Source organism: Bradyrhizobium sp. CB2312 (genome assembly GCF_029714425.1).
Lineage (GTDB): Bacteria > Pseudomonadota > Alphaproteobacteria > Rhizobiales > Xanthobacteraceae > Bradyrhizobium.
Window position 1 is genome coordinate 9,078,424 of the sequence record NZ_CP121668.1, and the last position, 56,276, is coordinate 9,134,699.

Consider the following 56,276-nt stretch of genomic DNA (forward strand, 5'->3'; position numbering starts at 1 on the left):
GCTCGCCAATGGCGAAAAGGCCGAGATGACCGCGAACCAATGGACCCCGGTCACGGTGGGCCGCCTCGCCAGCGCGGTCACCGTGGCCGAGACCGCGCTCGATGCCGCCAAGAGCCATACGCTGGACCAGCGCAGCGCGGCTCAGCGCGCACTGATCGTGCAGCTTACGCTGCTGGCGCTCGCCATCGGACTTGCCGCCGGCGCGATCGCGCTGGTCAGCCGCCGCGTCATCCATCCGCTCACCACCATCCGCGACGCCATGCTCAAGGTCGCCGGCGGCGACCTCACCGTCGACAGCGGCTATCTCGACCGCCAGGACGAGATCGGCGCGCTGGCCGGCGCACTGGAGACCTTCAAGCAACAGGCGGCCGAGAAGCTCAAGATCGAGGAGCACGAGCGCGAGCGCAATGCGGGCGCGACCGCACGCCAGCGCGCGGTCGAAGCCTATGTCGGCGAGTTCGAGGGGGCTGTGCGCAAGACGCTCGGCGAATTGAGCGAGGCCTCCGGGGAGATGCGCAAGACCTCCGGCGATCTCTCCGCGGTGTCGCGCCAGACCAACGACCGCGTCCAGGTCGCCGGCAAGGCCTCGAACGACGCCTCCATGAGCGTCGATAGCGTCGCCGCCGCTGCCGAGGAGCTCTCGGCCTCGATCAACGACATCAGCCAGCAGGCCGCCCATGCCGCAGGCATTGCCGGCCGCGCCGTCACCCAGGCGCGCGAGACGGACGGCACCGTGCAGGGCCTGGCGAAGTCGGCGGGGCGCATCGGCGAGGTCGTCGGCCTCATCAACACCATCGCGGCGCAGACCAATCTGCTCGCGCTCAACGCTACGATCGAAGCTGCACGCGCCGGCGAGGCCGGCCGCGGCTTTGCCGTGGTCGCCTCCGAGGTGAAGTCACTGGCGAGCCAGACCGCGAAGGCGACGGAGGAGATCTCCGAGCAGATCGCCGACATCCAGAAGGTCGCGGGCGACGCCATCAACGCGATCCAGACCATCGGCGGCATCATCGGCGAGGTCAACGAGGTCGCAACCGCCATCGCGGCCGCCGTCCAGGAGCAGGGTGCGGCGACCCAGGAGATCACCCGCAGCACGCAATTCGCGGCGCAGGGCACCAAGAACGTCTCGGACAACATCACCGGCGTGAAGGCCGATGCGGACGCTGCTGCTGCCGCCGCGGACAACGTGAAGCAGGCTTCGGAGATGCTGGAAAACCAGAGCCGTCAGCTCGGCCACGAGGTCAGCGACTTCCTCGGCAAGATCCGCGCGGCGTAAGCTGCGGGTTGTAGCCGCAGCCGGCGCCACACCCTCGGTGTCATCCCCACGAAAGCGGGGACCCATACTCCCAGGGAAAAGTTGTAGCGCGAGCAGGCAACTCCGGGTCTTCGCCAAACCCAATCTTGTGGTTATGGGTCCCGCTTTCGCGGGGACGACGGCGGAAATTGGGGAGGCGGCGTCGCGCATCCTAACGCCCCGTAATTATACGTCGGGAACACTGGCTAAGTTTTTACCCTTTTCGGGCCAAATGCGCGTCGAGCGCCTGCCCCCTGGGGCATGCGCATCTGCGTGCATCCCCTTTGGTCGTTCGAGGTTCGCGGGGGCTGCCGTTCGGGGCCACGAACTTCGAAACGCATACCGGGGTGTCCGATGCTCAACCGCTTGACCGTCTCCACGCTGCTGAAGGCGGTGATCCTGTCCACCGCACTCGTCGTCGTCATCGGCTTCTCGATCAGCGCGTGGAATTCATGGGGCCGGCTGCAGCAGGCCAACCGGATCGTTGCGGTCTCGGCCGCTTCGGCCGAAGTGTTCAAGGCGATGGCGAACATCCGGGCCGACCGCTCGACCAGCAGCCGCCAGCTCACCTCCGACGTCCAGGTGGACCAAGACATCGAAAGATACACCCGCGGCATCCGCGACATCCTGATGCCGGCGCTGGCGCGCGCCGTCGAGATTCTTCCGTCAATCGACCTGCCGCAGGGCGAGACGATGGCGTCCGAGCTCGGCCGGCTGAACAAGGCTCTGCTCGAGAAGCAGACAGAATTCTGGACCGAGGTCGCCAAGCCCAAGGCTTCGCGCCGCGTAGCACTCGCCAAGGAATATACCGACACCGAGGACGGATTGATGGCGATCCTCGAAAAGCTGGCGCCGATGCTGGGCGCGAGCGTCAATCACCAGGATGCAGTCATCGACCAGCTTCTGATGGTCAAGCAGATGGCCTGGCTCTTGCGCCTGAGCGCCGGCGAGTCGTCTCTGATCGTCGGCAACGCGCTCGGCACCGGCAAGATCACGCCCGAGCTACAGCTCGCCTATACGAAGTTCGTTGGCGGCACCGATACGGCCTGGAATGCGATCGAGCTCGCCACGGTCGGCCTGCAACTGCCACCGCCGCTCGCCGCGGCGATGGCGAACGCCAAGGCCGTTTATTTTGACCCGCAATACGCCGCCACACGCGACGGCATCATCGCCGCGGTCGCCAAGGGCGAGAAGCCATCGATGACAGCCAACCAGTGGAGCCCTTATTCGGTTGGCCGCATGGCAAGCGCGATCAAGCTCGCCGACGCGGCGCTGGAGGCTGCCAAGGATCATTCAGCGGCCCAGCGGGCGGCCGCCGTGCAATTGCTGATCGTCAACACCGCGCTGCTCGTGGCCGCGATCGTCCTGACCGGCGCCGCCATGCTGGCGGTCAGCCGCCGCGTGATCACGCCGCTGCACCGGATTCGCGACGCCATGCTCGAGGTCGCCGGCGGCGTTCTCGGCGTCGACAGCGGCTATCTCGACCGCCAGGACGAGATCGGCGCGCTGGCCGGCGCACTGGAGACCTTCAAGCAGCAGGCGATCGACAAGCTCAAGATCGAGGCGCAGGAGCGCGAGCGCAATGCCGGCGCCGCCGCGCGCCAGCGCGCGATGGAGGCCTACGTCGGCGAGTTCGAGGGCGTGGTGCGGAAGTCGCTGGGCGAGCTCAGCGAAGCCTCCGGCGAGATGCGCAAGACCTCGGGCGACCTCTCCGCAGTGTCGCAAAAGACCAATGAGCGCGTCGAGATCGCGGGCAAGGCCTCGAACGATGCCTCGATGAGCGTCGATAGCGTCGCTGCCGCCGCCGAGGAGCTCTCGGCCTCGATCAACGACATCAGCCAGCAGGCCGCCCATGCCGCAGGCATTGCCAGCCGTGCCGTCAACCAGGCCCGCGAGACCGACAGCACCGTGCAGGGGCTGGCGCAATCCGCAGGCCGTATCGGCGAGGTGGTCGGGCTGATCAACACGATTGCGGCGCAGACCAACCTGCTCGCGCTCAACGCCACGATCGAGGCGGCGCGCGCCGGCGAGGCCGGCCGCGGCTTTGCCGTCGTCGCCTCCGAGGTCAAATCGCTGGCAAGCCAGACCGCCAAGGCGACGGAGGAAATCTCCGGGCAGATCGCCGACATCCAGAAGGTCGCGGGCGATGCCATCAACGCGATCCAGTCGATCGGCGGCATCATCGGCGAGGTCAATGAAGTGGCCACTGCGATTGCCGCCGCCGTGCAGGAGCAGGGCGCGGCGACGCAGGAGATCACTCGCAGCACGCAATATGCGGCGCAAGGCACCAAGAACGTCTCGGACAACATCACCGGCGTTAAGGCCGACGCCGACACCGCGGCTGGTGCTGCCGAGAACGTCAAGCAGGCCTCCGAGACGCTGGAGACGCAGAGCCACCAGCTCGGCCAGCAGGTCAGCGATTTCCTGGGCAAGATCCGCGCGGCATAGGCACGCTGGCGCGACACCCTCGGTGTCGTCCCGGACAAGCGAGCGGAGCGAGCGCTGATCCGGGACCCATAACCACAGGGAGTAATTGTAACGCGAGCTTGTAACTCCCGATCTTCGCCAAAGCCAATCCTGTGGCTATGGGTCCCGGATCTGCGCGCGCTTTGTGCGCGCTTGTCCGGGACGACACCGGAGATTGGAGCGCAAGCATCGCATCACCCGTGATGCCGCCCGCCCTACTCCTTCGCGACCACCGGCACCTGGCGGAATTTGGCGCGGACTGATTGCGGCAGCGGGGAGAAGTTCATCGCAACGCCGTGGCGGTCGTTGGCGTTGCGGTTGGCGACGACGAGGCCGTCGGCGCCCGCGACGATGTCGCCCTTGCGCAAGGTGGGATCGTCCTCGACCTTGACCTGGGCGAGCCCGACCGGATCCTTGCCGTTGCAGGTGCAGCCGGCCACCAGCTCGTTGCGATAGCGAAAGGCGTTGGGCAAGTCGGAATAGGATTTTCCGTTCTCTGTCGTGGCGTCATCGATATTGCTGCCATAGACCAGCGAGGTCTCGGACGCAGGGCAAAAACTCTTGCAGGATTGCGCCTTGCTCTCGGCATCGTTGCCCTGCGCCGGGAAGTAACGGCCATCGCAGCCGCGCACGCAATAGGCCGAGCCGCCGCCATAGCTGGCGCGCGAACGCGGCGCCTCATAACGCGGCATGTCGTCGTTCGGGAACGGGATACGGATCTGCGGCGGCGGACGCATGCGGAAGCCGCCGAACAAGGCCGAGAAGAAATCCTCCGCATGCGCGGACGGCGTCAGCGCGAGGCCGAGGGAGGCGACGGCGAACAACGCCGCCGCGCCACCGGCCAGTTTGCCGATCGAACGTCTGTTCATGTGACCTCTCGCATTCCTAGTTCACGGCCGACGACGGGATGTTCAGCGCCTGCCGACCCGTGGGCGACGTCGTCACCGCCGGGCGCTTGCGCACGGGGTCGCCGCCTTTGGCCATCAGCGGGGCATTCTTCGGCAGCACCACGACCTTGGCGCCGATATTGACGCGGCTGAACAGGTCCGTGACGTCCTCATTGGTCATGCGGATGCAGCCGGAGGAGACGAACTTTCCGATCGTGGTGGGATCGTTGGTGCCGTGGATGCGGTATTCGCTCGAACCGAGATACATCGCACGCGCGCCGAGCGGATTGCCCGGGCCGCCGGCGACGAAGCGCGGCAGATAAGGCTGGCGCGCGATCATCTGGGCCGGCGGATGCCAGTCCGGCCACTCCGCCTTGCGGCTGACGTTCTGCACGCCCGACCAGGTAAAACCTTCGCGGCCGACACCGACGCCGTAACGGATGGCGCGGCCGTTGCCGAGCACATAGTAGAGATAGGTGTTGCCGGTATCGATGACGATGGTGCCGGCCGGCTCGCTGCGGTCGAAGCTGACGATCTGCTTGCGCAGCCGATCGGGCAGCGCGGCATCCTCATCCGTCGCCTGCGGCTGGGTGACATAGCCCTGGCTGGCGTAACCTCGCGAATAGCTCGGGTCTTGTGGATAGAGCTGCGGCTGCATCGGCGCATAGCCGAAGGTCTGAGCGCTGGCGCCGCCGAACGGCACCGTCAGCAGTGCTGTCGCAAAGGCAAAAGCGGTTACGCCGCGCGGCGAGAAGCGGCGACGGAAGGCAAGGAACGTTGTCATGTGCTGCCCCGTTGGATGTGTGCATCAGGGTGATGCGGCTTTCCAACAAACGCAGCCGAGGCGACTCAAGTTCCGCCGCCGTCTGAGGCAGCGACGTCACAGTCAAGCGAGCACGACTTCACGAAGCCGCGATGGAACCGCGGCGCCGCACGGGCGTTGGATCATCAGCAGTGGCGCGCGGAGGCTTTTCCGGGCGGGAGAGATATTGTGCGCGTCATTCCCAGTGAACGTCTGATTTCCGGTAACGGCGAAGGCGCCCCGCTCCCCGACAGCCATAGCGAATTGCCGCCGGTGATCCGCCGCACCGAGTTCGTTGCCTTCGCGCTCGCGGGCCTGCTGCTGATCGCGGTCGTGGCCGTGCTGTATGTCGGCAAGGCGTTCTTCCTCCCCGTGGTGATGGCCTTCGTCACCGGCACCATGCTGTCGCCGGCGGCGACCTTTCTCGAGAATCGCAAGGTGCCGCGCGGGCTGGGCGCCGCGCTGATCGTGGTCGCCGTGACCGCCGTGGTCGCCTTTATCGTCGCGCTGATCGCCTCGCCCGTGATGGAATGGAGCTCGCGCCTGCCGGAGCTCGGCGCGCAGCTCAAGGACAAGCTGCACGTGTTCGACCGGCCTCTGTTGCTGTGGCGGGAGCTGCAGACCATGGTCGGCGGCTCCGAGGGATTGCCGAGCTTCCAGATGCCGAAATTCGAATGGGTGCAGCCGACGCTGGAATTCCTGTCGCCGACCTTCACCGAATTCCTGCTGTTCTTCGTCACGCTGATCCTGTTCATCGCGAGCTGGCGCGATCTGCGGCGGGCGCTGATCATGACCTTCAACGATCGCGACGCGCGGCTGCGGACGCTGCGGATCCTGAACGAGATCGAGGTCCATCTCGGCAATTACCTGCTGACGGTCACGCTCATCAATGTCGGCGTTGGGGTTGCCACCGGCATCGTCTGCGCGCTCACCCACATGCCCAATCCCGCCGGCCTCGGCGCACTCGCGGCAACCCTCAACTTCATCCCGATCATCGGGCCGATCGCGATGTTCGCCGTCCTGGTCGTGGTGGGGCTCGTTGCCTTCCCGACCATCAGCAGCGGCCTGCTTGCCGCCCTCGCCTTCGGCGGTATCACCTTCCTGGAGGGACACTTCGTCACGCCCACCATCATCGGGCGGCGGCTGGCGCTGAATGCGCTCGCCGTGCTGCTCGCGCTCGCGTTCTGGACCTGGCTGTGGGGGCCGATGGGCGCGTTCCTGTCGTCGCCGCTCCTGATCGTCGCCCTGATCCTGAAGGAGCATCTCCTGCCGCCGGATGCGCCGCAGCTGCCGCAGGACTGACCGGTTTCCGTGAGCGGAACTTCCCCGGCGACGAAGCGTTTTCCGGCTATCTCAGCCGTCAACAGTTCGGAGCTCCTGATGTCCACGCCCAACGCCGATGCCGGGATCAGAGACTGGACCGACAAAGCCACCAGAGAACGCCTCGAGAAGGATGTAGCAGCCGTGAAAAGCGATATCGCCGCCCTCACCGACCAGATTACCGACGCGCTCAACACCTTTGCCAATTCCACCAGCAAGCAGGCCAGGCGCGGCTACCGCCAGGCGCGCGAGAACATGGATTCGGCGATCGACGACATGTCGGACCGCGGCAGCGCGATGATGGGTGCTGCGCAGGACGCCTACGGGTCGATCGAGGAGACGCTCGAAGAGGCGATCACGCAGCGGCCGCTCGCGACCGTGGGCCTCGCACTCGGCATCGGCTTCCTGATCGGCGCCGCCTGGCGGCGGTAAGGTCCGCGGAACGGAATCGAGATAACGGCGGCGCGCTGTGGCGCCGCCGGCGGCGGCTTGTGGGGATTTGAGGAGCAAGGCCATGTTTCAGCGCATCATCGACGGGATCAATGCATCCGCCGGAACGACAGTGCGGCTGACCTCCCTCGCCGCAGGCGCCGCATTCGCGCTGTTCATCACGACCTGCTTCCTGTGCGCGGCAGCGTTCATCTTCGTGCTCGACAAATACGGTCCGGTGCAGGCGTGCCTCGCGGGGGCCGGCGTTTTCTTCCTGCTGACCCTGACCGCGGCGGTGAGCTATTGGGCCTACAAACGGCAGTTGCGCAAGGAAGCCCACATCGCGGCAGAGCGCGCCGCGAAGTCGGCGGCGCACAGCATGCTTGCCGATCCCATGCTGCTCGCCACCGGGCTCCAGATCGTTCGCGCCATCGGGGTCAAGCGGCTCTTGCCGATCCTCGCCATCGGCGGCGTCGCACTCGGCATCATGGCGAGCCGCGCCGGTGTATCCGACGAGGCCTCGGCCGAGCCGGCGGAGTGACGTCACGCCCGGCTGCGGCCGATGCAGATCGCGGCGACCGCGAGCGGCGCCGCCAGGGCGATCCACGACAGCGGCAGCCAGAAGCCGGTCTGACCAAGCAACGCGGAGAGCAGGCCGAAAATGCTCGAGGCCGCGAGCAGCGACGGCCAGCGCCAGATCAGGGTTAGCGAACGGCGTCCGCTCATTCCGCGGCCCCTGGCGATGTCAGCGGCATGGCCGCCGCAGGCCGCTCCGTCCTGCTGGCCCGCGATCGCACGAACCAGAGGTAAACTCCGCTGCCGAGCACCACGATGGTGACGAGATCGAGCAGCACCCAGATGATCTTCAGCGGCATGCCGCCGTAATCGCCGAAATGCAGCGGACGCGACAGCTCGAGCGCGCGCAGATACCAAGGCATGGTGACGGCGGACACCAGCGCGCCGCTTCTCGCATCGACCAGCACCGGGCTGAACAGGCGCGAGGTCAAGGGCTCCCTGCCCTTGGTCCAGACCACGTAGTGGAACGGCGATCCGAACGGCGCGCCGGGATACACCACGCTGGTGGTGGTCATGTCGGGGAATGCGGCCTTCACCGTGTCGTAAGCGGCCTGTGGCGAGGACAGTTCGGAAGTCTGCGGCACCGGCTTGCCTTGCAGCGGCGCCAGCATTGCGCGCACGTCGGTCTGCTGCCACAGCGCGAACAGCGGCGTCGAGAGCTCGTTGATGACGCCGGTGGCGCCGACCACCAGTGCCCAGCCGAGCGTGACGACGCCGAGCAGATTGTGCAGGTCCAGCCATTTCAGCCGCCGCGACCTGGCCGCACGCACGCTGCCGAAATCAAGCTTGCGCATGAACGGTCCGTAGATCGCGATTCCCGAGACGATCGCGGCGATGAACAGCAGCGCCATCGCGCCGAGGAACAGCTCGCCCGCGAGCCCTGCGAAGAGATCACGATGCAGCGACAACATCAGTTGCAGGAAGGTGAGTCCGTCCTCGCCGAAGGGTTTCGTCTGCTTCAGCACGTCGCCGGTGTGGGCATCGAACCGGATCGAGTGGATCGCTCGCCGATTGGCCTTGAACGCCTCCCAGGAGCTCGCCATGAACACCATGATCTTGGGCTCGTCGTCGTCGACGAACACCGAGATGATGGTCTCGCCCGGATACATCTTCCGGCTGGCCGCGACCACCCGGTCGAGACTGACGTTGGATGTGCCCTCCGCCACCTGCGCATAGGGCAAGGCGTCGTCGAGCAGACCGTCGATCTCGTCGCGCAGCACCAGCGGCAGGCCGGTGATGCAGATCAGCAGCAGGAACAACGTGCAGATCAGGCTCGACCATTTATGCACGAACAGCCAGCGCCGCAGTGCCGGCGTCCGCTCGTAGACACGTTGCCTGGAGATCGCCTGCTCGCTCATCACGTTCCCCTACCAGCGGTAGCGCAGCGTCGCAATCGCCTGCCGCCTCAGGCCATAATAGCAACCCGTGTCCTGGCAGAGCTGGACGTAGGTCTTGTCGAACAGATTGGTGACGTTGGCGCTCGCGAGGAAACCCTTGAACTGCGGACCGAGGGCGGACAGATCGTAATGCAGGCCGAGGTCGACCAGCGTGGCGGCGGGGACGTCGAACGTATTGAGCGAATTGCCGGGCGAGGCGCCGAGATAGCGCACGCCGCTCGACACGCCAAAGCCGTCAAGGACGCCGCCATGGAACGTGTAGTCGGCCCATAGCGCGGCGGCGTGCGGCGGTATGCCGGAAACGCGCTTGCCGAGATTGGTCGAGTTGGACGCGGTGTTGACGATGTCGGTATAGGTATAGGAGCCGAGCATGGTCAGATTGCTGTTGATCTCGCTCTTGCCCTCGAGCTCGACGCCGCGTGAGCGGACTTCGCCGGTCTGCACATTGGAGCGAACGCCGCCGACGATATGGGTCGGGTCCGGATCCGGAGTGAGCACGTTCTGCTGCGTCAGGTCGAAGACGGCCAGCGTGATCAGCGTCTTCGGATCGGGCTGGTACTTGACGCCGACCTCCTCCTGCTGGCCCCGCGTCGGCTTGAACGCCTGGCCGAAGAAGTTGGTGCCGAGCCGCGGCTGGAACGATTCGGTGTACTGGATGTAGGGCGCGACGCCGTTGTCGAACTTGTAGAGCAGCGCCGCGCGCTTGGTCAGCGCGCCGTCCGATTTCGGCGCGGTCGTACGGGCCAGCAGATTGTCGGTGTTGAGGTCGGCCTGGTCGTAGCGTAGGCCCAGCAGCGCGACGAAGCCGCCGCCGAACTTGATCTGGTCCTGGCCGTAGAACCCGACCTGCTCGAGCCGCTGGCGGTTGTAGGAGGTGACCGGCGGGGTCGGCAGCGGCAGGCCGTACACGGGATCGAAGGCATTGATCGCCGGCACGCCCGTCGTCGTGCTGCGGCCGAGCGCGGTATCGACCGAGTTGCGATAGTCGATGCCGACCAGCGCGGTGTGATCGAGCGGACCGGCCTTGAACTTGAACTCGCCCTGGTTGTCGAGCGCGAGCGAACGCAGCGTCTCATAGGTCGCGTAGACGCCGCGCGGCAGGCTGAACGGGTTGGTCAGGACGGTTGGAGAGACCACCGCGAAATCGGTGCTGTTGTCCATGTAGCGCAGGTTCTGCCGGACCGTGACCACGTTGTTGAAGTGGTGCTCGAACAGATAGCCGATCGAAGCCACCGTGCGGTCGGTCTTGTCGAAGCCCGGCTCTCCCGAATAGAAGCTGGTCGGGATCTTCGCGCCGCCGGCAACGGGAAACACCGTGCCGTTGGCCGGCAGCAGGTTGAAGAAGCCGGCCTTGGGATCGCGCTGATAGGTGCCGAGCACCGTAAACGTGGTCTGGTTGTCCGGCCGCCATGTCAGCGACGGCGCGATCGAGACGCGTTGATAGCCGGTGTGATCCACCTGGCTGCCGACATCGTAGCCCGACGCGGTGAAGCGGTAGAGAAACTCCTTGTTCTGGTCGATCGGCCCGGACAGGTCGACGCCCGCCTGGGCGCGGCCATAGCTGCCGGTGGAGACGAACATCTCGTGATAGGGCTCCAGCGTCGGCCGCTTGGAGACGAGATCGACCACGCCGCCCGGAGAAGCCTGGCCATAGAGCACCGAGGCCGGGCCATGCAGGATCTCGACGCGCTCGAGATTGAACGGCTCGACGATCGGATAGGCGAAGATGCCGGCATTCATCAGCCGCAGCGAGTCCAGATACTGGTCGGCGAGGAAGCCGCGAATGTAGATCTGGTCGAAGCGCGCATCCGCACCGGTCGGCTCGACCATCACGCCCGAGACATACCGTACCGCTTGCGAGACGCTCTGCGCGCCCTGGGCCTGGATCTGGTCCTGGGTCACGACGGAGATTGCGACGGGCGTCTCGATCAGCGCCGCATCGGTCTTGGTACCGGTGCCGCTGCGGGTTGCGACCATGCCATCGACATGGCCGAAGGCCGATTCCTTGCGGCCCGCTCCGGATCCAGCCTCGGTTGCGGCCGCAGCAGCGGCGCCGGCGGGCGCATTCGAGCGTCGCACCGTTCGCGCGCGGGCCGCGCTGCTTCTGCGCGAAGGTGAGGCGCCCGCACCTTTCGGAGGTGCGCTCCCCTGCACGGTGACCGGGCTGAGCTCGGTGGGCGCTCCGATGGACGAAGCCGCCGTCGATGATTGTGCCGCCGCCCCCGTTGCAATGATCAAAACGACTGAGCTGACGGCCCCCATGAGCCGCCGGCGCCGCACTTCCAAAACGCCCACCGCAACTTCCCCAATTCCAACGGCTGCGCATCCATGCAGCCGGATCAACGAGGTACCGCAGCGGTTCAACCTTGCGTGCTAGAAGGCCTCCAGACTGGAGATTTTCCATTTCTAGACTTGAGAGGTGCTGCAACCACGAGCAGAATCATGCAGCATCTCTGCGCAAGGTCCCTCGTGAGCGGAGGCAAGATCGGCCCCCTTTTCCGAAAATTGCGTCCCGGACGGGGGATAAGCGGCGATCCGCCAACACGCAGGCACGCCTTGCGCAATTTTCCATCAGCCCGGGGCGAACCGGCCTCGCTCACGCAAACGCTACTCGGAGAGGCAGGCGGTTGCCGCTAAAAGCGTCGCCCCTGATTCCTAAAGAAATATTTAGCAATGAAGCCGTCGGTCAAGGCGAACCTCGCCGCATTCCATCACGACGCCAGGCTCTATTTGACGCTCGGTATCGCCAACTGGTCGGTGTTCGTCGACCACATCCCGAACAACGTCGTCAATTTGCTGACGCTGCGCAATTTCGGCTTCAGCGGTGCCGCGGACCTGTTCGTGTTCGTGGTCGGCTATGGCGTCGCCATCATCCATGGACGGATGGCGCTGGAGCGCGGCTATCTCGTCGCGGCGACGCGCATCTTCCGCCGCGTCTGGCGGCTCTACGCGGCCTATGTCGTGCTGTTCGTGATCTATATCGACACCATCGCTTATGTCGCCTCGCAATCGATGGCGCCGGAGCTCATTCACGAATACAACATCTCCGGGATTCTCGAGCACCCGCTGCGCATTCTGGTGCGCGGCCTCGTGCTCCAGGAAGAGCCGCTGAACCTCGACCTGTTGCAGCTGATGATCCCGCTGATGGCATTCTTTCCGTTTGTGCTGTGGGGCCTGCTGCGTCGGCCGAACGTGACGCTCGGCGCATCGGTCGCGCTGTATCTGGCGGCACGCTGGTTCGACTGGAATTTCCGGGTCTATCCCGATCAGGAGTGGACCTTCAATCCGCTGTGCTGGCAGATGCTGATGGTGCTGGGCGGCTGGTTCGCCGTGACGGGCGCGCCCGGCCGGGCGCTGCGCGGCATGTCCTGGCTGCGGATCCTCGCCGGCACCTACCTCATCTTCGCGATGGCCGTCACCCTGATGCGCCATTCGCCGGCCTTGTCCGCCTACCTGCCGGACGCCCTCCTCAGCGGCATCACGCCGACCGACAAGGAAAACCTCGCGCCCTATCGCGTGGTCCATTTCCTCGCGCTCGCCTTCCTCGCGACCCATCTCGTTCCGGCCGATCATCCCGGCCTGAATTGGCGGCCGCTTCAGGCGGTGATCACGTGCGGCGAGGAATGGCTCGCGGTGTTCTGCATCGCCGTGTTCCTGTCCTTCGCCGGCCATCTCATCTTGATCACCGGGCCGAACCTGGTGGCGATGCAGATCGCGGTGAGCCTCGTCGGCTTCGCCGCGATGACCGGAGTTGCCTACTACATCTCCTGGTCGAAGCGGCAGGATCTGCCGGCGGCCTTGCGCCAGCAGGCCTAAAGCGCGATGAGATCAGGATGAATCGCCATCGCGCTTTAGGTCGTTGTTTGAGCATGATCTTTTCGGAAAACCGCTGCACACTTTTCCGGATCATGCTCTAGAGCTCTGTCCCGATGGACTCGCAGCGGAGCCGTGGATTCTTATCCTGACGCGTTTTCTTCACGCGAACCGGGATCCACTTCGCTCGAACGCGCTGCCAAAAGAATCGTGCGATTCTGCTAGGCCGAAAGCGGCCGCTGCGCTATGCCGAGGGTCGTGAGGAGACCGGGCGTGGCGATGGCGAAAGGTGACAATGAAGAAGCCGGCAGCGCGCCCCGGCGCGGTCGTCCGAGGTCGATCGAGACCACCAACGCGATTCTCGAAAGCGCCTATGCGCTGATGGCCGCCACCGGCCTTGCCGCCACCACCATCGACGCCGTCGCGCGCCATTCCAGCGTCTCCAAGATGACGATCTACAAATGGTGGCCGTCGCGCGAGGCGCTTTTGATCGACGCCTTCCTCCACCACGCCGCGCAGATGCTGCCGCTGCCGCCGGCGAGCGCCGGCAGCCCCGCGGCGCGCACCCGCCGCCACGCCGCGGCCTATGCCGAGGCGCTCCAGGGCGAATTCGGCAAGGTCCAGCTCGCCGTCATCTCCGAATGCATTTCGAAGACCGGCTCGGCCGGGCTGTTCTACGCCCGCTATCTGCAATTCCGCCGCGACGCGCTGGTGGAGATCATTGCCGCAGGCCAGAACGACGGCAGTGTCCTGGCCGAAGGACCGGCCGGAGATCTCTACGACGCGATCTATGGCAGCCTGTTTTACCGCTACGTCTTCGGCATCACGCCGATCACGCCTGGCTACGCGCGCAACCTGGTCGACCTGATCTTGCGGCCGAAAGCCTAGCGCACAGGCCTTACCGGCGCCGAGAGCTTGTCGGTGCGATCGCGCTCGGTCATGTCGACCACCGTTTCCATCGGCGCGGTCAACTCATAGACATAGGAGACGTCGGTGAAAAAGCGCTTGGCGGTGCCGCCGAGCGCCTCGGGCGCGACGCGGTCGAGCAGGATCAGGCCGAAATCGGAATCCGGGCGGCGCGTCGCCTCGCTGGTGTTGAACTCCTCCCAGCGGAAATGGAAGACCTCGTCGGGCGCCTCGCCCGTCACCGTCCAGTTGGCGGTGATGTGCGGATGCTTGCCGACGAGCGACAGGCCCTCGTCGGAATGCGAGGCAAGCTCGAAGAACAACAGCGACAGGCTCTGCGCCGCGCGCGCGCTGACCGCGATGTCGGGACCGGTGACGGCGATGCGGTCCGCATGCGGGATGGCCCGCGCCTCGAACAGGCCCTTCAGCTTGACGCCCTGCCACTGGCTCTCGCTGAGCAGCGAGACCACGTTGGACATGGCGTGGATGCGGCCGATCAAAAGCTCGCGCGCGACGTCGATGTCCGAGCCGTGACGCAGTGTCCGCGTCACGATCGACTGGATCACCGCAAGGATGTTCTTGACCCGGTGGTTGAGCTCGTCGATGACGGCGGTCAGCCGGCGCTCGAAGCCGATCCGCACCTGGATTTCGCGGCTGAGCCGCAGATTGTTGTAGGCGACATAGCCGAACAGGCCGCACACCATCGCGGTGATGGCAAAGCCGATCGCGGCCACGATGATCGCGGTCTGCTCGGCGCGGCGCGCCGAGTTGGTCTTGGCGTAGTAGCTGAGCTGCCAGTCACGGCCACCGAAGCTCACCGTGCGCGTCGCCGACGGCGCCGGCCCGTCCGCCGCCGCCCTGCGCGTCGAGACCACGCCCTGGTCGTTGGCGATCAGCTCGCCGCCTTCCCTGCGCGGATCCTTGAGCGCGACCGAGAACAACGACATGTCGTCATTGGTCAGCATCAGCGAGGCGAGTTCGTAAGAAAATGTGACGAAGCCGACCGGCACGGTCGCGCCTTCGGGAATGACCGGAGCTGCGACGATCACGCCGATCGGCCCGTTCGCTTGCAGGAGCGGCACCGGGTCGGAGGCGACCGACCTCTTCTCGACCCGCGCGCGGGTGAGCATCGCGCTGCGCACCGGGTCCTGATCATAGCTGCGGCCGGGCAGCATCTTGGTCTCATCGCTGCGCGGCTCGAGATCCATCAGCACGTCGATCGGCTGGGTGAGGCCGGTGATCGGCTTGTCGTTGTAGTCGCGGATCTCAGGCCTCGGGAAACCGGCGGCCGCGATCGCGGCCTGCGCCGCTGCGAGCTCGTTCGGCTGAAGGCGGGCAACCCAGCCGGCCACAACGAAATCGGTCTTGAAGGCATAGATGGCCGAGCGCAGCGGCTCCAGCATGCTTGGCTTGAGCACCGATGGCGTGCGGAACAGGCCTGAGGCGACGCGCGCGAGCAGCTCACGCTCGGTCAGCCGGTCCTGAACAAGGCTGGCATGAACGTCGATCGCACGCGCGAGCGCGATCCGGTCCAGCGCCAGCTCCTGGTCGTGAACGCGATAGGCCGCCAGCCCGGAGAGCAAGGCTCCGAGCAGAGCGATGAAACCGATGATGAAACCCAGCCGGACCACGCGACTACTCAGGCGAAAGCAGCAGGTCGACAATAAGCACGGAGCATATGAACGCCGTTCGAACGGCCATGTGCCGAAACAGGGTGAACCCCAGTGGCGGAGATAATGAAGGAGGAGGCATCAGTACGCAACTTGGGTCGCCCGACAAGCTTAATTCCGTCCGGCCGATGGTCTGGCCAGGATGGATCTGCCCCGGGCACCGGAGGTAATTAATCGCCGTGTCCGAAATTTGTTCCGCCGGGTACCGTTCTGCCCCAGGTGTTAACGGCGAAAAGCGCCTGCGTTACGTCGTCGCGTCCGTCAGCCCGCCCGTTTCAGGCCGCCTTTGGCCTCGATGAAGGCGACGATGCGATCGAGCCCCTCGCTTTTCTTCAGGTTGGTCATGACGAAGGGGCGCTCGCCGCGCATGCGGCGTGCGTCCGTATCCATCTTTTCCAGGGAGGCACCGACATGGGGCGCGAGGTCGATCTTGTTGATGACCAGCAGGTCGGACCGTGTGATGCCGGGGCCGCCTTTGGACGGGATCTTGTCGCCGGCCGCCACGTCGATGACGTAGATGGTGAGGTCGGCCAGCTCGGGGGAAAAAGTGGCAGCGAGATTGTCGCCGCCGGATTCGATCAGCACGAGATCGAGCCCCGGGAATTTCGCGCGCATGTCGGCGACCGCGGCGAGATTCATCGAGGCGTCCTCGCGGATCGCCGTGTGCGGGCAGCCGCCGGTCTCGACGCCGGCGATGCGGTCCGGCGTCAGCGAGCCCGATCGCACAAGGAATTCCGCATCCCATTTGGTGTAGATGTCGTTGGTGATCGCGGCGATGTCATAGCGCTCGCGCATGGTCTTGCAGAGCAGGTCCATCAGCGCAGTCTTGCCCGATCCGACGGGGCCGCCGACGCCGACACGCAAGGGGCCGTGGGATTTCGACATGTGACTTGCTCTCTCTTGATGGATCGAAGGCCGCAACGCTCACGAACGGAACAGCCGCGTGTATTGTGTCTCGTGGCGCAGGCTGGCGAGATCGGCGCGGAACGTCGCGCTGCCGAGATCGTCCAGTGTCGCATTCAGCGATCGATTGGCGGTGGCAGCCACATTGGCTTCCAGCTTCACCAGCACGCGCTGACTGTCGGTCTGGCCGAGCGGAATGAGGCGGCTTGCCGCCGAGATCCAGTTCGAGACCAGTGCATGCAGGAAGGCGTGCAGTGTCGGTGCCAGCGCAACGCCGTGCATCGCTGCGACCACGCCGACGGCGACAGGATAGACCAGCGGCGCACGGCATGCCCCAACCACGGCATCCAGGCCGTCGGCATTCCACGCGGCCCGGGCGATGTCGACGAAGGCGCGCCCCTGCGAGGTCGTCTCCAGCTGCCGCTCCCGCGACGGCACGTAGGCCGCGGCGAGCTCGGCAATATCGTTCAAGGCGGCATCTTCACCCGCTTCGGCGGCACGATAAGCGTGGACCAGAAAGGTCGCATCGCAAAAGCCGGAGCCATCGGCGAGCATCGCCTCGAGCCAGTCGGCGAGCGTCGCGACGTCGGTGATATCGCCTGCCTCGACCGCCCATTCGATGCCGCTGGAATAGGAGAAGCCGCCGACGGGAAACGCCGGCGACAGCCAGGTCATCAGCCGGTATAGCGCCGCCGCCTCGCGCGCGGCAAGGTCACCGGCACTGGCCGGCTCATTTGTGGTCATGAGCATGCTTGTGGCCGTGGTGATGGTCTGGGTGGTCGCAATGCTCGCCGTGGTGATGGTGGTGATCGTGACCATGGTCGTGCGCGGCATGATCATGGCGATGGTGGTCGTGGCCGTGATGATCGTGGTGGTCGTGACCATGATCGTGGTGGTGATGCCCGTGATCGTGGTGTGCGTGATCGTGATGGGCGTGATCATCGTGCCCATGCGCATGACCTGCATCGGCATAGGCGCCGCCTTCGGGATCGAACGGCGCCTCGATCTCGACCACACGCGCCCCGAGCCCCTTCACCATGGCCTCGATGACGTGGTCGCGGCGGATGCGCAAGGCCTTGGCCATGATCTGCGTCGGCAGATGGCGATTGCCGAGGTGCCAGCCGACGCGGATGAGATGGTGCGGATCGCGGCCGCGGATCTCGAGCAGCGGCTCCGGCGCCGCGACCACCTCGATCAGCCGTCCGTCCTCCAGCATCAGCGCATCGCCGCCGCGCAACGCGACGGCGTTCTCCAGGTCGAGCAGGAATTCGAGCCCCCGCGTCCCCGTCATCGCCATGCGGCGGCGGTGCCGATCGTCGAAATCGAGCACGACGGTGTCCGCTGGCGCTTCCGTGAAGCGGTGCTGTCCCTTAACCTGCGTCGCCCGGATCATTTCGCTTCTACCCTGTTACCGTACTTCGACCTTCTCGGGCGTGATCACCTCGATCTTCGGTGGCGCCGTGAAGCACTTCACCGCGACGCGGCCGAATGTCTTCATGTGCTCCATGCCGCGATGCGGCACCAGCGCCTCGGCATTCTCCCACTGCTCGACGAACACCATCTTGCTGGGATCGGTGACGCTCTCGTGCAAATCATAGGCGATATTGCCGGGCTCCTTCCGCGTCTCCTTGATGCAGGCGGTGGCGGCTGCAATGAATTCGGCGCGCGTCTCGGGCTTGATGGTCAGGGTGGCAACGACGTAGATCACGAGAAATCCTCCCGGCTTTTCTTCTAAAAGGTTGCGATACCGGGCGGGACATTAGACCAGGCGGGATCGAACGCAAAACCCGAAAAGCCGTCCCCGGATATGTTCCGGGGACATGCGTTGAGCCGCTATTTCAGTACATGAAATATCGCTGCGCCATCGGCAGCACATCGGCGGGGGCGCAGGTGAGGAGTTCGCCGTCGGCGCGGACCTCATAGGTCTCCGGATCGACCTCGATATCGGGCGTGGCGTCGTTGTGGATCATGCTCTTCTTGGAGATCTTTCCGCGGGTGTTCTGGACCGCATAGAGCTTCTTCTCGATGCCGAGCTTTCGCGCGAGGCCGCCGGTGACCGCGGCTTTCGAGGTAAAGACGACGGAGGACGCGGTGCGCGCCTTGCCGAAGGCGCCGAACATCGGCTGGTAATGCACCGGCTGCGGCGTCGGAATCGAGGCGTTGGGATCGCCCATGGGCGCGGCAACGATGGTGCCGCCCTTGACGACGCAGTCCGGCTTGACGCCGAAGAAGGCCGGCGACCACAGCACGAGATCGGCAAGCTTGCCCTTCTCCACCGAGCCGATCAATTTTGACACGCCATGCGCAATCGCCGGGTTGATCGTATACTTGGCGATGTAGCGCTTGACGCGAAAGTTGTCGTTGTCCTTGCCCTTGTCCTGCGGCAGCGACCCGCGCTGCTTCTTCATCTTGTCCGCGGTCTGCCAGGTGCGGATGATGACCTCGCCGAGACGGCCCATGGCCTGCGAATCCGAGGACATCATCGAGAGCGCGCCGAGATCGTGCAGGATGTCCTCCGCCGCGATGGTCTCCTTGCGGATGCGGCTTTCCGCGAACGCCAGGTCTTCCGCGATCGACGGATCGAGGTGGTGGCACACCATCAGCATGTCGAGATGCTCGTCGATGGTGTTGCGGGTGAAGGGCCGCGTCGGGTTGGTCGAGGACGGCAGCACGTTCTTGAGCCCTGCGACCTTGATGATGTCAGGGGCGTGACCGCCGCCGGCACCTTCGGTGTGGAAGGCGTGGATGGTGCGGCCCTTGAAGGCCTTGATCGTGTCCTCGACGAAGCCGGATTCGTTCAGCGTATCGGAATGCAGCATGACCTGGATGTCGTAATCATCGGCGACCGACAGGCAATTGTCGATCGCGGCCGGCGTCGTGCCCCAGTCCTCGTGCAGCTTCAGCGCACAAGCGCCGGCCTTGATCATCTCGACCAGCGCAGCGGGACGCGAGGCGTTGCCCTTGCCGGAGATGCCGAGATTGACCGGGAAGGCATCGAACGACTGGATCATCCGCCCGATGTGCCACGGCCCCGGCGTGCAGGTCGTTGCGAAGGTGCCGTGCGAGGGACCAGTGCCGCCGCCCAGCATCGAGGTGACGCCGGACATCAGCGCGTGCTCGATCTGCTGCGGGCAAATGAAGTGGATGTGGCTGTCGAAGCCGCCGGCGGTCAGGATTTTTCCTTCGCCCGCGATCACGTCGGTGCCGGGGCCGATAATGATGGTGACGCCCGGCTGGATGTCGGGATTGCCGGCCTTGCCGATCGCCGAGATCATGCCGTCCTTGATCGCGACGTCGGCTTTCACGATGCCCCAATGATCGACGATCAGCGCATTGGTGATGACGGTGTCGGCCGCGCCCTGCTTGTTGGTGACCTGCGACTGCCCCATGCCGTCGCGGATCACCTTGCCGCCGCCGAACTTCACCTCCTCGCCATAGGTGGTGAAATCCTTCTCCACCTCGATGATGAGGTCGGTGTCGGCGAGCCGCACCCTGTCGCCGGTGGTCGGGCCGAACATGTCGGCATAGACGCGTCGGGAAATCCTGGATGTCATTTTGAAGCCTTTGGTCTGTCAGAGGGCTTTCGGCACGCCGATTGAAATTCTGCTATTTTGTCGAGGCCGGATTTGATGCCACCCTGAATTGGAGCACCGCCGATCTTGAACTTGAAAATGCCGGTCTTCCTAAACAAGTCGAATGCCGGCGTATCCGCGCTGATCTGGAAGCTGTAACCCCATCCACTGGCGTCCGAACTGGTTATGGCATCGAGGGAGGATTTCTCAGGTCCAGGACTGAGCTCCACGGTCGGATAGCCATCATCGAGAACCAGTTTGGCAATCGCGGCGCGCTCGCTCTTGTCCTTGATGTCCTTGTCGACCTTCACGAGGTCGGATCCGGCTTTGCACTCGAAGTGCAAATAGCCGATCGCATCGGTCGCCTCGTTGGTGTCCGCCGTGTAGAGCATCAACGCGTCGCCGGTCAGTTTTACCAGACGCCACTCGACTTCATGTGCAATGACGGCGCCGGAGGTCCAGCCGAGGATCAACGGGCTCAGAACGAGGGAGTTGACAACCCGACGGATGCCAGAGGCTTGTCCCACAACTCGATTCTTCCTCGCGCTCACAGCAAAGCCCTCGCTGCTTTCACGGTATCGTCGAATTTGGTGTCGAGCCATGGATTGCCGCCGCGACAGCCGGCGACGACCTGCTCGGCCCAGCCGGTGTAGTCGGCGAGGTCCTCGCGCTCCTCGTTGGTCGGATCGGACTGAATCCGCGCGCCGATATTGCTGACCTTGTCGGCGATCTTGATCAGCTTGGCGCCCGGAGATTTGTGCGGAGCGTCCTCGATCTGCTTCTGCCGCCGCTCGGCTTTCGGCAGGCTCATGTCGTCGGTGCATTCGACGACGAGCGAGGCGACACGCTCGGAGAATGTCTGCGCGAGCTCCTCGCGTGTGGTGTCGGTGTCCTCGATCGCATCGTGCAGCCAGCCTGCCGCGACCAGCTCGGCATCGGCGCCGTCGGTCGCGCTCGCAAGCAGGTTCGCGACCTCTGCGAGATGATTGATATAGGGCTCGTTGCCGCGCCCCTTGCGCGCCATGCCGTTGTGGCGGCGCGCAGCGAATTCAGCAGCTTCGGAGATGAGGCGGATTGGCGACAGCATGCTTAATGCTCCTCCAGACCGTTGGGCGCAACATGCCACATCACTCCCGTCGGAGTGCACAGCATACCCCTCTCCCCAACCCTCCCCCGCAAGGGGGGAGGAAGCCCGACCGGCGTGCTCACCTCACTGTGCATCACGGCACTCATCTCGGCTTACGTCACAGCTTCCCCATGACGTCGCCGCGGAAGCCGTAGATGGTCTTCTTGCCGGCCATCGCGACGAGCTGGACGTCGCGGGTCTGGCCGGGTTCGAAGCGGACGGCGGTGCCGGCGGCGATGTCGAGGCGCATGCCGCGGGCTTTCTTGCGGTCGAACTTCAGCGCCGGGTTGGTCTCGAAGAAATGGTAGTGCGAGCCGACCTGGATCGGCCGGTCGCCGGTGTTGGCGACCGTCAGCGTCACGGTCTTGCGGCCGGCATTGAGCTCGATCTCGCCGTCCTGGATGAAGAGTTCGCCGGGGATCATGTCTGCTACCTCGTCTTGCTCCGCCGCGTCATGGCCGGGCTTGTCCTGGCCATCCACGTAGCGCCACCTGGTTCGAAGGTCGTGGATGCCCGGGACAAGCCCGGGCATGACGTCGTTGATACGATGTCGCGCCTCACCTGATCGGCTCGTGCACGGTGACGAGCTTGGTGCCGTCCGGAAAGGTCGCCTCGACCTGGATGTCGTGGATCATCTCGGGAATGCCCGGCATCACCTGGTCGCGGGTGAGCACCTGCGCGCCGGATTGCATCAACTCGGCGACGGTGCGGCCGTCGCGCGCGCCCTCGAGAATGAAATCGGAGATGATCGCGATCGCCTCCGGATGGTTGAGCTTGACGCCGCGATCCAGCCGGCGCCGGGCCACGATGGCGGCCATCGAGATCAGAAGCTTGTCCTTTTCGCGGGGAGACAGGTTCATGAAAATCTCTTCCGTTCAACGCATCAATTCAACCAGAGCCGCGGCAAGGCGGCACCGGTGCGCGCCAGCACGGCCATCATGTCGTCGCGCAAACGCGCCGCATCTTGGGCACAGAACCGCGCCATTGCAAAGCCATTCCAGGCGGAGATTCCGACCTCGCCGGAGAATGAATCCGAGGCCGCGCGGATTTTTTCGACCAGGGCCTCATCGCCAGGGACGATCAGCGCCGTGCCGATCGCGGCGCCGCCTTTGGCGATGGCGGACCGGCCAAGTTTGGCGCCGATATCGCCGTCGAGCCTGACGGTCTCGGCGAACACCAGCCTGCCGCCGCGGCGTAGCCGCCAGCGGTCGACGAACTCGCCTTGCTCCATCCGCTCGCCCATCGCGGTGCGGCCGAATACGACAATTTCACAAAGCAGGAGCGAAGCGGCCTCGTCGAGCTCGATGTCGAAACGGCGATGGACCCGGGCGCGATCGAACAGGATCGTCTCCTGGGGCAGCCAGGCAAGATGCGCGCCTGCGGCGACCTTCAAGCCGATATTGAGCTGCGCCGCTGCGCCGGGCGCGCGATAGACCTTTTCAGCGGCCGCCGTGGTCAACGTCAGACGTGCAGCGTCGGCGGCCGAGATCTCGATATCAAAACGATCGCCGCCGGCAACCCCGCCGGCCGTGTTGACGAACACGCCGGACAGCCCCTCGCCTTCTGGTGACGGAAACCGTACGCGCAGCGAGCCGGATTCATGCAAGGCGCCGCGCCGCGTGACGCCATCGCGGGCATGCACGTCGAAGCGCACCGCGCCGCGGGCGCGGTTCGCTTCGAAAACTCCTGATGTGACTGATAGCTCGCTGCGCATCCGCCTCCCCAGCCGGTCGCGGCAAATTTCCGGGCTACAGCGCCATCTGGCGGCTGATCTCGCTCGGGTCGAGATTGGAGCGGTCGCAAGTGAACTTCACCGCGCCGCGATCCATCACGGCAAAACTGTCGCCGAGTTCGCAGGCAAAGTCGAGATATTGTTCGACCAGCACGATGGCGATGTTGCCGAGGTTGCGGAGATACGAGATGGCGCGGCCGATGTCCTTGATGATCGAGGGCTGGATGCCCTCGGTCGGCTCGTCGAGCAGCAGCAGTTTTGGCCGCATCACCAGCGCGCGGCCGATCGCGAGCTGCTGCTGCTGGCCGCCGGAGAGGTCGCCGCCGCGGCGGCCGAGCATGGATTGCAACACCGGAAACAGCGAGAACACGTCGTCCGGAATGTGCTTGTCCTCGCGCTTCAGCGGGCCGAAGCCGGTCTTGAGGTTCTCCTCGACCGTCAAAAGCGGAAAGATCTCGCGGCCCTGTGGCACGAAGCCGATGCCCTTGCGAGCGCGCTCATAGGGTTTGAGGCCGGTGATGTCGCTGCCGTCGAGCACGATCGCACCCGAGGAGATCGGGTACTGCCCGACTATGGCGCGCAGCAGCGAGGTCTTGCCGACGCCGTTGCGACCGAGCACGCAGGTCACCTTGCCGGGCTCGGCCGAAATCGAGACGCCGCGCAGCGCCTGCGCCGCGCCGTAGAACAGGTTGATGTCCTTGACCTCAAGCATCGCTCAGCGTCCCAGATAGACTTCGATGACCCGCTCGTTGGACGAGACCTGGTCGATGGTTCCTTCCGCGAGCACGGTGCCCTCGTGCAGGCAGGTGACCTTGACGCCGAGCTCGCGCACGAAGGTCATGTCGTGCTCGACGACCATCACGGTGTGGGTCTTGTTGATCTCTTTCAGGAGCTCGGCGGTGAGATGCGTCTCGACATCGGTCATTCCCGCGACGGGCTCGTCGACGAGGAGCAGCTTCGGATCCTGCGCCAGCAGCATGCCGATCTCGAGCCATTGCTTCTGGCCGTGGCTGAGGCTGCCAGCGAGGCGGTTGCGCGCGTCGGTGAGGCGGATCGTCTCCAACACCTTGTCGATGCGCTCGGATTCCGCCTTGCTGCCGCGCCAGAACAACGTGCCCTTGACGCTGTGGTCGACATTGAGCGCCAACAGCAGATTGTCCTGCACGGTCTGGCTCTCGAATACGGTCGGCTTCTGGAATTTGCGGCCGATACCGAGCTCGGCGATGCGGGTCTCGTCGAGCCGCGTCAAATCGGTGACGCCGTCGAACAGCACGGTGCCCTCGTCCGGCTTGGTCTTGCCGGTGATGATGTCCATCATCGTGGTCTTGCCGGCGCCGTTCGGGCCGATGATGGCGCGCATCTCGCCGGGCCCGAGCGTCAGCGACAAATTGTTGATGGCGTGGAAGCCGTCGAACGAGACGTGCACGCCGTCCAGGTAAAGCATCGCGGAAGTCGCGCGGGTGTCCATGACGTTCATCGCGTTACTCCGCCATCTTCGGTTGGGTGACGCCGTCTTCGGCCGCAGCGCTCGCCGTGGTCGCGGCGCGCTTTTCCTTCGACTGGTCCCACCAGGCGTTGAAGGTGCCGACGATGCCCTTCGGCAGCAGCAGCGTCACCAGGATGAACAGCGCACCCAGCATGAACAGCCAGTACGGCGCGAGCACGCCCGAGGTGAAGAACGTCTTGGCGTAGTTGACGACGACGGCGCCGAGCGCAGCGCCGACCAGCGTGCCGCGGCCACCGACCGCAACCCAGATCACCGCCTCGATCGAATTGCCGGGGGCGAATTCGGATGGATTGATGATGCCGACCTGCGGCACGTAGAGCGCGCCGGCGACGCCGGCCATGCACGCCGACACCGTAAAGACGAACAGCTTGTAGGATTCGACGCGGTAGCCGAGGAAGCGCGTGCGCGATTCCGCATCGCGCACGGCGATCAAGACCTTGCCGAGCTTGGACGAGACGATGGCACGGCAGATCAGGAAGCCCACGATCAGCGCCAGGCAGCTCAGCGCGAACAAGGCGGCGCGGGTGCCCTCCGCCTGCACGTTGAAGCCCAGGATGTCCTTGAAGTCGGTGAGGCCGTTATTGCCGCCAAAACCAAAGTCGTTGCGGAAGAAGGCAAGCAGCAGCGCATAGGTCATCGCCTGCGTGATGATCGACAGGTACACGCCGGTGACGCGGGAGCGGAAGGCGAGCCAGCCGAAGCAGAAGGCGAGCAGGCCGGGCACAACCAGCACCATCAGCGCCGCGAACCAGAACATGTCGAAGCCGTACCAGTACCAGGGCAGCTTCTCCCAGTTTAGGAACACCATGAAGTCGGGCAGGATCGGATTGCCGTAAACGCCGCGGGTGCCGATCTGCCGCATCAGATACATGCCCATGGCGTAGCCGCCGAGCGCGAAGAAGGCGCCGTGGCCGAGCGAGAGGATGCCGCAATAGCCCCAGATCAGATCGATCGCGAGCGCGAGGATTGCGTAGCAGACATATTTGCCCCAGAGCGCGACCAGATAGGTCGGCACCTGCAGGAACGAGCCTGCCGGCAGCAGCAGGTTGGAGAGCGGGATGAGGATGCCGCAGGCCGCGACGATCGCGAGGAAGATGGTCGCGCCGCGGTCCAGCGATCGGGTCAGCATGTGAGGGGTCATGCTTCCACCGCACGGCCCTTGAGCGCGAACAGTCCGCGCGGGCGCTTTTGAATGAACAGGATGATGAGGACCAGGATCGCGATCTTGCCGAGCACGGCGCCGGCGACCGGCTCCAGGAACTTGTTGGCGATGCCGAGCGTGAAGGCGCCCACCAGCGTGCCCCAGAGATTGCCGACGCCGCCGAACACCACGACCATGAAGCTGTCGATGATGTAGCTCTGGCCGAGATTGGGGCTGACATTGTCGATCTGCGACAGCGCCACACCGGCAATGCCCGCAATGCCCGAGCCGAGGCCGAAGGTCAGCGCGTCGACGCGCGAGGTCGCGATGCCCATCGAGGCCGCCATGCGGCGGTTCTGCGTCACCGCGCGCATCTCGAGGCCGATCGCGCTGTAGCGCAACATCGCCAGCAGGATCGCGAACACGGCGAGCGTGAAGCAGAGGATCCAGAGCCGGTTATAGGTGATGGTGATCTGGCCGAGTTCGAACGCGCCGCTCATCCAGGAGGGGTTGCCGACCTCGCGGTTGGTCGGGCCGAACATGGTGCGCACCGCCTGCTGCAGCACCAGCGACAGGCCCCAGGTAGCAAGCAGCGTCTCGAGCGGACGACCGTAGAGGAAACGGATGATGCTGCGCTCGATCAAGACGCCGATGGCGCCGGCGACCAGAAAGGCGAGCGGCACGGCGATCAGGAGCGAATAGTCGAACAATGCGGGATAACGCGTGCGGATCACCTCCTGCACCACGAAGGTGGTGTAGGCCCCTATCATCACCATCTCGCCATGGGCCATGTTGATGACGCCCATCACGCCGAAGGTGATGGCAAGGCCGATCGCGGCGAGCAGCAGCACCGAGCCGAGCGAGAGGCCGTACCAGGCGTTCTGCACCGTGGACCAGACCGCGAGCGAAGACTGGATCGAGCTGATCGCGCTGGCCGCGGCCTTGGTCACCGAGGCCGGCTGGTCGCCCATGCCGGTGAGCAGCGCCAATGCCTCCTGGTCGCCGCGCGCCTTGAGGGTGGCGACCGCCTCGAGCTTCTCGACCTCGCTGGCATCGGACTTGTACAGCAGGATCGCCGCGCGGGCTTCGCCGAGCGCAGCCTTGACGGATTTGTTGGTCTCCTTGGCGAGTGCGGCATCGACGGCGTCGAGCGCGGTCTCCTCGTGCGACTTGAAGACGGATTGCGCGGCCTGGAGGCGCGTCGCTAGGTCCGGCGATTGCAGCGTCAGGCTGCCGAGCGCGGCGTCGACGCTGCGGCGCAGGCGGTTGTTCAGACGCACCGCGCTCGCGCTGTCGGGAACGCTGGCGACGGGCTCGCCCGTCGCGGCATCGATCGACTTGCCGTCGGTGTCGGTGACGTAAACCTTCTTGCTGTCGGGGTCCGCCATGAGGCGGCCGTCCTGAAGCGCGCTGATGATGGGGAACGCCAGCTTGTTGCCGCTGGCCGCGACAACGCCGATCGCCTCATCGGTATCGGAAAAATCGTCGTTGGCGAACTTGGCGACCGCGTCCTCGAACGGACCGGCGAAGGCCGGCAGTGCGAACGCGACCAGGAATAGCGAGAGAACAAACGAACAGAGACGTGCGGACAGAATGGTTGGCACTGTGAATCACCCCGGCAGAAGTGGGGAGAAGGCGGCGGAATAGCCGCCTCCTCCCGTCGTGCAATGAACCTTCAGATCCGGATCAGGAGCCCGAGCCGAGGCACTTGTTGGTCTTGGTGTTGAAGTTGCCGCACTTCTTGCCGACCCAGTCGCCGATCAGGTCCTTGGAGCCGTCAAGCTCCTTCGACCAAGCATCGCCGGCCACGAGGCCCGGGGTCTTCCAGACCACGTCGAACTGGCCGTTCGCCTTGATCTCGCCGATGAACACCGGCTTGGTGATGTGGTGGTTCGGAAGCATCTTGGAGGTGCCGCCGGTCAGGTTCTTGGCTTCGATGCCCGGGAGAGCGTCGATCACCTTGTCCGGATCGGTCGACTTCACCTTCTCGACCGCCTTGACCCACATGTCGAAGCCGATCACGTGCGCTTCCATCGGATCGTTGGTCACACGCTTCGGATTCTTGGTGTAGGCCTGCCAGGCCTTGATGAACTTCTCGTTCTCCGGGGACTTGATCGACTGGAAGTAGTTCCAGGCAGCGAGGTGGCCGAGCAGCGGCTTGGTGTCGATGCCGGCGAGCTCTTCCTCACCCACCGAGAACGCGACGACCGGGATGTCCTTGGCCTTGATGCCCTGGTTGCCGAGCTCCTTGTAGAAGGGAACGTTGGCGTCGCCGTTGATGGTCGAGACCACCGCGGTCTTCTTGCCGGCCGAGCCGAACTTCTTGATGTCGGCCACGATCGTCTGCCAGTCGGAATGACCGAACGGCGTGTAGTTGATCATGATGTCTTCCTGGGCGACACCCTTGGACTTCAGATAGGCTTCCAGGATCTTGTTGGTGGTGCGCGGATAGACGTAGTCGGTGCCGGCGAGCACCCAGCGCTTCACCTTCTCGTCCTTCATCAGATAGTCGACGGCGGGGATCGCCTGCTGGTTCGGCGCAGCGCCCGTGTAGAACACGTTACGCTCGGACTCTTCGCCCTCGTACTGCACGGGGTAGAACAGGATGTTGTTGAGCTCCTTGAACACCGGGAGCACCGACTTGCGCGACACCGAGGTCCAGCAGCCGAACACGACCGAGACCTTGTCCTTGGTGATCAGCTCGCGGGCCTTCTCGGCGAACAGCGGCCAGTTCGAAGCGGGGTCGACGACGACGGCCTCGAGCTTCTTGCCGAGCACGCCGCCCTTCTTGTTCTGCTCGTCGATCAGGAAGAGGATGGTGTCCTTCAGCGTGGTTTCGCTGATGGCCATGGTGCCGGACAGGGAATGAAGCACGCCGACCTTGATGGTGTCGTCCGCGGCCTTCGCACCGGAAATGGAAGCCAGGCCGAGCATCAGGCCGGCGGTCGCGGCGAGCACGCCGCGGCGGCTGAATGATGCCGCTATATCGTGAGTGGATTTGCTAAACATGATTGTCTCGTCTCCCTGACGCAGGCGTGAATACGCTGCGAAACGGCCCCACGGCCGCCTGCGATTAACGGAATCGCAAGAACCATGCCATGCCCGAGGCACCCACCAAGCTTTTGTTATTGCTTGGAAAATTGTCAGAAATCAAAGTTTCGCCGCAGTCATATCGCCTAAATATCAGGCAATTGAAATGTATGCGAAAGCGGCAGGCAGATCATTTTGTAAGCAAAATGCGGCTTCTGGCTAAATTTCCGGCATAACTATTTCTGCACCGCAATCGTTGTTTCGGGCACGCTTGCCTTGAAAGCGCCCCCTCGATGTTCCATATGAACGGCCGAGACCTCTTGCGAATCAAAGGGGTCGTAGCGAGCCGCGTGTTCTTAAGCCCCCTTCGGGCCTCTGGCTTGCCCCATATCTCCCAAGCCATCCGACACCCCAAACACGCAGGTGTCTTCTCGACACCCTTTTGCGCGCGCCGCGCTAGATGCGCCGGGCGTCCGCTTTTGACATGGAAAGAACCCGTCGTTTGACTTCGTTTCAGGACTTCGGCCTCGCCGAACCCATCGCCCGCGCTCTTCGCGAAGAGAATTACGTCACTCCCACCCCAATCCAGGCCCAAACCATTCCGCTGGCGCTGACCGGCCGCGACGTGGTCGGCATCGCCCAGACCGGCACCGGCAAGACCGCGTCCTTCGCGCTGCCGATCCTGCATCGTCTGCTCGAGAACCGCATCAAGCCGCAGCCGAAGACCGCCCGCGTCCTGGTGCTGTCACCCACCCGCGAGCTCTCGGGGCAGATCCTCGACAGCTTCAACGCCTATGGCCGCCACATCCGCCTGTCCTCGACGCTCGCCATCGGCGGCGTGCCGATGGGCCGACAGGTCCGTTCCCTAATGCAGGGCGTCGACGTGCTGGTCGCGACCCCGGGCCGCCTGCTCGATCTCGTGCAGAGCAACGGGCTGAAGCTCTCGAGCGTTGAATTCCTCGTGCTCGACGAGGCCGACCGCATGCTCGACATGGGTTTCATCAACGACATCCGCAAAATCGTCGCCAAGCTGCCGATCAAGCGGCAGACGCTGTTCTTCTCGGCCACCATGCCGAAGGACATCGCCGAGCTTGCCGATTCCATGCTGCGCGATCCCGCCCGCGTCGCGGTGACCCCGGTCTCCTCGACCGCCGAGCGGATCAACCAGCGCATCCTCCAGGTCGATTTCTCGGCCAAACCCGCCTTCCTGACCAAGCTGCTGAAGGACGAAGAGATCAACCGCGCGCTGGTCTTCACCCGCACCAAGCACGGCGCCGACAAGGTGGTGAAGACGCTGGCCAAGGCCGGCATCGCCGCCAACGCCATCCACGGCAACAAGTCGCAGAACCACCGCGAGCGCACGCTGGCGCAGTTCCGCTCCGGCGAGATCCGCACCCTGGTCGCCACCGACATCGCCGCCCGCGGCATCGACGTCGACGGCATCAGCCACGTCATCAATTTCGACCTGCCCAACGTGCCCGAGACCTATGTCCACCGCATCGGCCGCACCGCGCGCGCCGGCGCCGACGGCACCGCGATCTCGCTGGTCGCCGGTGGCGAGGAGCTCAGCTATCTCCGCGACATCGAGCGGCTGATCAAGGTGGCGCTGCCGCGCGAAGATCTTCGCACCGACGCCGGCCGCCGCGATGCGGGTCCCCCGGCGCCGCAACAACGACAGGGCCGGCCGGGCGGCCGCCCGGGCCAGCGTCCGCAGGGCGCACGGCACGGTGACGGACGGCGTACCGACGAAAGGCATGCCGACGGCCGACACCACAGCGCCGGCAGGCAGGGCGAAGGACGGCATGTCGACGGACGGCCCGGCGAAGGACGCCATGTCGAAGGCAGACCTGTTGATGGCAGGCCCGGTGAAGGCCACAAGGCCTCCAAGGGGTCTCGCCGTCGCCGCGGTTCCGGTGGTAAGATGAACTCCTCACCAACCGATCGGTCGGAACAGCGTCCCGCGCATAGCGCAGGCAAGCCTGATGGAATACAAGGCGTTGCCTTTTTGCGCCGCGAGAGTCGTCCCGCCGGTCGACCGAACCGCAATCCTCATTCGCACTAGCCGTCCACGACTGGAGACAACCACATGGCTAAGGAAGAGCTGATCCAGTTCGAAGGACTGGTCACCGAAATCCTCCCCGACGCGCGCTACCGCGTGCAGCTCGACGCCGGACACGAGATCGTCGCCTACACCGCCGGCAAGATGAAGAAGAACCGCATCAAGACGCTGGCGGGCGACCGCGTGACGGTGGAGATGTCGCCCTACGACCTCGAGAAGGGCCGGCTGATTTTCCGCCACAAGGACGAACGTCCTGCAACGGCCGGTGGACCGCCGCGAGGCGGGCCGCAGCGCGGCGGTCAGTTCCGCCGCCGCTGATCGACTCCGTCGCGCGAGCGCGGAAATAAAATTCAAGCCTGTATGCTGATCCGCCGTGCGCATCGCGGCGGATCAAAAAATCGTGCACGTCAGGATTGTTCTGAGGCCCTATTTCCAATAAAATGAATTAATCGATTTTCGGCCGGACGACATTAGCATCCACCGGTACAGCCGGTTCAGACACGCTGACGACCCTTCCAAAAATTCGATCTAACCTGCCTGCGCGAGCGGGCTTTTACATTGTGTGTATCTGAGAAGGGACGACCCCCATGAGCATGGGAACCGTGAAGTGGTTTAACGCAACCAAGGGCTATGGCTTCATTGCGCCCGACGACGGCGGCAACGACGTGTTCGTTCACATCAGCGCCGTCGAGCGCGCCGGCCTCGGCTCGCTGCGCGAAGGCCAGAAGATCTCCTACGAGATCGTGGCCGACCGCCGTTCCGGCAAGCAGGCAGCCGACAACCTCCGCGCCGCCGGCTGAGTTACCGCTCACGGCCAAAAGGCTCGAGCGAACACGTCGCAAATCGACAAGTCAGACAAAGTCAAAAGAAAAGGCCGGGCGCAGCGCACGGCCTTTTTTCATATTCGCGCCCGCGCGCAGATTTCAGCACGACGACGGTACGTTGTTGTAGGGAACGCAGGTGGTCTGCCGCGGCCGCGTGTAGGCAACATCGCTCAGCGGCAGGCTCGACTTCAACACGTAGCCGATCGTAGGTGAGTAAGTGTAGCTCGCCTCGCCGAGAATGAGGTAGGTCGACGGAACCAGGAGCGTCGCGGGGATTATCGAGGTGACCTTATCGCCGGCCTTCCGGGCAGAGGTCGCCAGCGTCGCTTGCGTCGCTCCGCTCGCAATGGTGCCGGCCTTACTCCACTGCACCGTGGCGATGCTGTCGGTATCGATGTAGATCTGCGAGATCGTGCCCTTCACGAGAGTACCGTCGTAAGGCTGGATGATCGATATGCTTGCCGTGAACGTGTCCAGCATGTCGCTATCGGCGAGCTTGACCGACTGCGACGTCAAATCGGACAGGGTTCGTGCGATCAACGTGATCTTGCGATCGATCGCCACGGCCGACGAGAACTCGACGGTGCCGAAGAACATCACCAGCATGACCGGAACGATGACGGCGAACTCGGTCGCCGCGAGTGCGCGCCTGTCGGCGACGAACTCGCGCACGGAGCTACGGGCATTCCTCCAGATATTCGCAATCGCCTGCATTGGTCAGCTCGGATCCATCTGTCTCAGAACGGTTCGTTCTTGAATGCGGCGGTCGCCGCCAGCAACCGCTTGTTGCCACACCCCATGTTGAAGCCGAGCCCGGTGACGATGAGCGGCCACTGATAGAACAGGCGCACCACGACGACCTGGCCGGAGCCTCCGGGACTGTACTGCACGCCGCTTGGGCTGAAGCTGCAGGAATCGCCATAATTGGTGAGGCTCAACGCTCCGAACGAGCCCGCGCTCACGACGTCGATGGACAGCTTGCTGCAATCAAACAACGCTGGGATCTGGCTGCAGACGAAGGTCTTGAATGTCGCCTGCGAACAGGGAGTGCTCACGCCGGATACCGCGCAGGCCGTCACCGTGCCGGATTGCGCCTGCCCGGTCAGCAACACGCGGGCGGAATTCTGCGTGACCGTTTCGAGCACCTGGCCTGCGAAGAACATGATCGCCACCTCGATGATGGCGAACAGCAGCGCGAAGAAGATCGGTGCGACCAACGCAAACTCGACGGCGGCGGAGCCGCGGCGGTTGCGGCGAAACCGGCGCAACGCGGCGAGCAGCGTCAACCTCGTAGGTGCAGGCGATGGCATCGCGTCAAATTCCCCAGCAGCGGACGATCATCTGCCGCGATCAATAGCGGAAACTGATTGTTTAAGTGTTTCAGGCGATCCGCACCCGCCGGACCGCACCGTTAACGGCGCGCTAACCACGAGCGACTCGCGGAGACGAGGCTCGCCGCAAGCGAACGTTGCGGGCAGGACCAGCGATCCTGCCCGGGCAAATCGTGCCGGTTCGTCTTGCTAGTTGGTTTTGGCGGGGCCACCACCACCGCCGCCGGCATTGCCGCTGGCAGTGCTGCTCAGCGAACCGGCCTGGCTCATGGTGTTGTTGAAATAGGTGTCGCTGTCGCCCAGCGTCACGCGGCGCTGGCAAAGCGGCATGCAGCTGTAGGACTCGCGCTCGATCCCGCGATAGACGGTGACGAGCCGGTCGCTCGGGCCTTCAACCTGGATCTGGCGGTCGACCAGGATCTCGCCGCCGCGGTCGAGCGCAATGAAATTGGTGGCGCCGTAGCCCTTTCCGGTCACGACGATCATGCCGCCGGGCTGGAGCGTGACGTCTGCGATCAGGGGATTGCCGACCACGATGGTCGCCACCTTGCCCGGAAGCCGGACCAGCTTGGCCTGGTCGACATTGACCGCGATGGTATCGGCAGTCGGCTCGGCAACGCCGGCAGAAGGCGATGCCAGCACCGCAGCCGCAACCAGAAGACAGACGCGCGCATGACGGCGCAGCAACTCTTTACGCATACTTTTACCCCCGGGACGTCACAAACCGGCAGAAGCGAACAGATAACAGCGGAGCCGGTGCCCGACCCGGCTAACCTGCCTTTAATTCGTGAACGTTCCGCAAATTCGCCGACCATTGTTTGAACGGACCGGCATTTTGCGGCCCGCGAGGGTCCCGGACCCCGCCTCTAGCGCCGGAACGGATAGGCGAGCTGGCCGGCGATCTCCTTCGGCATGGTCGCTTCGTCCTTGCCGTAATCCTTCGGCAGCTCACCCTTCGGCATGCGGAAGGTGCCGAACAGCACGTCCCAGACCGGGAAGGTGCCGGCGAAATTGGTGTCGCCGCCTTCCTCGAGCGACGTGTGGTGCCAGCGGTGGAACACCGGCGTCGCCAGCACGTATCTGAACGGCCCGAAGGTCCAGTTCAGGTTGGCGTGCACGAAGGCCGAATGGAAGGTGGTGAACGGACCGACCCAGATCATCACGTTCGGCGAGATGCCGGCCATCAGCAGCACGACGTCGACGCCGATCGTGCCGAGCACCAGATTCACCGGATGAAAGCGGGCCGCCGAGATCCAGCTGATCTCCTCGGAGGAGTGATGGATGGCGTGGTATTTCCAGAACTCGCCGCCGTGAAACAGCCGATGCAGCCAGTACAGCATGAAGTCGGCGAGCACCAGGAACAGCACGCCCTGCACCCAGAGCGGCAGTTGCGAGAGCGGGCCGTGACCGTTGTCGTAGAAGGCGATCAGCTCGTCGGCGTCGTGAATGTTGAAGACGATGCCGGCGGTGACGATCAACAGCCCGATCCGCATGGTGCGGGCGAATACCGGAACGAAGAACCAATAGCAGATGTCCGTGACGATCTCCCGCTTGCGCCACCACGACGGACCGGGATTGCAGGCCCAGAAATGTTCGAGCACCGTGAAAACCACCGCGAGCGCGAAGGTGACGGGGATGACCTTCTCGATGGTCTCGCCAAGCATCAGGGCGACTTGCATGGGCAGGCTCGACATCGTCGCCTCTCTTCTGAACTCTCGTCCCGCTTAGGCCTACTCCGCGAAATTTAAGGGAGGGTGAAGCCGGCGCGGCGCATGCGGCAGGTCCGGAACCGACGCGAATTGGGGCTTGCGTCTTAAGGCGACATTCACTCTGGCCAAAAGCGCCGCGCAGGACGCGTGTTTGCGCGATCGAATTAACTCTACCGAAAGAGCTCGGCTCTCATGTTCGGCGCGTCAACGACGGCGCCGAACGAGGCGAACACACACCAGATGGAGTTACGTTCATGAAAAATCTGATTGCGCGTTTCGCGAAGGACGAATCCGGCGCCACCGCCATCGAATACGGCCTGATCGCCGCCGGTATCGCGCTGGCCATCATCACCGTCGTCAACAACCTCGGCAGCACGATGAACACCAAGTTCGGCTCGATCAGCTCCTCGCTGAAGTAAGCCCCCGAGATACGACGGCAAAAGCCCCGGACTTCCGGGGCCTTTGTTTTTTCGAAGACGGCGAGTTCCAGTGGCGTTGCGCAAGTACAGAACCGATGCCGCGGTCGCGGCGAACGAGGCGGAGGCGGCGCAGACCGGCTCGCCGGCCTATTGGGTCTGCCTTGCGCTGCTGCTTGCGACGATCGCGCTCGCCGCGCGCATTGCCAGCTTCTGGTGAACGCGCTTTCGGCGGACTTCTGCCCCCAAGGCCGCGGCCGTCGTTGTCGGTTTGTTTAGCACTGCCGGCTAGCATCGCGCGACGCCCGATCCCGCGACGAACCCAGGCTCAAGAACAGGCCTCAAGACGCCCATGATCCTCGACCTTGCGCGCCTTCTGCTCTTTCCGGCCCTGATGGCCTTCGCCGCAGCGAGCGATCTCTTCACGATGACGATCTCGAACCGGGTGTCGCTGGCGCTGATGGCGGGCTTCTTCGTGCTCGCTTTCGCCGGTGGCATGGCACCTTACGAGATGCTCAGCCATGTCGGCGCCGGCGCGCTGCTGCTGGCCGTGGCCTTCACCTGCTTTGCGATGGGCTGGATGGGCGGCGGCGACGCCAAGGTCGCAGCTTCCGTCGCGCTGTGGTTCGGCTTCGCGCCCCTGATGGACTTCCTGCTCTACGCCTCGCTGTTCGGCGGTGCGCTGACGCTGCTGCTGCTCCAGTTCCGGCAATGGCCGCTGCCCTTTGGCCTTGCCGGCCAGGCCTGGCTTGCACGGCTGCACGACAAGGAAACCGGCATTCCCTACGGCATCGCGCTCACGCTTGGCGCGCTGATGGTCTATCCGGAGACCGAGTGGGTGAAGGCGATCGACCTTACTCACTTCGCACTGCGTTGAACACGCCGGGTAAACCAGGCGTTAAGGCGATTTAGATACGCCTCATTAACCATGCTTTGACGAATAGCTGGTCAACTGCCGATTACGGCGGCGGCAGCGTCGCGGCGTTTTGTTGGAAAGTGAAGCGTATGAATAGGGCACGCATTGTCGTCCTGACGGTTGCCATCTGCGCCGGCGGCGTCGCCGCGTATCTGGCGAGCGGCTCGGACAATTCTGCGCCGATTCAAGTGGCGCAAGCCCCGCAGCTTCCGACCGTCGACGTCCTGGTGGCCAAGAACGACATCGGCCTCGGCCAGACCGTGAAGCCGGACGACGTGCAATGGCAGACCTGGCCGGCCGCGACTGCCAGCCCCACCTTCATCCGCCGCAACGAGCGTCCCGAGGGCGCATCCCAGGTGACCGGCTCGATCGCGCGCGCGCCTTTCATCCAGGGTGAGCCGATCCGCGACCAGAAGCTGGTCAAGGCCGAGGGCTCCGGCTTCATGGCGGCCATCCTGCCGACCGGCATGCGGGCGATCTCGACCGAGATCTCGCCGGAGACCGGCGCGGGCGGCTTCATCCTGCCCAACGATCGCGTCGACGTGCTTCTGACCCGCCGCCTGAAGAACCCCGACCAGAGCAGCGGCGCGCCCGATATCGTCACGTCCGAGATCATCCTGTCCAACGTCCGCGTCCTCGCCATCGATCAGGCTCCGAAGGAGAAGGACGGCCAGAACACGGTGGTCGGCAAGACCGTCACGCTCGAGCTCAATCCGGCGCAGACCCAGGCGCTCTCATCGGCCCGTCAGGCCGGAACGCTGTCGCTGGCGCTGCGCAGCATCGCCGACGTCAAGATGAGCGAGATCACGCTCGACGATTCCTTGCAGAAGCGCGATGGCGTTTCGATCATTCGCTACGGTATCCCGAGCTCGACCGCGAAGGCACGATGAGGACTGTCGATATGAAATGCAGGGCAGATTTGGCGACGATGCGAACCTCACTGGTCCGCGCCCTGTCGTTCTCGGCCGCTCTTGCGCTGACGCTGAACCCGGTGATCGCCGCCGACTACCGCCCCGTGGCGCCGGTCGCGGCGGACGGCCAGATGAACGCGCGCTTCCTCTCGCTCGGCGTCGGCAAGTCCGTCGTGATCGACCTGCCGCGCGACATCAAGGACGTGCTGGTCGCCGACCCCAAGATCGCCAATGCGGTGGTCCGCTCGGCGCAGCGCGCCTACATCATCGGCGCCTCGGTCGGCCAGACCAACATCGTGTTCTTCGATTCCGCCGGCCAGCAGATCGCGGCCTATGACATCGCCGTCAAGCGCGATCTCAACGGCGTGCGGGCCGCATTGAAACAGGTCCTGCCGAACGCCGACATCCAGATCGACGGGCTCGGCGACGGCGTCGTGCTGAGCGGCACGGCGGCGAATCCGGTGGAAGCGCAGCAGGCCAACGATCTCGCCGCGCGCCTCGCCGGCGGCGCTGATAAGGTACTGAACTCGATCGTGCTCCGCGGCCGCGATCAGGTCATGCTGAAGGTGACGGTCGCCGAAGTCCAGCGCAACATTGTCAAGCAGCTCGGCATCGACCTTTCGGCAAACCTCAATTACGGCACCTCGGTGGTGAACTTCGCCAACACGAACCCGTTCTCTGCGCTTGGCCATAACCTCGTGGACGGCAACAGCCTGAGCGCCAAATTCGGCGCCACCCCCTCGGTGCAGGCCACCCTGCGTGCGATGGAAGCCGCGGGCGTGATCCGCACCCTGGCCGAACCGAACCTGACCGCGATCTCCGGCGAATCGGCAACATTCCTCGCCGGTGGCGAATTCCCGGTTCCGGGAGGCGCGCCCTCTTGCGCACCTAGCCCGGGGGGAGCCTTTCTCTGTACTCAAACGGTCACGTACAAGAAATTCGGCATTTCGTTGAATTTCACGCCGGTCGTGTTGAGCGAAGGGCGTATCAGCCTGCATGTGATGACGGAAGTATCAGACGTGTCGATGCAGAACGCGATCACCCTTGGCGGAGTTACCATTCCTTCGCTCACCACCCGCCGGGCCGAGACCTCGCTGGAAATTCCTTCCGGCGGCGCCATGGCAATGGCCGGCCTGATCCAAAACCAGACCAAACAGGCGATCAACGGACTGCCCGGCATGATGCAGCTTCCGGTCCTCGGTACGCTGTTCCGCAGCCGCGATTTCGTCAACAACGCGACCGAGCTGGCCGTGATCGTGACCCCTTATATCGTGCGCGCCGTGGCGCAGAAGGACTTGTCGCGGCCCGATGACGGCTTCGCAGCGCCCGCCGATCCACAGGCCGAGCTGATCGGCAACATCAACCGCATCTACGGCGTGCCCGGCCGGACCGAACCGGCCAAGAATTACCGCGGCACTTACGGCTTCATTACCGACTGAGGCGGAACGGGGACTTCACGATGATGACAAGACCACCCCAGCTTCGCAAACGCGCCATCCGCCTCGGTGGCGCGCTCGTCGGCATGGCGCTCGCGCTCGGCGGCTGCCAGCACGACGAGGTGACGACCGCCTCGATTCCCGACGACTACAAGCAGCGCCATCCGATCGCGATCGAGGAGCAGAACCGCTCGATCGTCGTCTTCGTCGGCCATGCCCGCGGCGGATTGACCGCCGCCCAGCGCGCCGACGTGATGGGCGTCGCGTCGGCCTGGCTGCATGAAGGCACCGGTGCGATCCGCATCGACGTGCCGTCCGGCACGCCCAATGCGCGTCCGGTCGGGGAGACGATGCGTGAGATCCAGGCCATGCTGGCGGGAGCCGGCATTCCCCCGCGCGGCATCAACGTTCGTCCGTATCAGCCGGAAGACAGGCGCTTCCTGCCGCCGATCCGGCTCACTTATTCCAGGATCGCCGCGGTCGCGGGCCCCTGCGGCCTGTGGCCCGAGGATATCGGCCCCTCGATGAAGAACAAGGGCTGGTTCGAGAACAAGGACTATTACAACTACGGCTGCGCCTATCAGCGCAATCTGGCGGCGATGGTCGACAATCCGTCGGATCTCGAGCAGCCGCGGCCTGAAACACCGCCCTACACAGCGCGTCGCATCACGGCCTTCGAGAAATATCGCAAGGGAACGACGACGGCGACGACCTATCCCGAAGCCGACAGGGCCAAACTCAGCGACACCGGCAAATGATCAGCTACGCTCGCCAGACCCAAGAAGAGCAGCCGGAGGCCCCGCCGCCGGTCGAGGAGCATATTGCGCCCGCGCCGCGTGTCTCGGTCCAGGCCTTCTGCGAGACCGTGGAGACTGCGGCCGCGGTGCAGTCGGCCGGCGAGGATCGCCGTCTCGGCAAGGCCCATCTGAAGATCCAGATGGGCGGCATGGCGGCCGCGATCGAGGCCTACCGCTCCGCACCGACACCGAACGTGATCGTGCTCGAGAGCGACGGCCGCAATGATCTCCTGGGCGGGCTCGACCAGCTCGCCACCGTCTGTGACGCCGGCACCCGCGTGGTCGTGATCGGCCGCATCAACGACGTCATGCTCTACCGCGAGCTGGTGCGCCGCGGCGTCAGCGATTACGTGCTCGCGCCGGTCGGCCCGATCGACGTCGTCCGCTCGATCTGCAACCTGTTCTCGGCGCCTGAAGCCAAGGCAGTCGGCCGCATCATCGCCGTGGTCGGCGCCAAGGGCGGCGTCGGCGCATCCACCATCTCGCACAACGTCGCCTGGGCGATCGCGCGCGACCTCGCGATGGACGCGGTGGTCGCCGATCTCGACCTTGCCTTCGGCACCGCCGGGCTCGACTACAACCAGGACCCGCCGCAGGGCATTGCCGATGCCGTGTTCTCGCCTGACCGCGTCGACACCGCCTTCATCGACCGCCTGCTGTCGAAATGCACCGACCATCTCAGCCTGCTGGCGGCGCCGGCGACGCTCGACCGAGTCTATGATTTTGGCACCGACGCCTTCGATGCCGTGTTCGACACGCTGCGCTCCACCATGCCCTGCATCGTGCTTGACATCCCGCATCAATGGTCGGGCTGGACCAAGCGCGCCCTGATCGGAGCAGATGACATCCTGATCGTGGCGGCGCCCGACCTCGCTAACTTGCGCAACACCAAGAACCTGGTCGATCTGCTCAAGGCCTCGCGTCCCAACGACCGGCCGCCTCTCTACTGCCTGAACCAGGTCGGCATCCCCAAACGGCCCGAAATCGCGGCGGCAGAGTTCGCCAAGGCGATCGAGAGCCAGCCGGTGGTCTCGATCCCGTTCGAGCCGCAGATCTTCGGCTCGGCGGCCAACAACGGCCAGATGATCGCGGAGATCTCCGCCAACCACAAGTCGATCGAGATGTTCCTTCAGATCGCCCAGCGCCTGACCGGCCGTAGCGAAACGAAGAAACAAAAGTCGTCCCTGCTTTCACCGCTGATTGAGAAGTTGCGGGGAAAATAGGCCGCCGCATGGAGTCGTTAAGTGTTCGGTAAGCGTAGCGGAACAGACACCGACCTTCGGGCCCCCAAGCCCGGCGCTGTGTCGCCAGAGCCTGCCCAGGCTCCGGCGCCCGCCGTGTCGCGCGCGCCGACCCCGCCGGCCGTCGCCTCGCCGCCGCTTGCCCCTGCCAAAGCCCCGCCTCCTCCGGCCATGGAGAGCCGCCGCTCGGACAATTATTACGAGGTCAAGGCCACCATCTTCGGGGCGCTGATCGAGGCCATCGACCTCGCCCAGCTCGCCAAGCTGGATTCGGAATCGGCGCGCGAGGAAATCCGCGACATCGTCAACGAGATCATCGCGATCAAGAACATCGTGATGTCGATCGCCGAGCAGGAAGAGCTGCTCGACGACATCTGCAACGACGTGCTCGGCTACGGCCCGCTCGAGCCCCTGCTGTCGCGCGACGACATCGCCGACATCATGGTGAACGGCGCCAACACCGTCTACATCGAGGTCGGCGGCAAGATCCAGCGCACCGGTATCCGCTTCCGCGACAACCAGCAGCTGCTCAACATCTGCCAGCGCATCGTCAGCCAGGTCGGCCGGCGCGTCGACGAATCCTCGCCGATCTGCGACGCGCGCCTCGCCGACGGCTCCCGCGTCAACGCCATCGTGCCGCCGCTGTCGATCGACGGCCCCGCGCTCACCATCCGCAAGTTCAAGAAGGACAAGCTGACGCTGGATCAGCTCGTCAAGTTCGGCGCGATCTCGCCGGAGGGCGCCGAGATCCTCCAGATTATCGGCCGCGTCCGCTGCAACGTGCTGATCTCCGGCGGTACCGGCTCGGGCAAGACCACGCTGCTCAACTGCCTCACCAACTACATCGAGCACGACGAGCGCGTCATCACCTGCGAGGACGCCGCCGAGCTCCAGCTCCAGCAGCCCCATGTGGTGCGGCTGGAGACCCGGCCGCCCAACATCGAGGGCGAGGGCCAGGTCACCATGCGCGAACTGGTGCGCAACTGCCTGCGTATGCGCCCCGAACGCATCATCGTCGGCGAGGTCCGCGGACCCGAGGCGTTCGACCTGCTCCAGGCCATGAACACGGGCCATGACGGCTCGATGGGCACGCTGCACGCCAACAACCCGCGCGAGGCGCTGTCGCGCTGCGAATCCATGATCACGATGGGCGGCTTTTCGCTTCCTTCGCGAACCATTCGCGAGATGATCTGCGCCTCGATCGACGTCATCATCCAGGCCGCGCGCCTCCGCGACGGCTCGCGCCGCATCACCCACATCACCGAGGTGATGGGCATGGAAGGCGACACCATCATCACCCAGGACATCTTCCTCTACGACATGGTCGGCGAGGACGCCAACGGCAAGATCATTGGCCGGCACCGCTCGACCGGCATCGGCCGTCCGAGGTTCTGGGAGCGGGCCCGCTATTATGGCGACGAGAAACGCCTTGCCGCCGCGCTCGACGCTGCGGAAGTGGCGCCGAAGACATAACCAGGTCAGCGCGCCATGAACATGCAGGTCCTCGCCCTCGCCTTCCTCGCCACCGCCGCCGTCGGCGGCATCGCCTGGGTCTTCCTCTATCCGCTGCTATCGGGGGAACGGAAGGCCGAAAGCCGCCGTGCCTCGATCGCGCGCGCCGAGGCGCCGACCGCGCGCCAGGCCGAGAAGACGCAACGTTCGCGCCGCGAGCAGGTCGAGACCACGCTCAAGGATCTCGAGGCACGGCGCCTCCAGGAAAAGAGCGCCTCGCTCAGCGTGCGCCTGTCGCAGGCGGGGCTCGACTGGACGCCGCAGAAATTCTGGATCGTGTCCGCCGTCGTGGCGGGCGTGTGCTTCGCCGCCGTTATGTTCGCCGGCGGCGGCCTGCTCGGCGCCGGCGGCTTCGCCTTTGCCGCCGGCTTCGGCCTGCCGCGCTGGGCGCTCGGCTTCCTGAAGAAGCGCCGCGAAACCAAGTTCCTGCAGGCGCTGCCCGACGCGGTCGACGTCATCGTGCGCGGCATCAAGGCGGGCCTGCCGCTGTTCGAATCGATCAAGGTCGTCGCCGCCGACTCACCGGAGCCACTGCGCAGCGAATTCCTCGCCATCATCGAGACGCAGGCGATCGGCATGCCGCTCGGCGAGGCCTGCTCGCGGCTGTACGAGCGCATGCCGCTGCCGGAAGCCAATTTCTTCGGCATCGTGGTGTCGATCCAGCAGAAATCGGGCGGCAACCTCTCCGAAGCGCTCGGCAACCTCTCCAAGGTGCTGCGCGACCGCAAGAAGATGAAGGAGAAGATCCAGGCGATGTCGATGGAAGCCAAGGCCTCCGCCGGCATCATCGGTTCGCTGCCGCCGATCGTGATGTTCCTCGTCTATCTCACGACGCCGCAATACATCTCCCTGCTTTGGACCCATCCGACCGGCCAGTTCATGCTGGTCTGCTGCGTCATCTGGATGTCGATCGGCATCATGGTGATGAAGAAGATGATCAATTTCGACTTCTGACGGTGCCCCATGGTCGAGTTCCTCATTACGAAACTGCATGACGCACGCTTCATGACCATGCTGCTGGCGGCCATCGCCGCCAGCGCCACCGTGTATACCCTGGTGATGCCGCTGTTCGCCGGCGAGGGCCTCGCCAAGCGCATGAAGGCGGTGGCGAGCGAGCGCGAGCGCATCCGGCAGCGCGAGCGCGACCGCCTCAACAAGAGCGAGAAGGTTTCGCTGCGCCAGACGCCGAAGCAGATCGTCTCCAAGGTCGTCGAGGATTTCAACCTCACCAAATGGCTCGCGCAGGAAGCCGCGCGTGACAAGCTCATCATGGCGGGCTATCGCGGCCAGGCCCCCTACATCACCTTCCTGTTCGCCCGCATGGTCGCCCCGATCGTGCTGTTCGTCGGTTCGGTGATCTACGTCTTCGTGATCGCGCACATGGAGCAAGCGATGCCGATCAAGATCGGCATCTGCATCGGCGCGGCCTATCTCGGTCTCCAGGCGCCGATGCTGTTCCTCAGGAACGCGATCTCCAAGCGCCAGCTCTCGATCAAGCGCGCTTTTCCGGACGCACTCGACCTGCTGCTGATCTGCATCGAATCCGGCATGTCGGTCGAAATGGCGTTCCGCAAGGTCGCCACCGAGATCGTCGGCCAGTCGATCGCGTTGTCGGAGGAGTTCACCCTGACCACGGCCGAGCTGTCCTATTTGCAGGATCGCAAGGCCGCTTATGAGAACCTGGCGCGGCGCACCGGCCTTGAGGGCGTCAAGTCGGTGTGTCTTGCGCTTCAGCAGGCGGAGCGCTACGGCACCCCGCTCGGCCATTCCCTGCGCGTCATGGCGCAGGAAAACCGCGACATGCGCATGAACGAGGCGGAGAAGAAAGCCGCCGCGCTGCCGCCGAAGTTGACGGTGCCGATGATCCTGTTCTTCCTGCCGGTGCTGTTCGTGGTCATTCTCGGACCGACCGGCATCAAGATCTCCGAGCTGCATTAATGCGCGATGGCATGAAGATGAATCACCATCCGCTTTAGGTTATTGTTTGAGCATGATCTTTTCGGAAAACCGCTACGCACGTTTCCGGATCATGCCCTAACGCGAATGCGGGCCGCGCACGGCCCGCATATTGGCTTCAAATTGGAAGATCTGGTTTGATCAGTCGGCCTGGCTGAGCGAAGCGACCGGCGTGCGCTTCGGTGCGCCGCGCGCTGTGTCGCTGCGGCTCAGCATGTCCTTCAGATAGGCGACGTTGGCCGCGGCCTGGTCCGGCGGCAGGTCCGCCTTCACGATGGTCTCGGCTTCGGCGAAGCGGCCCTGCAGACCGACGACCAGGCCAAGGTTCTGCCGCACCCGGCTGCTGGCGCGCGGCGAGGCATAAGCCTGCCGCAACGCCTCTTCGGCCTTGGGCAGATCCTTCGACAGCATGTAGGACAGGCCGAGATTGGAGAGCACGCCGGGATCGCCCGGCGCGATCTTCAGCGCGCTCGCATAGTAGGAGCGCGCCTCCTCGTGGCGGCCCATCTGGTCGAGCGCGGTGCCTTGCACCGAGAGCAGACGCCAGTCCGGATTGTCGGGCGAATGCGCCTTCGACAGCACGTCGAAGGCCTGCTGGAAATTACCGTTGTCGGCGAGCGCGCGGCCGTACTGGGCGAGCAGCGCCTTGTTGCCGGGATTTGCGATGGTCGCCTGCTCCAGCACGGCAGCGGCCTGGGCACGCTGACCGTTGGCGCGCAAGGCCTGGCCGTAGCCGAGCGCGGCGTCGGCGTCCTTGGGATTGGCGCGGTAGCGCTCGCCATAGACCTCGACGGCGCGCGCGGGATCCGCGGGCGGCGCGGCCTCCGCCTTCGACCCGATCGAGCCGGTGACGTCGGAGAGCTTTGACATTGCCGTGCAGCCGCCGAGGCCCGTCGCCACCATCGCGACGAGCGAGGCAGACGCGAGAAGCCGGGCAGGACTGAACCGTTGACGCATGACGCTTTGACTCTCGAGCCGATTGATCGAGCCGAACGCGTCAGCAATAGACTGTTAACCCTAACGGCCGGTTAACGTCAGCCTGGCTGCCCCTTAAGGCTGCGTCTGCCGTGACGTCTCGCCGCCGAGATCCAGATCGAGACCAAGCCGCTTCACTTGTTCGTCCAGGTCTCGCAGGGATTGAATCCTCTGCCGCGCCTCCGCGACGACATCGATGTCCGTGCACGGCATCCCCGGCAATTCGCGCTGAAGATCGTCGCGATGGACCAGGCGCCTGGCGCGGAGCTCATCGAGCTGATCGTCGTCGATGCCGAGCACGGCGGCGGATTGCGCGATCAGCCGCCGCAGCAGCAGCGTCACGGCTGCCAGCGCATCGACCTCATGCTTGCGCCCCGACCTCTCGAATTTGCTCGCAAGGTCGGCCCAGGCATGGGAGGTGACGAGATAGACGTACAGCGCGCTGGCCCACGACGCCTCGCCATCGGCGTAGAAGGCGCCGCGCATCAACAGCCGGCGGACCAGTGCTGCGACCTGATCACGCGACAACGTCCGGCATGCGCCGATCTCGATCATCGACTGAACCGCCGGGTCACGCGAAAAATCCCGCCCTGCCGGCAGCTTGATGACGCCGTCCCGGAGGTTGGAGTCGAGCGACCTGAACGCGCCGTCGTTGCGCGGACGCGAATAGCGGGCGATCGCGAAGCGATACGTCGTCTCGCCTGCATCGGACGACGGGCCGAAATGGACGATGTTGAAGCCGGCATCGTCGCCCGCCTGGCCGGTCGAGGACGGACAGGAGAGCACGTAGATCGTGCGCCAGAACGCTTCATCGCCGTCGCTCGACGTGGCGCGAGGATCGGGAATCGAATAGCGCGTCAGTCCCTCGACATGGCGGTGACCGTGCAGCACCAGATTGACGTTGAGCGAGGTCGCAGCTTCGAGGAAGGTCGCGGGCGCAGCCAGATACATCAGCGGCTCGTCGGGCAGGCCGAGAAAGCGCTTTCCTTCGCCGGTCGCCTGCGGCAGCGGATGGTGATGCAGCGCCAGCACGCGCACCAGGTTTTCCGCCGGCTCGGCATAATCGGCGCGCCCCACCGAGCCCATGCTGCCGGCGAGCTCGACGCTCAGCCGGGCCGAATCTGCGACCAGCGCGTGGTAGGCGTTCTCGTCGATATCGCCGCTCGCCAGCTTCGAGATGCTGGCGCTGTTGGAATCCAGCAGCACCAGATCGAGTCCGGCCTGGCGGTAATAGATGCTCTTCGAGGTCCGCGGCAGATGAAGATGATCGTAGACGTCATGACGACGCGCACGCTGACTCGGGCGCTTGACGTCGTGATTGCCGGCAACGGCCTGAATGTCCGTGAACAGCCCGGTCTGGCGGAACGAGGCGATGACGGCGAGCGCTTCGTCGAGCGCACGCGGCGTCGGATCGTCGACGAGATCGCCCGTGATCAGTAGGATGCGATCGGGAACGTCAGCGACGTCTGCCATCGCTTCGCGAATTGCAGCACTGAGCGCCTCGATCGTCGCCAACAGCCGGCCCGACCCGTCCAGATGCAGGTCAGAGATGTGCGCAATAACGAATGATCTATCCATTTTGCGCCGCTCATTCGCGAATGCTGCGCCGCCTAAACGATCGGAAGAATGCCTTGGACGAAGAGATCGGGACGAACAGATCAGACCGGTATCGAACCCGGCAGGGATGACCCGGGCAGATAACGCGTGCCATTGCGCGCCTACTTCCGATACGTGCAGAAACGCACGGAACAATCTAAAATATTCGTCAATAATGCCACAACCGCGGCGCTAGTAAAGCCCTGCGGCTGCGCCGTCGTGAACGGCAGTTCTCAGCACGAGATACGAGAGCTCCCCGACGAACGTTTCGTCGGTCCCGATCAATATTCGATGGCCAAGCGCTTGCGGATTTCGTCGATGCGCTTGTCGAGCGCATCGAACCGCGCGTGGACGGAGCGGTCGTGGAGATAGAAGACGTAACCGCCGGCAAGGAACGCGAAGATCCAGTGATGATGCTCGACATAGCCAAAGATCGCTTCGACGGCCTGGCCGATGAATGTGACCACGCTCCACACAAATTCCATCGCATGTCCTCCCGGCAGGCTTCGTCGTCGGCCGCTGGCGATCCCGGCACAGCTGACGTCCACTCTCCGGAACCTAGCATGGCCCCCTTGCGGCGAGTAGCGGCTCGCTGAACGGTGACAGCAAAGCCGATTGCGGCCACGGCAAAACTCTGCGAAGTCTCGTGCCTTCGCATGACCTGTCGATCTGACGATCCGGACCCGCCAATGCCTTCTGTCTTCGAGACATCGTCCACCGCCATCCCGATCACCTTCGTCACCAAGTCAAGCTGGGATGCGGTGCGCGAAAGCTTGCCGCCGGCACAACGCCAGTTCGCCACAGCCAGCGCTTATGCCGCCAAGCCCGGCGGCTATCTGGCGCTGCCGGCGCCCGACGGCGCGATCGCGCAGGTGCTGTTCGGCCTCGAGGACGAGGGCGCACGATCGCGCGACCTGTTCCGGCCGGGCGCCCTGCCCGGCCTGCTGCCGCCGGGCACCTATCGCTTCGTCAATGCGCCGCACGACGCACGGCTGGCGGCGCTCGCTTTCGCGCTGGGATGCTACCGCTTCGCGCGCTACCGCAAGGCCGATCGCCCGGACGTCCGGCTGGTGCCGCCTGACGGTGTCGATGCCGCCGAGATCACCCGCATCGCGGATGCCGCGATGTTGGCGCGCGACCTCATCAACACGCCGTCAAACGACATGGGGCCCGAGGAGCTCGCTGCGGCCGCGCAAGACCTCGCCACGGAGTTCGGTGCAAGCTTTGCCTGCACCATCGGCGAGGATCTGGAGAAGGATTTTCCGCTGATCCACGCCGTCGGCATGGCCTCCAGCCGCGCCCCGCGGCTGATCGACATCGGCTGGGGCGACCTCGATCATCCCAAGGTGACGCTCGTCGGCAAGGGCGTCTGCTTCGACACCGGCGGGCTCGATCTGAAGCCGTCGAGCGGCATGCTGATCATGAAGAAGGACATGGGCGGCGCCGCCAACGTGCTGGCGCTGGCGCGCATGGTGATGGCTGCCAAGCTGAAGGTGCGGCTGCGCGTGCTGATCCCGGCGGTGGAGAATGCGGTCGCCGGCAACGCCTTCCGCCCGCTCGACATCTTCACCTCGCGCAAAGGCATCACGGTCGAGATCGGCAACACCGACGCGGAAGGCCGGCTTGTGCTCGCCGACGCGCTGGCGCTGGCCGACGAGGAGAAGCCGGACCTGCTGATCGACCTGGGCACGCTGACCGGCGCGGCGCGCGTTGCGCTGGGACCGGATTTACCGCCCTTTTACACCAATGATGAGACGCTCGCCGCCGACGTCGCGCGGTGCGCGGTGAAGGAGAACGATCCGTTGTGGCGCATGCCGCTGTGGCCGCCCTACGATGCGTGGCTGGATTCCAAGACCGCCACCATCACCAACGCCCCATCCGGCGGCTTCGCCGGCTCGATCACCTGCGCGCTGTTCCTGCAACGCTTCGTCGAGCACGCCAAGAGCTGGCTGCATGTCGATATCTACGGCTGGACGCCGTCGGCAAAGCCCGCGCGCCCCGAGGGCGGCGAATGCCAGGCCGCACGCGCCATCTACAAAGTGCTGAGCGAGCGCTATGCATGATCCGCGATTGACGCCGGCGCGGGGTGACCTCGCCGCCAAATATCTCGAAGGCAAGGTGCAGGCGGAGCGCTTCGTCACCGGCGAGGAGTTCGAGGTGATCGATGCGGTCGCGCCGGTGCGCGAGCAGCCGTCATCGAACGCGATGCTGATGACCGAGGCGCTGCGCGGCGAGCGCGTCACGGTCTACGATCGCAACGGCGAGGGCTGGGCCTGGGGCCAGCTCAATGGCGATGGCTATGTCGGCTGGCTGCCGGATGCGGTGCTGATGCGCCCCGCAGCCGCGCCGACGCACAAAGTGAGTGCGCTCCGAACCTTCGCTTTTCCCGGTCCCTCGATCAAGCTGCCGCCCGCCGACACGCTCGTGCTGGGGTCAAAGCTCGCGATAGCGCGCGAGGACGGCAGCTTCGCCGTGACGCGCGACGGGACGTATGTGCCGAAGGCACATCTTGCAGCGCTCGATCATCGCGAGCCGGATTTCGTTGCGGTGGCCGAGCGCTTCATCGGCACGCCCTACCTCTGGGGCGGCAAGAGCAGCCTCGGCATCGATTGCTCAGGCCTCGTCCAGGTCTCGCTGACGTCTGCCGGCATCGGCTGCCCGCGCGACAGCGACATGCAGCAGACAGGCCTCGGCCGCGCGCTGGAGCCGCACGAGCGGAGCAGCTTGCTGCGCGGCGACCTGATCTTCTGGAAGGGACATGTCGCCATCGTGCGCGACGGCAGCACGATGGTTCATGCCAACGCGCATCACATGGCGACGGTGATCGAGCCAATCGCGCCGGCGCTCGCGCGGATCAAGCAGGCGGGCAGCGACGTCGTCGCGATCAAGCGACTGTAGGGCCTGTATTCATATTTCGCCGCGAGCGAAGCCGACAGCGACACTCCGGCACAGAGAACCGGAAATCTCGTGGGTTCCCCCAGGCTCCTTCTTCAGGGAACTCACGCACGATCATTCGAGCAACCCGACACTCGAAAGGCATCCCGCTCCCGGCTAACAGGCACCCCGCGCCGCAGCGACGGAACAACGTTACAATTGAGAGGTTTGCGGAACGAAACGCGCCGTCAGTCTTTCTCTGGCTTTGGGAGGTGCCCATGAGTTCTCAAGCGAGGGAAGGCGCGTGCGCATTCGCTTGGCGAAACTACTTGCTGATCCACAGCGGTATCAGCGAGAACGACAACAGGCGTTCCGCCCTCTACAGCTACATCACCAATCTTCGCGATACCGGCGAAGATGATTTCGACCTCTTGCAAATAGCCGCAGTCGCCTACTTGAAAAAGCTGGATGAATTGCACGACGACCGAGGCGCACGACTCGCGGCAGATCAAGTTTTGGCCGAGTGTTTGGAAGCACGCAGCTCACAATCCGAGAGGTGACTTCAGGCCATAACACCAGAGCAAAGGAGCGAACAGCATGGCCGACAAGACCGCTACTGAAAACCGCTTCGCGCACGACCCGCAACGACGCATCGCCGCAGCCACAGCAATCGGCATGCATGCCTTGAAGCCGATAATCCACCTTCAGGTCTCAATGCTGAGGATGTGGGCCGACAGTATCGAAAGGCTCGCGGGCAATTACGAAAAGGGCCTGGAAGAAAGAGCGAGCACGGCCGAGGAACAATCAGACAGGGAACGCGCCGCATAGATCGACGCGATCTGGTAGGCGCAGTCCGCTTTGGCTACAAGCAGGAGCGTCCCCGGGGTCCGCGCTATCGCGTGCCCCGCGGATGCGCTATCGCGCACCGCGGGATGACTGGATCAGGTCGCGACTGACCCGTTCCCCGCCGTCTCCAGCCGGAACGCCGCCGCAAACAGCGCGCGCGTGTAATCGGTCTTCGGGTTCTTGAACAGCTCGGCGGCCTGGCCTTCCTCGACCACCTTGCCGCTACGCATCACGATGAGGTGGCTGGCGAGCGAGGCGACGACACGCAAGTCGTGCGAGATGAACATGTAGGTGAGTTCGCGCCTGCGCTGAAGCTCGCGCAACAGATCGACCATCTGCGCCTGGATCAACATGTCGAGCGCGCTGGTGGGCTCGTCGAGCACGACGAAATCCGGCTCCAGCACCACCGCGCGCGCGATGCTGATGCGCTGACGCTGGCCGCCGGAGAATTCATGGGGATAGCGGTAGCGCGTCTCCGGCTTCAGTCCGACATCCTCCAGCGCCTTGACGACGCGCGCCTCGCGTTCCTCGCGCGACAGCTTTGGCTGATGCACGGAGAGGCCTTCGGCGATGATGTCTGCGACCGACATGCGCGGGCTGAGCGAGCCGAACGGATCCTGGAACACGATCTGCATGTCGCGGCGGAACGGGCGCATCTCCTTGAAGCGCAGGCCCTGGATGTCCTTGCCGAGGAAGACGATACGGCCGTTCGAGGAGATCAGCCGCAGCAGCGCAAGCCCGAGCGTGGTCTTGCCGGAGCCGGATTCGCCGACGACGCCGAGCGTCTCGCCCTTGCGCACGGCAACGCTGACGCCGTCGACCGCCTTGATGTGGCCGACCGTCTTGCGCATCAGGCCGCGCTTGATCGGAAACCAGACCTTGAGATCGTCGGCGGACATCACGACCGGCGCAGTCGGCTGCGGTGGCGCCGGGTCGGGCTTCGGCTCGGCCGCGAGCAGGTCGCGGGTATAGGGATGCTTCGGGGTCTTGAAGACCTGCTCGACCGGCCCTTGCTCGACGATCACGCCGCCCTTCATGACGCAGACGGTGTCGGCGATGCGGCGCACGATGCCGAGATCGTGGGTGATGAACAGCAGGCTCATCCCGAGCCGCGCGCGGATCTCGGCCAGCAGCGCCAGGATCTGCGCCTGCACGGTGACATCGAGCGCCGTGGTCGGCTCGTCCGCGATCAACAGGTCCGGCTCGTTGGCGAGCGCCATCGCGATCATCACGCGCTGGCGCTGGCCGCCGGAGAGCTGGTGCGGATAGCTGTTCAGCCGCGTCTCGGGCTCGGGAATGCCGACCTGCGTCAGCAGCTCCAGCGTCCGCCTGCGGGCCTCGGCATTGCTGGTCGGATTGTGCAGCTGGATGATCTCGCCGATCTGCGCCTCGATCGTGTGCAGCGGATTGAGCGAGGTCATCGGCTCCTGGAAGATGATGGAGATGTCGCTGCCGCGGATCTCCCGCATCTGCTGCTCGCTCTGGTCGATCAGCTCCTGCCCCTTGAAGCGGATGCTGCCGGAGGGATGCGAGGCGTTCGGATAAGGCAGCAGCTTCAGGATCGAGAGCGCGCTGACGGACTTGCCGGAGCCGGATTCGCCGACCAGCGCGACGCATTCGCCGCGCTTGATCTGGAACGAGACCTTGTCGACCGCGAGCGTCGTCGCGCCGCCCTGGTGGAAGGCCACCGAGAGGTCGCGCACGCTGAGCAGGGGCTGGTTGATCGCGTCCATGGCCTTACCTGAACGTCTTGCGCGGATCGAAGGCGTCGCGCACGGCTTCGCCGATGAAGATCAAGAGCGACAGCATGATCGCGACCGAGAAGAAGCCGGAAAATCCGAGCCACGGCGCCTGCACATTGGCCTTGGCCTGCGAGAGCAATTCGCCGAGCGAAGGCGATCCCGGCGGCAGACCGAAGCCCAGGAAATCGAGCGCCGTCAGCGTCATCACCGACGAGGAGACGATGAATGGCAGGAACGTCATGGTCGCGACCATCGCGTTCGGCAGCAGGTGACGGAACATGATGACCGGGTTGGAGACGCCGAGCGCCCGCGCCGCCTGGATGTACTCGAAGTTGCGCCCGCGCAGGAATTCGGCCCGCACCAGACCGACCAGCGAGACCCAGGAGAACAGCAGCAGGATGCCGAGCAGCACGAAGAAGCCAGGCACGAGGACCGAGGACAATATCAGGAGAAGATAGAGCGACGGTATCGCCGTCCAGATCTCGATGAAGCGCTGGAAGATGAGGTCGACCCAGCCGCCGAAATAGCCCTGCACCGCGCCTGCGGCAATGCCGACGACGGATGAGACGATGGTGAGGCAAAGGCCGAACAGCACGGAGATGCGGAAGCCGTAGATCAATCGCGCCACCACGTCACGGCCCTGATCGTCGGTGCCGAGCCAGTTGTATTCGAGATCGCGGCAGCTCTTCAGGCCCTTCTTCTCGACCACCGGCTTGCACTGCGCTTCCGTCAACATCCAAGTCGGCGGCGACGGCGCCGGGGTCGGCAGATCGAGATTGTGGGTGTCGTAGGAATAGCGGATCAGCGGCCAGACGATGACGCCGCCCTTGTCCTTGATGAGCTTCTGCAAATAGGGGTCGCGGTAGTCGGCGGCCGTCTCGAAATCACCGCCGAAAGTGGTTTCCGAATAGGTCACGAAGGCAGGCCAATACAGACGGCCGTCGAACTTGATCAGGAAGGGCCGATCGTTGGCGATCAGCTCGGCGAACAGCGAGATCACGAACAGCGCAATGAATATCCAGAACGACCAGTAGCCGCGCCGGTTGGCCTTGAAGTTCTGCCATCGCCGCCGGTTGAGCGGCGAAGGCGCGAACGGCTTGCCCGTGATCGGAACGACTTCTCCCAGGGGAGACTGGGTCGTGGTCTCGATCGGCGTCGGTGCGGTGATTGTCATCAGACCTCCCGCGCCTCGAAATCGATCCGGGGGTCGATCCACATATAGGTCAGGTCGGAGATCAGGTTGATCACGAGTCCGACCAGCGAAAAGATGTAGAGCGTGCCGAACACCACGGGATAGTCGCGGTTGAGCACGCTCTCGAAGCTGAGCAGCCCGAGCCCGTCCAGCGAGAAGATTGTCTCGATCAGAAGCGAGCCCGAAAAGAAGGCGTGGATGAAGGTTCCGGGAAAGCCCGCGATCACGATCAGCATGGCGTTGCGGAAGACGTGGCCGTACAGCACCCGGTTCTCGCTGCAACCCTTGGCGCGCGCGGTCATGACGTATTGCTTGCGGATCTCGTCCAGGAACGAGTTCTTGGTCAGGAACGTCATGGTGGTGAACGCACCCAGCCCCATGGCGATCAGCGGCAGCGTCAGATGCCAGAAATAATCGATGATCTTCCAGTACCAGGGAAACTGCGACCAGCCGTCCGACGTCAACCCGCGCAGCGGGAACCAGTTGAAGAACGAGCCGCCGGCAAACAGGATGATCAGGAGGATCGCGAACAGGAAGCCGGGAATGGCATAGCCGAGCACGAGCACGGTCGACGTCCAGGTGTCGAACCGCGCGCCGTCGTTCACGGCCTTGCGAATGCCGAGCGGGATCGAGATCAGATAGGTCAGAAGCGTCAGCCAGAGGCCAAGCGAGATCGAGACCGGCAGCTTCTCCTTGATGAGCTGAAGCACGCTGACGTCGCGGAAATAGCTCTTGCCGAAATCGAAGCGGGCGAAATTCCACACCATCAGCGCGAAGCGTTCCGGCGCCGGCTTGTCGAAGCCGAACTGCACCTCCAGCTTCTTGATGAAATCTGGATCGAGGCCCTGCGCGCCGCGATATTTCGAGTTGATGGCATCGCCACCCGCGCCGAGTTGTCCCGGCGCACGCTGCGCAAAATCGCCCCCGCCCGAAATGCGCGAGGTGCCGCCGGTGTCGGCACCGGAGAGCTGTGCGATCACGCGCTCGACCGGGCCGCCCGGCGCGAACTGCACGACGACGAAGGAAACAAAGAGGATCCCGAGCAGGGTCGGGATCATCAAGAGGATGCGGCGGGCGATATAAGCACTCATGACTATTTCGCCTGATCGAGCTTGGCCGCCTTGCCGCCGTCATGCCACCAGATGTCGGGGGCACCGACGCCGTTGGCGTAACGCGGCAGCTTCTGCGGATGAGCGAACTCGTCCCAATAGGCCAGCCGGTGCGTCTTGTTGTACCATTGCGGTACCCAATAGCGGCCGGCACGGAACAGGCGGTCGAAGGCGCGGCAGGCGATGGTCAACTCCTCGCGGCTGTCGGCGGCCATGATCTTCTCGACCATGGCGTCGATCGCCGGGCTGGCAACGCCCGCGAGATTGTATGATCCCCTGGTGTTCGCGACCTGTGAGGAGAAGAACGCGCGCATGGCATCGCCGGGCGTCGCCGACATGCTGAAGCGCTGGATCGACATATCGAAATCGAAATCTTCTTGCCGCGCCTTGAATTGCACCGCATCGACGAGACGCACACTGGCCTCGATGCCGAGCGTCGCGAGATTCTTGATGTAGGGCGCATGGTGCGGCTGGAACGAGGGTTCGTCCAGCAGGAACTCGATCTTGAACGGCTCGCCGTTCGGCAGCACCCGCTTGCCGTCCTTGATCGGCACGCCGGCCTCGTTCAGCAATTGCTGCGCCTTGCGCAGCAGGCTGCGGTCCTGCCCGGAGCCGTCCGTGACCGGCGGCGTGAATGGCGCGGCGAACACGTCGTCGGGGACCTTGCCGCGGAACGGCTCCAGCAGTTTCAGCTCTTCCGGCGAAGGCGGACCATCGCTGGCCATGAGATCCGAATTCTGGAACGGCGACACAGTGCGGGCATAGGCCCCGTACATGATGGTCTTGTTGGTCCACTCGAAGTCGAACGCATTGATCAGAGCCTCGCGCACGCGCGGGTCTTTGAACTTGTCGCGCCGCGTGTTGATGAACCAGCCCTGCGCGCCGGACGGTGTATCGTCGGGCACGACCTCCATCTTGACGCGACCATCCTTCGCCGCCGGGAAGTCATAGCGCGTCGCCCAGATGCGTGAGGTGAACTCCTCGCGATAGAGGTAGCTCTTGCCGGTGAAACCCTCGAAGGCGACATCGCGATCGCGGTAGAATTCGTAGCGCACGACATCGAAATTGTAGCTGCCGCGGCAAACCGGCAGATCAGCCGCCCACCAGTCCTTGACCCGCTCGTATTCGATGTAGCGATTGACCTCGAAGCGGCCGACCTTGTACGGGCCCGAGCCGAGCGGCGTGTCCAGCGTTGATTCATCGAAGGCTCGTGTGGCGTAATACGCCTTCGAGAAGATCGGCAGGCCCGCGACATAGAGCGGCACGTCGCGCGCCCGTCCCTTGGCAAAGGTGACGACGAGCGTCGCATCGTCGAGAGCTTCCGCGCTGACCATGTCGCGCATCTGCACGGTGATCAGCGGATGTCCCTTGGTCTTCAGCGCCGTCAACGAAAACGCTGCATCGTGCGCGGTGAGCCTGGTGCCGTCGTGGAATTTCGCCTCCGGCCGCATCGTGAAGCGATAAGTGAGCTTGTCCGGCGAGATCTGCACGGATTGGGCGGCAAGCCCGTACATCGCGTCCGGCTCGTCGTTGGCGCGCACCATCAACGGCGCGAAGGTCATGTCCATGCCTTGCGCGCCGTCACCCTTCAGGATGAAGGCGTTGAGCGAGTTGAAGGTCTGGTAGGACTGGTTGTACGACCGCACCGAGGGGATGAGCGAGAACGTCCCGCCCTTCGGCGCGTCCAGATTGACATAATCGAAATGCTGGAAGTCGGCGGGATATTTGAGATCGCCGAACGCCGAGATGCCGTGGGCCTCGGTGGGCATCTCGGAGGCGGCCGCGCCGCGCAACAGCGGCCCGCCCAGGGATGCACCGAAGGTGCCGACACCCAGGGCCAGCACGTGGCGGCGTGACATCTGCCTCATGCGGGAAACGTCCTTCACGATTTCTTTGCGATCCGCGCCGCCTTGTCTGCGTCGTACCACCAGATGAACGGGAAGCCGGATTGGCCGTATCTGGGCAATTCCGAGGGCCGGCCGAAGCGGTCCCACCGCGCGGTGCGGATCTTCGTATAGGTCCACTGCGGCACGACGTAGTGATTCCACAGCAGCACGCGGTCGAGCGCCTTGGTTGCCGCGACGAGATCGTCGCGATCCCTGGCGTAGATCAGCCGCTCGATCAGCTTGTCCACGGCCGGATTCTTGATGCCGGCGATGTTGCGGGACCCGGCGATGTCGGCCGTCTTGGACGACCAGAACTCGCGCTGCTCGTTGCCCGGCGACTGCGACTCGCCCCACGAGTTGGTGACGACGTCGAAATCCCA

57 protein-coding genes (2 of these 57 only partly in view) are annotated in these 56,276 nt (G+C 64.6%); 24 read left to right on the top strand and 33 right to left on the bottom strand.

Annotated elements, in window-relative coordinates; all coding sequences use genetic code 11:
* Both QA642_RS43280 and QA642_RS43285 read left to right on the top strand, forming a co-directional pair.
* Positions 1 to 1,273: the 3' portion of a methyl-accepting chemotaxis protein gene (locus QA642_RS43280; protein ID WP_283082257.1), read on the top strand. Its footprint begins 821 nt before the window's first position; only the last 1,273 of its 2,094 coding nucleotides appear in the window; its start codon lies beyond the left edge, outside the window; the stop codon is at positions 1,271 to 1,273.
* 372 nt (positions 1,274 to 1,645) lie between these two features.
* Positions 1,646 to 3,739 (top strand): methyl-accepting chemotaxis protein, encoded by a 2,094-nt coding sequence (locus QA642_RS43285; protein WP_283082258.1) that lies wholly within the window; start codon positions 1,646 to 1,648, stop codon positions 3,737 to 3,739.
* Between the two features lie 233 nt (positions 3,740 to 3,972).
* Here the strand turns inward: QA642_RS43285 and QA642_RS43290 are convergent, their stop codons facing one another.
* A complete protein-coding gene (locus tag QA642_RS43290; protein WP_283082259.1) occupies positions 3,973 to 4,626 on the bottom strand; it encodes a DUF2865 domain-containing protein in 654 nt (217 codons plus the stop codon).
* A 16-nt stretch (positions 4,627 to 4,642) separates the two neighbouring features.
* Positions 4,643 to 5,428 (bottom strand): L,D-transpeptidase, encoded by a 786-nt coding sequence (locus QA642_RS43295; RefSeq protein ID WP_283082260.1) that lies wholly within the window; start codon positions 5,426 to 5,428, stop codon positions 4,643 to 4,645.
* A 207-nt stretch (positions 5,429 to 5,635) separates the two neighbouring features.
* Here QA642_RS43295 and QA642_RS43300 point away from each other — a divergent pair, with 207 nt between their 5' ends.
* The 3 genes from QA642_RS43300 (at position 5,636) to QA642_RS43310 (ending at position 7,736) form a co-directional block, all read left to right on the top strand.
* Positions 5,636 to 6,748, top strand: coding sequence for an AI-2E family transporter (locus QA642_RS43300; RefSeq protein ID WP_283082261.1), 1,113 nt, complete (start codon positions 5,636 to 5,638; stop codon positions 6,746 to 6,748).
* 78 nt (positions 6,749 to 6,826) lie between these two features.
* Complete coding sequence (locus QA642_RS43305) at positions 6,827 to 7,198, top strand: DUF883 family protein (RefSeq protein WP_283082262.1); 372 nt, start codon at positions 6,827 to 6,829, stop codon at positions 7,196 to 7,198.
* Between the two features lie 82 nt (positions 7,199 to 7,280).
* On the top strand, positions 7,281 to 7,736 hold the full coding sequence (locus QA642_RS43310) for a hypothetical protein (RefSeq protein WP_283082263.1): 456 nt from the start codon (positions 7,281 to 7,283) through the stop codon (positions 7,734 to 7,736).
* A gap of 2 nt (positions 7,737 to 7,738) precedes the next feature.
* On the opposite strand, the gene QA642_RS43315 is transcribed toward QA642_RS43310, so the two are convergent.
* From QA642_RS43315 to QA642_RS43325, 3 genes are read right to left on the bottom strand one after another with little or no spacing between them, the layout of a single operon-like run.
* Entirely contained in the window at positions 7,739 to 7,921 is a 183-nt protein-coding gene (locus QA642_RS43315; protein ID WP_283082264.1) for a hypothetical protein, read from the bottom strand.
* Positions 7,918 to 9,129 (bottom strand): PepSY-associated TM helix domain-containing protein, encoded by a 1,212-nt coding sequence (locus QA642_RS43320; protein WP_283082265.1) that lies wholly within the window; start codon positions 9,127 to 9,129, stop codon positions 7,918 to 7,920. Before QA642_RS43320 ends, QA642_RS43315 begins: the two co-directional genes overlap by 4 nt.
* 9 nt (positions 9,130 to 9,138) lie before the next feature.
* Positions 9,139 to 11,247 carry a TonB-dependent siderophore receptor gene (locus QA642_RS43325; RefSeq protein ID WP_283082266.1) on the bottom strand — a complete coding sequence of 703 codons (2,109 nt, stop codon included), beginning with the start codon at positions 11,245 to 11,247 and terminating at the stop codon, positions 9,139 to 9,141.
* Positions 11,248 to 11,841: 594 nt separating this feature from the next.
* Between QA642_RS43325 and QA642_RS43330 the strand changes: the two genes are divergently transcribed.
* Together QA642_RS43330 and QA642_RS43335 are read left to right on the top strand one after the other, a co-directional pair.
* Entirely contained in the window at positions 11,842 to 12,984 is a 1,143-nt protein-coding gene (locus QA642_RS43330; protein ID WP_283082267.1) for an OpgC domain-containing protein, read from the top strand.
* 276 nt (positions 12,985 to 13,260) lie between these two features.
* On the top strand, positions 13,261 to 13,869 hold the full coding sequence (locus QA642_RS43335) for a TetR/AcrR family transcriptional regulator (RefSeq protein ID WP_283087100.1): 609 nt from the start codon (positions 13,261 to 13,263) through the stop codon (positions 13,867 to 13,869).
* Here the strand turns inward: QA642_RS43335 and QA642_RS43340 are convergent.
* The 16 genes from QA642_RS43340 to urtA form a co-directional block, all read right to left on the bottom strand.
* Positions 13,866 to 15,518 carry an HWE histidine kinase domain-containing protein gene (locus QA642_RS43340; RefSeq protein ID WP_283082268.1) on the bottom strand — a complete coding sequence of 551 codons (1,653 nt, stop codon included), beginning with the start codon at positions 15,516 to 15,518 and terminating at the stop codon, positions 13,866 to 13,868. The genes QA642_RS43335 and QA642_RS43340 overlap by 4 nt on opposite strands.
* 300 nt (positions 15,519 to 15,818) lie before the next feature.
* Positions 15,819 to 16,442 (bottom strand): urease accessory protein UreG, encoded by a 624-nt coding sequence (gene ureG / locus QA642_RS43345; RefSeq protein ID WP_283082269.1) that lies wholly within the window; start codon positions 16,440 to 16,442, stop codon positions 15,819 to 15,821.
* Positions 16,443 to 16,481: 39 nt separating this feature from the next.
* The gene (locus tag QA642_RS43350) at positions 16,482 to 17,210 is read right to left on the bottom strand and encodes an urease accessory protein UreF (RefSeq protein ID WP_349253886.1); all 729 of its coding nucleotides are present in this window, start codon (positions 17,208 to 17,210) and stop codon (positions 16,482 to 16,484) included.
* The gene (ureE, locus tag QA642_RS43355) at positions 17,191 to 17,853 is read right to left on the bottom strand and encodes an urease accessory protein UreE (protein ID WP_283082270.1); all 663 of its coding nucleotides are present in this window, start codon (positions 17,851 to 17,853) and stop codon (positions 17,191 to 17,193) included. The genes QA642_RS43350 and ureE overlap by 20 nt, the downstream gene beginning before the upstream one ends.
* A 15-nt stretch (positions 17,854 to 17,868) precedes the next feature.
* On the bottom strand, positions 17,869 to 18,168 hold the full coding sequence (locus QA642_RS43360; protein ID WP_283082271.1) for a putative quinol monooxygenase: 300 nt from the start codon (positions 18,166 to 18,168) through the stop codon (positions 17,869 to 17,871).
* 130 nt (positions 18,169 to 18,298) lie between these two features.
* Positions 18,299 to 20,014, bottom strand: a complete 1,716-nt coding sequence (gene ureC / locus QA642_RS43365; RefSeq protein ID WP_283082272.1) for an urease subunit alpha — start codon at positions 20,012 to 20,014, stop codon at positions 18,299 to 18,301.
* Complete coding sequence (locus QA642_RS43370) at positions 20,011 to 20,559, bottom strand: hypothetical protein (protein WP_283082273.1); 549 nt, start codon at positions 20,557 to 20,559, stop codon at positions 20,011 to 20,013. Before QA642_RS43370 ends, ureC begins: the two co-directional genes overlap by 4 nt.
* Positions 20,560 to 20,579: 20 nt before the next feature.
* Positions 20,580 to 21,119: an HD domain-containing protein gene (locus QA642_RS43375; protein WP_283082274.1), complete on the bottom strand. Its 540-nt coding sequence runs from the start codon at positions 21,117 to 21,119 to the stop codon at positions 20,580 to 20,582.
* A gap of 157 nt (positions 21,120 to 21,276) precedes the next feature.
* Positions 21,277 to 21,582: an urease subunit beta gene (locus tag QA642_RS43380; RefSeq protein ID WP_026202067.1), complete on the bottom strand. Its 306-nt coding sequence runs from the start codon at positions 21,580 to 21,582 to the stop codon at positions 21,277 to 21,279.
* A gap of 133 nt (positions 21,583 to 21,715) precedes the next feature.
* On the bottom strand, positions 21,716 to 22,018 hold the full coding sequence (locus QA642_RS43385; protein WP_007605424.1) for an urease subunit gamma: 303 nt from the start codon (positions 22,016 to 22,018) through the stop codon (positions 21,716 to 21,718).
* Between the two features lie 23 nt (positions 22,019 to 22,041).
* Entirely contained in the window at positions 22,042 to 22,872 is an 831-nt protein-coding gene (locus tag QA642_RS43390; protein ID WP_283082275.1) for an urease accessory protein UreD, read from the bottom strand.
* Between the two features lie 34 nt (positions 22,873 to 22,906).
* On the bottom strand, positions 22,907 to 23,602 hold the full coding sequence (gene urtE, locus QA642_RS43395) for an urea ABC transporter ATP-binding subunit UrtE (RefSeq protein ID WP_283082276.1): 696 nt from the start codon (positions 23,600 to 23,602) through the stop codon (positions 22,907 to 22,909).
* Between the two features lie 3 nt (positions 23,603 to 23,605).
* Positions 23,606 to 24,367, bottom strand: a complete 762-nt coding sequence (gene urtD, locus QA642_RS43400) for an urea ABC transporter ATP-binding protein UrtD (protein ID WP_283082277.1) — start codon at positions 24,365 to 24,367, stop codon at positions 23,606 to 23,608.
* A 4-nt stretch (positions 24,368 to 24,371) separates the two neighbouring features.
* Positions 24,372 to 25,538, bottom strand: a complete 1,167-nt coding sequence (gene urtC / locus QA642_RS43405) for an urea ABC transporter permease subunit UrtC (protein ID WP_283082278.1) — start codon at positions 25,536 to 25,538, stop codon at positions 24,372 to 24,374.
* Positions 25,535 to 27,142, bottom strand: coding sequence for an urea ABC transporter permease subunit UrtB (gene urtB, locus QA642_RS43410; RefSeq protein WP_283082279.1), 1,608 nt, complete (start codon positions 27,140 to 27,142; stop codon positions 25,535 to 25,537). Before urtB ends, urtC begins: the two co-directional genes overlap by 4 nt.
* Positions 27,143 to 27,224: 82 nt before the next feature.
* The gene (urtA, locus tag QA642_RS43415) at positions 27,225 to 28,547 is read right to left on the bottom strand and encodes an urea ABC transporter substrate-binding protein (protein ID WP_283082280.1); all 1,323 of its coding nucleotides are present in this window, start codon (positions 28,545 to 28,547) and stop codon (positions 27,225 to 27,227) included.
* 481 nt (positions 28,548 to 29,028) lie between these two features.
* Between urtA and QA642_RS43420 the strand changes: the two genes are divergently transcribed.
* From QA642_RS43420 to QA642_RS43430, 3 genes are all read left to right on the top strand, one after another.
* Positions 29,029 to 30,630, top strand: a complete 1,602-nt coding sequence (locus QA642_RS43420; protein ID WP_283082281.1) for a DEAD/DEAH box helicase — start codon at positions 29,029 to 29,031, stop codon at positions 30,628 to 30,630.
* Between the two features lie 24 nt (positions 30,631 to 30,654).
* Complete coding sequence (infA, locus tag QA642_RS43425; protein ID WP_008546913.1) at positions 30,655 to 30,945, top strand: translation initiation factor IF-1; 291 nt, start codon at positions 30,655 to 30,657, stop codon at positions 30,943 to 30,945.
* 269 nt (positions 30,946 to 31,214) lie between these two features.
* A complete protein-coding gene (locus QA642_RS43430) occupies positions 31,215 to 31,427 on the top strand; it encodes a cold-shock protein (protein ID WP_283082282.1) in 213 nt (70 codons plus the stop codon).
* Between the two features lie 123 nt (positions 31,428 to 31,550).
* On the opposite strand, the gene QA642_RS43435 is transcribed toward QA642_RS43430, so the two are convergent.
* The 4 genes from QA642_RS43435 to QA642_RS43450 all read right to left on the bottom strand — a co-directional run bounded on the left by QA642_RS43435 (position 31,551) and on the right by QA642_RS43450 (position 34,476).
* Positions 31,551 to 32,165 (bottom strand): TadE/TadG family type IV pilus assembly protein, encoded by a 615-nt coding sequence (locus tag QA642_RS43435; protein ID WP_283082283.1) that lies wholly within the window; start codon positions 32,163 to 32,165, stop codon positions 31,551 to 31,553.
* 23 nt (positions 32,166 to 32,188) lie between these two features.
* Positions 32,189 to 32,761: a TadE/TadG family type IV pilus assembly protein gene (locus tag QA642_RS43440; protein WP_283082284.1), complete on the bottom strand. Its 573-nt coding sequence runs from the start codon at positions 32,759 to 32,761 to the stop codon at positions 32,189 to 32,191.
* Between the two features lie 210 nt (positions 32,762 to 32,971).
* The gene (locus QA642_RS43445; RefSeq protein ID WP_283082285.1) at positions 32,972 to 33,481 is read right to left on the bottom strand and encodes a pilus assembly protein N-terminal domain-containing protein; all 510 of its coding nucleotides are present in this window, start codon (positions 33,479 to 33,481) and stop codon (positions 32,972 to 32,974) included.
* Between the two features lie 167 nt (positions 33,482 to 33,648).
* A complete protein-coding gene (locus tag QA642_RS43450; RefSeq protein WP_235543292.1) occupies positions 33,649 to 34,476 on the bottom strand; it encodes a sterol desaturase family protein in 828 nt (275 codons plus the stop codon).
* Positions 34,477 to 34,745: 269 nt separating this feature from the next.
* Here QA642_RS43450 and QA642_RS43455 point away from each other — a divergent pair, with 269 nt between their 5' ends.
* The 10 genes from QA642_RS43455 to QA642_RS43500 all read left to right on the top strand — a co-directional run bounded on the left by QA642_RS43455 (position 34,746) and on the right by QA642_RS43500 (position 43,658).
* A complete protein-coding gene (locus tag QA642_RS43455; protein ID WP_008546920.1) occupies positions 34,746 to 34,910 on the top strand; it encodes a Flp family type IVb pilin in 165 nt (54 codons plus the stop codon).
* Between the two features lie 70 nt (positions 34,911 to 34,980).
* A complete protein-coding gene (locus QA642_RS43460) occupies positions 34,981 to 35,127 on the top strand; it encodes a hypothetical protein (RefSeq protein WP_283082286.1) in 147 nt (48 codons plus the stop codon).
* Between the two features lie 132 nt (positions 35,128 to 35,259).
* A complete protein-coding gene (locus QA642_RS43465) occupies positions 35,260 to 35,784 on the top strand; it encodes a prepilin peptidase (protein WP_283082287.1) in 525 nt (174 codons plus the stop codon).
* A 128-nt stretch (positions 35,785 to 35,912) separates the two neighbouring features.
* Positions 35,913 to 36,713 (top strand): Flp pilus assembly protein CpaB, encoded by an 801-nt coding sequence (cpaB, locus tag QA642_RS43470; protein WP_283082288.1) that lies wholly within the window; start codon positions 35,913 to 35,915, stop codon positions 36,711 to 36,713.
* 11 nt (positions 36,714 to 36,724) lie between these two features.
* Positions 36,725 to 38,173 (top strand): type II and III secretion system protein family protein, encoded by a 1,449-nt coding sequence (locus QA642_RS43475; protein ID WP_283082289.1) that lies wholly within the window; start codon positions 36,725 to 36,727, stop codon positions 38,171 to 38,173.
* 20 nt (positions 38,174 to 38,193) lie between these two features.
* Positions 38,194 to 38,928 (top strand): CpaD family pilus assembly protein, encoded by a 735-nt coding sequence (locus tag QA642_RS43480; RefSeq protein ID WP_283082290.1) that lies wholly within the window; start codon positions 38,194 to 38,196, stop codon positions 38,926 to 38,928.
* Complete coding sequence (locus QA642_RS43485; protein ID WP_283082291.1) at positions 38,925 to 40,190, top strand: AAA family ATPase; 1,266 nt, start codon at positions 38,925 to 38,927, stop codon at positions 40,188 to 40,190. Before QA642_RS43480 ends, QA642_RS43485 begins: the two co-directional genes overlap by 4 nt.
* Before the next feature lie 21 nt (positions 40,191 to 40,211).
* On the top strand, positions 40,212 to 41,681 hold the full coding sequence (locus QA642_RS43490) for a CpaF family protein (protein WP_283082292.1): 1,470 nt from the start codon (positions 40,212 to 40,214) through the stop codon (positions 41,679 to 41,681).
* A gap of 15 nt (positions 41,682 to 41,696) precedes the next feature.
* Positions 41,697 to 42,674, top strand: coding sequence for a type II secretion system F family protein (locus QA642_RS43495; RefSeq protein WP_283082293.1), 978 nt, complete (start codon positions 41,697 to 41,699; stop codon positions 42,672 to 42,674).
* 9 nt (positions 42,675 to 42,683) lie between these two features.
* Positions 42,684 to 43,658, top strand: coding sequence for a type II secretion system F family protein (locus QA642_RS43500; RefSeq protein ID WP_283082294.1), 975 nt, complete (start codon positions 42,684 to 42,686; stop codon positions 43,656 to 43,658).
* Positions 43,659 to 43,817: 159 nt separating this feature from the next.
* Here the strand turns inward: QA642_RS43500 and QA642_RS43505 are convergent, their stop codons facing one another.
* The 3 genes from QA642_RS43505 to QA642_RS43515 all read right to left on the bottom strand — a co-directional run bounded on the left by QA642_RS43505 (position 43,818) and on the right by QA642_RS43515 (position 46,732).
* Positions 43,818 to 44,633, bottom strand: a complete 816-nt coding sequence (locus tag QA642_RS43505; protein ID WP_283082295.1) for a tetratricopeptide repeat protein — start codon at positions 44,631 to 44,633, stop codon at positions 43,818 to 43,820.
* A gap of 93 nt (positions 44,634 to 44,726) precedes the next feature.
* Complete coding sequence (locus QA642_RS43510) at positions 44,727 to 46,229, bottom strand: metallophosphoesterase (protein WP_283082296.1); 1,503 nt, start codon at positions 46,227 to 46,229, stop codon at positions 44,727 to 44,729.
* A 299-nt stretch (positions 46,230 to 46,528) separates the two neighbouring features.
* Positions 46,529 to 46,732, bottom strand: coding sequence for a hypothetical protein (locus QA642_RS43515; protein ID WP_018454690.1), 204 nt, complete (start codon positions 46,730 to 46,732; stop codon positions 46,529 to 46,531).
* Between the two features lie 204 nt (positions 46,733 to 46,936).
* Here QA642_RS43515 and QA642_RS43520 point away from each other — a divergent pair, with 204 nt between their 5' ends.
* From QA642_RS43520 to QA642_RS43535, 4 genes are all read left to right on the top strand, one after another.
* Positions 46,937 to 48,310, top strand: a complete 1,374-nt coding sequence (locus tag QA642_RS43520; protein WP_283082297.1) for a leucyl aminopeptidase family protein — start codon at positions 46,937 to 46,939, stop codon at positions 48,308 to 48,310.
* On the top strand, positions 48,303 to 49,145 hold the full coding sequence (locus QA642_RS43525) for an NlpC/P60 family protein (protein WP_283082298.1): 843 nt from the start codon (positions 48,303 to 48,305) through the stop codon (positions 49,143 to 49,145). The genes QA642_RS43520 and QA642_RS43525 overlap by 8 nt, the downstream gene beginning before the upstream one ends.
* 254 nt (positions 49,146 to 49,399) lie before the next feature.
* Positions 49,400 to 49,681 carry a hypothetical protein gene (locus QA642_RS43530; protein WP_283082299.1) on the top strand — a complete coding sequence of 94 codons (282 nt, stop codon included), beginning with the start codon at positions 49,400 to 49,402 and terminating at the stop codon, positions 49,679 to 49,681.
* 37 nt (positions 49,682 to 49,718) lie between these two features.
* Entirely contained in the window at positions 49,719 to 49,949 is a 231-nt protein-coding gene (locus QA642_RS43535; protein ID WP_283082300.1) for a hypothetical protein, read from the top strand.
* A gap of 113 nt (positions 49,950 to 50,062) precedes the next feature.
* On the opposite strand, the gene QA642_RS43540 is transcribed toward QA642_RS43535, so the two are convergent.
* The 5 genes in view from QA642_RS43540 to QA642_RS43560 are tightly spaced (at most 14 nt apart) and all read right to left on the bottom strand, a layout consistent with a single transcriptional unit that may run on beyond the window.
* Positions 50,063 to 51,700 (bottom strand): ABC transporter ATP-binding protein, encoded by a 1,638-nt coding sequence (locus tag QA642_RS43540; RefSeq protein WP_283082301.1) that lies wholly within the window; start codon positions 51,698 to 51,700, stop codon positions 50,063 to 50,065.
* Positions 51,701 to 51,704: 4 nt separating this feature from the next.
* Positions 51,705 to 52,883, bottom strand: coding sequence for an ABC transporter permease (locus QA642_RS43545; RefSeq protein WP_283082302.1), 1,179 nt, complete (start codon positions 52,881 to 52,883; stop codon positions 51,705 to 51,707).
* Positions 52,883 to 53,992, bottom strand: coding sequence for a microcin C ABC transporter permease YejB (locus QA642_RS43550; protein ID WP_283082303.1), 1,110 nt, complete (start codon positions 53,990 to 53,992; stop codon positions 52,883 to 52,885). Before QA642_RS43550 ends, QA642_RS43545 begins: the two co-directional genes overlap by 1 nt.
* A 2-nt stretch (positions 53,993 to 53,994) precedes the next feature.
* The gene (locus QA642_RS43555) at positions 53,995 to 55,878 is read right to left on the bottom strand and encodes an extracellular solute-binding protein (RefSeq protein WP_283082304.1); all 1,884 of its coding nucleotides are present in this window, start codon (positions 55,876 to 55,878) and stop codon (positions 53,995 to 53,997) included.
* 14 nt (positions 55,879 to 55,892) lie between these two features.
* On the bottom strand, positions 55,893 to 56,276 hold the 3' portion of the coding sequence (locus QA642_RS43560) for an extracellular solute-binding protein (protein ID WP_283082305.1). It continues 1,518 nt past the right edge of the window; only the last 384 of its 1,902 coding nucleotides appear in the window; the start codon falls outside the window, past its right edge; the stop codon is at positions 55,893 to 55,895.

Bases quoted from the DNA above. Each gene is read 5' to 3' on its own strand.
- QA642_RS43455 (WP_008546920.1), top strand. From the start codon at position 34,746: ATGAAAAATCTGATTGCGCGTTTCGCGAAGGACGAATCCGGCGCCACC.
- QA642_RS43525 (WP_283082298.1), top strand. From the start codon at position 48,303: ATGCATGATCCGCGATTGACGCCGGCGCGGGGTGACCTCGCCGCCAAA.
- QA642_RS43550 (WP_283082303.1), bottom strand. From the start codon at position 53,992: ATGAGTGCTTATATCGCCCGCCGCATCCTCTTGATGATCCCGACCCTG.
- QA642_RS43445 (WP_283082285.1), bottom strand. From the start codon at position 33,481: ATGCGTAAAGAGTTGCTGCGCCGTCATGCGCGCGTCTGTCTTCTGGTT.
- QA642_RS43435 (WP_283082283.1), bottom strand. From the start codon at position 32,165: ATGCAGGCGATTGCGAATATCTGGAGGAATGCCCGTAGCTCCGTGCGC.
- QA642_RS43375 (WP_283082274.1), bottom strand. From the start codon at position 21,119: ATGCTGTCGCCAATCCGCCTCATCTCCGAAGCTGCTGAATTCGCTGCG.
- QA642_RS43500 (WP_283082294.1), top strand. From the start codon at position 42,684: ATGGTCGAGTTCCTCATTACGAAACTGCATGACGCACGCTTCATGACC.
- QA642_RS43335 (WP_283087100.1), top strand. From the start codon at position 13,261: ATGGCGAAAGGTGACAATGAAGAAGCCGGCAGCGCGCCCCGGCGCGGT.
- urtA (WP_283082280.1), bottom strand. From the start codon at position 28,547: ATGTTTAGCAAATCCACTCACGATATAGCGGCATCATTCAGCCGCCGC.
- QA642_RS43440 (WP_283082284.1), bottom strand. From the start codon at position 32,761: ATGCCATCGCCTGCACCTACGAGGTTGACGCTGCTCGCCGCGTTGCGC.
- QA642_RS43555 (WP_283082304.1), bottom strand. From the start codon at position 55,878: ATGAGGCAGATGTCACGCCGCCACGTGCTGGCCCTGGGTGTCGGCACC.
- QA642_RS43285 (WP_283082258.1), top strand. From the start codon at position 1,646: ATGCTCAACCGCTTGACCGTCTCCACGCTGCTGAAGGCGGTGATCCTG.
- ureG (WP_283082269.1), bottom strand. From the start codon at position 16,442: ATGTCGAAATCCCACGGCCCCTTGCGTGTCGGCGTCGGCGGCCCCGTC.
- QA642_RS43390 (WP_283082275.1), bottom strand. From the start codon at position 22,872: ATGCGCAGCGAGCTATCAGTCACATCAGGAGTTTTCGAAGCGAACCGC.
- QA642_RS43545 (WP_283082302.1), bottom strand. From the start codon at position 52,883: ATGACAATCACCGCACCGACGCCGATCGAGACCACGACCCAGTCTCCC.
- QA642_RS43295 (WP_283082260.1), bottom strand. From the start codon at position 5,428: ATGACAACGTTCCTTGCCTTCCGTCGCCGCTTCTCGCCGCGCGGCGTA.
- QA642_RS43320 (WP_283082265.1), bottom strand. From the start codon at position 9,129: ATGAGCGAGCAGGCGATCTCCAGGCAACGTGTCTACGAGCGGACGCCG.
- QA642_RS43315 (WP_283082264.1), bottom strand. From the start codon at position 7,921: ATGAGCGGACGCCGTTCGCTAACCCTGATCTGGCGCTGGCCGTCGCTG.
- QA642_RS43495 (WP_283082293.1), top strand. From the start codon at position 41,697: ATGAACATGCAGGTCCTCGCCCTCGCCTTCCTCGCCACCGCCGCCGTC.
- urtD (WP_283082277.1), bottom strand. From the start codon at position 24,367: ATGAACGTCATGGACACCCGCGCGACTTCCGCGATGCTTTACCTGGAC.
- QA642_RS43290 (WP_283082259.1), bottom strand. From the start codon at position 4,626: ATGAACAGACGTTCGATCGGCAAACTGGCCGGTGGCGCGGCGGCGTTG.
- QA642_RS43350 (WP_349253886.1), bottom strand. From the start codon at position 17,210: ATGCTCATGACCACAAATGAGCCGGCCAGTGCCGGTGACCTTGCCGCG.
- QA642_RS43505 (WP_283082295.1), bottom strand. From the start codon at position 44,633: ATGCGTCAACGGTTCAGTCCTGCCCGGCTTCTCGCGTCTGCCTCGCTC.
- QA642_RS43520 (WP_283082297.1), top strand. From the start codon at position 46,937: ATGCCTTCTGTCTTCGAGACATCGTCCACCGCCATCCCGATCACCTTC.
- infA (WP_008546913.1), top strand. From the start codon at position 30,655: ATGGCTAAGGAAGAGCTGATCCAGTTCGAAGGACTGGTCACCGAAATC.
- cpaB (WP_283082288.1), top strand. From the start codon at position 35,913: ATGAATAGGGCACGCATTGTCGTCCTGACGGTTGCCATCTGCGCCGGC.
- urtC (WP_283082278.1), bottom strand. From the start codon at position 25,538: ATGACCCCTCACATGCTGACCCGATCGCTGGACCGCGGCGCGACCATC.
- QA642_RS43450 (WP_235543292.1), bottom strand. From the start codon at position 34,476: ATGTCGAGCCTGCCCATGCAAGTCGCCCTGATGCTTGGCGAGACCATC.
- QA642_RS43475 (WP_283082289.1), top strand. From the start codon at position 36,725: ATGAAATGCAGGGCAGATTTGGCGACGATGCGAACCTCACTGGTCCGC.
- ureC (WP_283082272.1), bottom strand. From the start codon at position 20,014: ATGACATCCAGGATTTCCCGACGCGTCTATGCCGACATGTTCGGCCCG.
- QA642_RS43510 (WP_283082296.1), bottom strand. From the start codon at position 46,229: ATGGATAGATCATTCGTTATTGCGCACATCTCTGACCTGCATCTGGAC.
- QA642_RS43310 (WP_283082263.1), top strand. From the start codon at position 7,281: ATGTTTCAGCGCATCATCGACGGGATCAATGCATCCGCCGGAACGACA.
- ureE (WP_283082270.1), bottom strand. From the start codon at position 17,853: ATGATCCGGGCGACGCAGGTTAAGGGACAGCACCGCTTCACGGAAGCG.
- QA642_RS43465 (WP_283082287.1), top strand. From the start codon at position 35,260: ATGATCCTCGACCTTGCGCGCCTTCTGCTCTTTCCGGCCCTGATGGCC.
- QA642_RS43540 (WP_283082301.1), bottom strand. From the start codon at position 51,700: ATGGACGCGATCAACCAGCCCCTGCTCAGCGTGCGCGACCTCTCGGTG.
- QA642_RS43515 (WP_018454690.1), bottom strand. From the start codon at position 46,732: ATGGAATTTGTGTGGAGCGTGGTCACATTCATCGGCCAGGCCGTCGAA.
- QA642_RS43430 (WP_283082282.1), top strand. From the start codon at position 31,215: ATGAGCATGGGAACCGTGAAGTGGTTTAACGCAACCAAGGGCTATGGC.
- QA642_RS43530 (WP_283082299.1), top strand. From the start codon at position 49,400: ATGAGTTCTCAAGCGAGGGAAGGCGCGTGCGCATTCGCTTGGCGAAAC.
- QA642_RS43480 (WP_283082290.1), top strand. From the start codon at position 38,194: ATGATGACAAGACCACCCCAGCTTCGCAAACGCGCCATCCGCCTCGGT.
- QA642_RS43330 (WP_283082267.1), top strand. From the start codon at position 11,842: ATGAAGCCGTCGGTCAAGGCGAACCTCGCCGCATTCCATCACGACGCC.
- QA642_RS43485 (WP_283082291.1), top strand. From the start codon at position 38,925: ATGATCAGCTACGCTCGCCAGACCCAAGAAGAGCAGCCGGAGGCCCCG.
- QA642_RS43420 (WP_283082281.1), top strand. From the start codon at position 29,029: ATGCGCCGGGCGTCCGCTTTTGACATGGAAAGAACCCGTCGTTTGACT.
- urtE (WP_283082276.1), bottom strand. From the start codon at position 23,602: ATGCTTGAGGTCAAGGACATCAACCTGTTCTACGGCGCGGCGCAGGCG.
- QA642_RS43380 (WP_026202067.1), bottom strand. From the start codon at position 21,582: ATGATCCCCGGCGAACTCTTCATCCAGGACGGCGAGATCGAGCTCAAT.
- QA642_RS43305 (WP_283082262.1), top strand. From the start codon at position 6,827: ATGTCCACGCCCAACGCCGATGCCGGGATCAGAGACTGGACCGACAAA.
- QA642_RS43385 (WP_007605424.1), bottom strand. From the start codon at position 22,018: ATGAACCTGTCTCCCCGCGAAAAGGACAAGCTTCTGATCTCGATGGCC.
- QA642_RS43535 (WP_283082300.1), top strand. From the start codon at position 49,719: ATGGCCGACAAGACCGCTACTGAAAACCGCTTCGCGCACGACCCGCAA.